This window comes from Fodinicurvata sp. EGI_FJ10296 (genome assembly GCF_040712075.1).
GTDB lineage: Bacteria > Pseudomonadota > Alphaproteobacteria > DSM-16000 > Inquilinaceae > JBFCVL01.
In genome coordinates, this window is record NZ_JBFCVL010000003.1 from 1 (window position 1) to 56,811 (window position 56,811).

Here is a 56,811-nt window from a genome sequence, read left to right on the forward strand (position 1 = left end):
GACGCCGCAAAAAATCCCCTGCCCCGGACGCAATGCAGCATGAAATGCTGCTTTGCAGAGCCGGGGCCCACACTGTCAGCGTTCTCGCGGAGCGTGTGGACCCCGGATGACGCTTCGCGTCTCCGGGGTGGAGGCAGGGGCGGATGCTGTGTCGAGAAACACAGTTGCCGAGGAAGAGATCGAGCGGTGACGCCGCAAAAAATCCCCTGCCCCGGACGCAATGCAGCATGAAATGCTGCTTTGCAGAGCCGGGGCCCACACTGTCAGCGTTCTCGCGGAGCGTGTGGGCCCCGAATGTCGCTTCGCTCCACCCCGGAATGGAATAGGAGGCGGATGCTGTGTCGAGAAACACAGTTGCCGGGGAGGAGGATTTGAGGCCCCGGCCGCGATGCAGGCCGGCACGGGTTACCGCTCAGACGCGGGGAATCAGAACGATGGTGCCGGCTTCGCCCTCGACCGACTCGTCGATCATCGCCTCGATGAACTCCATGACGGTTACGGCGGTCTTCAGCGTCATGGCGTCATAGTTGTTGTTCAGATAGATCTGGCCGAAACTGCGGCGCAGCCGCTTGTCGTTGAACACCTTGACCTGTCGGACGATCGCGGGATCGGGTTCGCGCAGGATCTGTTCCGTCACCTTGGTCGACTTCTCCGGCAGCATGCCGCTCAGCGTCTCCATGGCGTCATCGGGGTCCTGCTCGATGATCACGGACTTGCCGACGATGCTCGTCTTCTCGCGCTTCTTGCCGTCCGGGGTCTCGAAGACCTGGCGCCGGACCTTGAGATCGACGATGGCGAAGCCGCCCCCGCCCATGCGGTGGAAAACGACCAGCGTATCGATCGGGCCGTCGCGCCGGGACGCCACCATGGTCGAGGTCGACAGGCGCAGAAGCGGCACCAGTTCCGGCTGATCGCGGGTGATATTGATCCGGACATCTTCGAGATTCGCTTCGTCCTTGCGGCGCTGACGCTTGCGCGCCTCGGCCGCCCGGCGTTCGCGGTCGAAAACGTTCTTGCGCATATTGAAGCGCTCGGCATTCTCGATGATGTCGATGGCGCCGTGTTCCGCAACCTGACAGAGCGGACTGGTCTGATAGCGATAACTGGCGCCGCCGCATTCAAACACCCGCCCGCGGGTCTTGCTGGCGTTATTGCGGTCGGTCCTGGCGACGCGGCCGACCTTCTGCAAATATTCCGCCGGTGTCATTGTGACCCGGAAATTGAGCATGTCCTGAAGGTTCGGAATATCCGTTCCCTCGCCCAGCACGTTGCAGGTCACGACCATATCCAGCGTGCCGTCGGCCAGCCCCTGCTTGATGGAGCGGCGTTCTTCGCGCGTGGCCGTGCCGTCGATCATGGTCGCCTTGATGCCGAGATCGACGAAACACCCGGCAATGTCGCGGGCGTGGCGTCGGTCGATGGCATAGACGATGGCAGTGCCCTTTTCCCGGCAGCCCATCCAGTGGCGGCCGACCCGCTCGATGACATTGGGATCGCGCAAGCCGTGGCTCTTGCCGATGGCCAGGGCTTCTTCCTGGCCCAGTTCAAGCTGTTCGAGATGCACGGGAACGATCAGCCCGTCGTCGGTGGCCTCGTCGCGGGTCATGACGCTGATGGTCTTGCCGAACATCTCCGCAACCGGCTTGCCGTCCTCGCGCAGCGGCGTCGCGCTGAGGCCGATCCGCAGCTTGGGCAGATTCTGCAGCAGCAGGCGGTGTTTGGGCGCGGGCGCGTGGTGACATTCGTCGACGAAGGCAATATCGAACGCGCCCAGCGCCTCGCGCATCTCGTCGCGCCGCGTCGGACGTTCCAGTGCCTTGATCAGCGACAGACTGTTGCCGAACACCGTATGCCCGGTCAGATCCTTCGACCAGGCGCAATACCGTGTGCTGGTCGTGTCCGCGATGCCCAGCGAATCACCGACCCACGCGAACTTTTCCTGATTCTGCTCGCTGATGTCGTCGTTGGGCGACACAATGATCGCCCGCAGATGCGGAAAGTGCCACCGGACGGCCGCCATCATGACGGTCTTTCCGGAACCCGTAGGCTTGACGACGACGCCCGCCACCTTGCGGTCTATCGCGTCGCACATCCGCTGAACGCCGAGCTTCTGGGCGGGAGTTAGAATCAGACTGGACGGTGTCAAAGCATCCATCGGGCTTGCGCGCTCACCTGTCGTTGAAGGGTCGAAAGTGCTGTCGCATGAGCGTTCCGGCAGTACCGGCCACCCGGCCGGCCACCGAAAACGCGAAGGCGCGGCACTATAGGCGAGCATGACGCCGCCGCCAAGGCATCGTCGACATGCGTCTGGCACATGTGTCGTGCCCGCCGCTCCGCCAATATCCCTTGACGGCCTTCCCATAAGTGGTGCGACCATGCGGTGCTGTCGAGCGATATATCCACCCGCCGCGAGCAGCATCGCGGGCGGCTGCCCTGCAGGGAGGGCATTTCCGGATACTCTGGCATGCAACCCTTTCGGCAGCGGGGAAGGCGGGCTATGGTAGCCGGCCTCAGAACCGCTGCGACGGACCAGGATCAAATGGCTTCATCCGCTGAACACCGCAACGTCTTCCTCCTGGCGACCTGTCAGGCATTGTTCAATTCGACCACGATTCTGGTGATGACGTTCGGCGGCCTCGTCGGCCAGATGCTGGCGCCCTCACCCGGCTTCGCGACCGTCCCGGTCGGGCTGATGGTCGTCGGCACCGTCATCTCGACGGTACCCGCATCGTTCGTCATGCGGCGTATCGGCCGGCGCGCCGGTTTCCAGATCGGCGCCACTGCAGGGATGCTCGGCGGCCTGATCGGCGCCTGGGCGATCTCGATCGACAGTTTCATCGTTTTCTCCGCCGCGACCATGCTGGTCGGCGTCTTCCAGGCCTTCGCGCATTATTATCGCTTTGCCGCGGCCGATGTCGCCGGACCGGTATTCCGGCCGCGCGCCATTTCGCTGGTCATGGCCGGCGGCATCGTGGCCGCTTTCCTCGGCCCGTTCATCGCCCGCTCGACCCGCGACAGCCTGGACGGCCTGCCCTATGCCGGATCGTTTCTGGCGCTGGCGGGCCTGGGCGTCCTGTCCTTCGCCATCCTGTCGCTGGTCCGGATCCCGCGCGCCGAAGCGGAAAAAGCCGGCAAGGCCGGGCGCCCAATGAGCGTCATCGCCCGGCAACCCGCCTTTATCGTCGCCATTCTTTCCGCCGCGATCGGCTATGGCGTCATGGTGCTGGCCATGACCGCCACGCCGTTGGCCATGGTGGGGCATGATCATTCGGTCGACGACGCCTCGGTCGTCATTCAGTGGCATGTCCTGGGCATGTTCGCGCCGTCGTTCTTCACCGGCTCGCTGATCGCCCGGTTTGGTGTCCAGCGGATCATCCTGACCGGCGCCGTTCTGCTGATCATCCATGTCGGCATCGCCGTTTCCGGCATCACCTTCGCCCACTATCTGTCGGCGCTGTTCCTGCTCGGCATTGGGTGGAACTTCACTTTCATCGGCGGCACGACCTTGCTGACCCGATGCCATACCCCCGCGGAAAAGGCCAAGGTTCAGGGGCTGAACGAGTTTCTGGTTTTCGGAACCGTGGCGGTGGCGTCCTTCTCGTCCGGCGCGTTGCTGCACAATTTCGGCTGGCAGTCGGTGAATATCGGCGCCGTCCCTGTACTCGTGCTGATCCTGATTGCCCTGGCGTGGATGCGCACCCGGCCGCAAGAGGGTATCGCGCCCGTGGAGACCGACCCTGTGGATACCGACAGGGAAGTGCCGGCCGGAAGCTGAGCCGGGCTGGCCGCACGCCCGGCCCAGCGAGAAGTGGTGGGATTATCAGGGGCGTTGGGCGCCGGTCTTGCCGACATAGATCGCATACACCGATGTCGTCGCCGTGATAAACAGCCGGTTGCGGCGGGCGCCGCCGAACGTGACGTTGGCGACGGTTTCCGGCACAAGAATCCGACCCACCATGTGACCGTCGGGGTCGAAGACCTGAACCCCATCGCCGGCCGACGTCCAGATGTTGCCGTCGGTATCGGCGCGGAATCCGTCCGAAACCCCCGGCTCGATCTCGGCGAAGACACGGGCGTTGGACAGGCTGCGGCCATCCGCCGCCACATCGAACACCCGAATATGATGCGCGCCGCCGGCGTCATGGCTGCGGCCGGTATCCGAGATATACAGCCGCTTTTCGTCCGGCGAGAAGCACAGCCCGTTGGGCTTGTCGAAATCGCCGGCAACCACGGTCAATCCGCCGTCCGCCGGATCGATCCGATAGACGTTGCAAGCGCCGATCTCGCTGTCGGCCCTGTGCCCCTCGTAATCCGACAGGATGCCATAGGGCGGATCGGTGAACCAGATCGAGCCGTCCGATTTGACCACGACGTCATTGGGCGAATTCAGCCGCTTGCCGTCGAATTTCTCGGCCAGCACCGTGATCGTTCCATCCGGCTCGGTTCTCGTAACCCGGCGGCTGCCATGTTCGCAACTCACGAGCCGGCCCTCGCGGTCTCGGGTATTCCCGTTGGTGAAATTCGACGGACGGCGAAACTCCGACACGCCCTCCTCGGTCCAGCGCATCATCCGGTTGTTGGGAATATCGGACCAGACCAGCACGCCGGTATCGGCAAACCAGACAGGTCCTTCCGACCACAGAAAACCGGTCGCCAATCGTTCGAGCCACGTGTTCGGCGGAATGAAATAGCGGAACCGTTCGTCGACGATATCGATGCAATCGGTAATGCGCTCCACGGCCATGGCGGCGCGTCCTCCCTGGTTCTTGATCATGCGCGCAGTGAGTCCTGCGATGCTTCGTTCCCAAGGTAGTCGAGCGATCCGGCCGCGCCAAGCGCGATGCCGACCGCACTATCCGTTGGCGTATGCGGGATCGTGCCGATGATCGACGACAGCCACGCCCCTGAGACCCGATGCGGCGCCGACCAGAGATAGGACATGCGGGTCAGCTCGCGGATCATCGGGTTCACAACGCCGACCGCCCGCATCAGCGTCCAGGGCATGCGCCGGGTCCGCAGCGGCCGGCCCGCCGCCCGTTCCACCGCCGCCTTCATCTCCGCGCCGGTCAGGCAATGGCCATCGAAGCCAAACCATGCAAATCGGTCGAGACCGTGCCGCGCTTCGGCCAGATCGGCGAATGCTTCGGCCAGGTCGGGCAGATAGGCCCAGGCATGCGGGCGGTCCATGGGGCCGGGATAGGTGAAGATGCCCCGGTCCAGTTTCGCGATCAGGGCCTGGCGGAACCATGATGCCCGGCCGTCACCGTCGCCGCCGAAGAAATCGCCCGCCCGCAGGATCAGGGTCTGCGTGGCGTCTTCAGTCGCCGCGCGGGCAAAGCGTTCTTCCATCGCGATGCGGGTTGCGGCTTTCGGCGTACTGGCCCTGAACGGCGTGGCCTCGGTGACGAGGGCCGGTATCTCGCGCCCGAAATTATAGACATTGCCCGGAAAAAGATGGGTCGCGTTGTGGGTGCGCGCGGCCGCGAGCACCGATTCCGCCATTGGAACGGCAAATCGATCCCACTGCGTGTAATCGGGATTGAGGCCGTTGAAGATGAGATCCGCCCCCTCGGTCGCACGCACGAGCGCATCCGTGTCGGTCGCGTCGGCGGCACGATGCGCCGTGCCGACCGGCAGTCCCTCTGCGCGGCCATCTCTGGTAACCGCGATCACATCATAACCGCGCCGGTGGAATGCCCTCGCCACAGCCCGCCCGACCTGCCCGCGGGCGCCGAGTATCGCTATCGTCATCATGAACCCGTCCTTTCCTGAATTGTTTCCAGGACAGAACACTATCTATTCCTCTGCGTCGCTAATACGGCCAACATCGGGCCTTCTCTATTCATAAATGAATTGATATGACGCAGGAGTCTCAGGTGCACGCGGTGAGCAAAAGAGGCGGCGCAAAGGTCAGAACCGTTGCCGCCAGCGCCGACAGCGCACTCCCCATGAAGACCGCCCGAAGAAAGCGGCCGGTCGCAGTGCCGTTGCCGCCTGACAGGTACAGGTGCCGGACCACCCAGCCCAGTACCCCCAGATGGACCAGCAGCACCAGAGCCATCATCAGCCGCAAAACGCCAGCGGGCCATGCGAAGGCACAGCCGAGCCCGTGCAGGCCATATAGTGCGCCAAGGGCACTGCCCCAGACCGCGAAGCCGGCCACCAGCCACCAAAGGCGCCATGGGCTGAGACCGTCGGAATCGGAGGTGTTCCCGGTGGCGTTCATGGCCGCACCTCCAGCGCCCCGACCAATCCGGGCAGCGACAAAACCAGCACCAGGGCGACGGCGCCGACGACGGCGGTATAGTCCGCCCACACCCGCGTCAGTCGCAGATCCAGGCGGCGGGACGGGGATATGAATCCGGCCCTCAGCCGCAGGGCGTTGCTGATCACGAAGGCAACGCCAATTCCCGCATGCAGCGCCGCATAGGTGAGCAGGGCAGACGCGACGGCACCGAACGCGTGCTCGGTCGGAGACGGTGTTATCCCCGCGATCAACACCATCAGCCCGGCGATCGCGGCTGCGAATGCCAGACCGCCGGCCGCCAGACGCACCGCGATCGCCGATCCATCGGCCACCGCGCGCAACGCCGAACGGGCGGACAACGCCGCGCCTGCCAGGGCGGCGACGGTCAGCGCGGCCAGAACCATGCTCGCCTGCCCGACTTCGGGCGGATCGGCTGGCGCGGTCACCCACAGATAGAAGGTGCCGAATACCAGTGACGAGAACAGGGCGGCGTCGGCGACCAGCGTTACCATCATGGCCCACCAGGGTGGTGATCCATCGACCTGGGTATGCGGCGGCAGGGTGACACCGTGACCGACGTCAAGAGGATCAAAGTCCCGCGACAGCCCGGCGTTCTGACCGCTGTAGATGAACAGGCCGACAACCAGAAATGCGCCCGCAATAGCAAGCGGATAGACCTTGAACAGCATCGCCAGAACCACGAGCCCGGTCGCGACCGCCGTGATCAGCGGCAGAAAGGTCATTCGCGGCAGGACGACCAGTTGGTCCGGCAGCCCCGTCGTCGCATGGACACCCAGCGTCTCCTGCCAGCCATGCCGTGTTCGGCTCAGGTATCCCTCACCTCTGGCCAGGGCCAGTGCCAGCGCCGCCGGGCGAAGATCGTCGGCCCGGCCATCGATATGCGGAATCGACGCGAACGCATAGGGTGTCGGCGGCATCGGCATCGCCCATTCAAGCGTGCCGGCGTGCCAGGGATCGCGGCGGGCCCGCCGGCCGAAACGCAGCCGGCCCAGAACATCGACCGCGAGCAGAGCAAATCCGATGGTCAGCACGAAGCCGCCCACCGATGACAGAAGGTTGAGCCCGACCCAGCCCTCGTATCCCGGATAGGTATGGATGCGCCGCGGCATGCCCAGCAGACCGGTCAGGTGCATCAGGAAGAACGTCATGTTGAAGCCGATGAAGATCAGCCAGAAGGCCGGAATGGCCAGCCCGGGGATCGACCGCCGCCCGCTGATCAACGGCAGCCAGTAATATACCGCCGCCAATATCGGGAACACGAATCCGCCGACGAGAACATAGTGCAGATGGGCGACGACGAAATGCGTGTCGTGGACCTGCCAGTTGAACGGCACCATGGCCAGCATGACACCAGTCAGCCCGCCGGCCACGAAGATGAAGAAAAAGCCGAAAACATAGAGCATCGGCATGCTGCGGCGCGGCCGGCCATTCGTCAGGGTGGCGAGCCAGGCGAATATCTGCACGGCCGTCGGCACGGCAACCAGCGCCGATGCGGCAGAAAAAAAACCCAGCGACAGATGCGGGATGCCGACCGTGAACATGTGGTGGACCCAGATGCCGAAGCTCAGGAACGCCAGGGCGACGATCGCAACGATCACGGCGCGATAGCCGATCAGCACCCGCCCCGCCATGACCGGGATGATCGTCGACAGGGCCCCGGCCGCGGGCAGAAAGATGATGTAGACCTCGGGATGGCCGAACAGCCAGAACAGGTGCTGCCACAACAGCGGATCGCCGCCGCGGGTGGGGTCGAAGAACGGCAAATCGAACGCGCGTTCGGTTTCCAGCAGGATCGAGCCCAGGATCAGTGGCGGAAAGCCGACGACCATCATGCCGGCCGTCACCAGGATGTACCAGCCGAAGATCGGCATGCGGTCCAGCGACATGCCAGGCGCCCGCAGCTTCAGGATCGAGACGACCAGTTCCACCGCCAGCGTCATCGCCGAAATTTCCACGAAGGTGACGCCGAGCAGCCAGACATCGGCATTGATGCCCGGCGAATAGACATTCGACGACAGCGGCGTATACATGAACCAGCCGCTGTCCGGCGCGACGCCCGCGATCATCGCCAGGATCAGAATGGTGCCTCCGAACAGATAGCACCAATAGCCATAGGCCGTGAGCCGGGGAAACGCCAGATCCCGTGCGCCCAGCATCTTGGGCAGCAGATAGATCGCCATCCCCTCCAGCAGCGGGATCGCGAACAGGAACATCATGATCGTGCCGTGCATCGTGAAGATCTGGTTGTAGATCTCCGGGCCGACGAAGGCGGAATCCGGGGTCGCGAGTTGCGCGCGGATCAGCATCGCCAGCATGCCGCCGATGGCAAAGAACACCATCGCGGTGACCATGAAGCGCAGCCCGACGACCGAGTGATTGACCGAAGCCAGCCGGGTGACGCCGGATCCGCTGCCCCAGATGGCCGATAGCGCCCGGTGCCGCTGCAGAGTACCGCTCATTGGTTGGCTTCCATCAGGGGGTGGCTTCCATCAGGGGGCGGCCTCCATCAGGGCGTCCTCGAATTCTTCCTCGGCAACCACGGTAACGGCAAACCGCATGCCGGTGTGACCGCTGCCGCAGAACTCGGCGCAGATCCCGCTCAGCGTGCCCGGCTCGTCAGCGCGAAGCCGCATCACGGTCTCGTGTCCCGGAATGGCGTCGCGTTTCCCGGCCAGCCGCGGCACCCAGAACGAATGGATCACGTCACGGCTGGTGATCGTGATATCGACATCCTGGCCAGCCGGAAGATACAACCGATCCTGCGTCGCCCGGTCGCCGTGATCGGGGTAGCTGAAGCGCCAGTGCCATTGCCGGGCCTCGGCCTCGATCCGGATGGCGTGACCCGTGTCGCCGCGAACCAGCCGGTCGCCGGCGAACAGCGCATAACCCACCAGGGGCGGCAGCACGAGGGCCGGCAGCACCAAACCGCCGAGAACGATCCATCGCGATGCCGGCACCCGGCGGCCCCAGTCGGGACGCCACATAACCATGGCAAACAGGGTCATCACGAGGCCGAGAAGGATTGCCGAACCGGCCAGCATGACCCACCATAGATCGGCGATGGAACCGGCACCCGGCCCGGCGGGTTCAAGTGTGGAGAACGGGCCGCTGCAGCCGGCCATCAGGAACGGCGCCGCCAGCGGGAGCAAACGCAACAGGGGGCCACGGCCGTGAGCCAAGCCGAAACCAGCAGCAAGAGCGATCCGCCGGAGGCCGGCAACCAGACTGGTGGCGAACCGGTGATGACCGAGGTGCGGCGCCTCGACAAGGAATCGGCCATTGCGGTTATCGGCCACCCGCTTCATGCCATGATGGTCCATTTCCCGATCGCCTTCGTCGTTGCCACGTTGGGGGCCGATCTCTTTTTCTGGTGGTCCGGCGATCCGTTCTGGGAGCGTGCCGGATTGTGGACGGCGGGATTCGCCTTTCTGACCGGCGCCGCCGCGGCCGGGGTCGGAACGCTGGAACTGGTGCTCGTTCCGGGTATCCGTGCCCGCGTCACCAGTTGGTCGCACGCGGTCGCCGCAATGACGCTGCTGGCCGTCGCCGGCACCAATTGGGGCGTGCGCCTGTCCGAAGCCGCCGCCGTGCTGCCGCTGGGGCTGGCGCTCTCGGCCGTGGCGACCGTCCTCACCGCTTTTGCGGGGTATCAGGGCGGAAAGCTGATCTTCGATCATGGCGTGGGCATCGTGTTGTCACCGAACGACTGATCGAACCAGTCGCCCAGCGCCCCCGGCTCGAACAGGCCATCGGGAACGAACGCCGCATCGATCGCCGGCTTTGCCAGCACGATCCACAGGATCAGCGCGACAACCGTCGCACTGCCGCCGATCAGTGCCGCGCCCGCGATGGCGCCGAAGCGGCCGCCGGGCGCGAACAGCCCCAGCACCACGAACCCGGTCCAGAGATGCAACGCGACCATCGCGCCAACCGCCGTCAGCTTCAGCGCGAACCAAGGCTCGAACGTCCCCTCGGCGAAGATCAGGACGATGCCGCTGGCAATTGCCAGAAAGGCCGCCGGCGACGTGATACCGACGGACACGAACCGCACCAAACGGTGCAGCCGTTCCAGATCATCGGCGTTGTCCATCCGTCGGCGTCGCGAAAGAAGGAAAGGAAGGCCGATCAGCCCTCCGGCCCAGAACGAGATGGCCACCAGATGGATGAATTTCAGGATGGGAATCACGGCGTCGTCTCGTGGGGCGCCAGAGCCCTCCAGAGCAGCCAGAGACCGGCCGCCGCATAGGGCAACGCGGCGGGAACCCACATCAGCAACCCGGCCAGTTGCTGATCGGCCAGCGGCGAGATCCCCCATGGGATGGTTGCCAGGAAATGCACGAAATACAGCGGCTCCGGCGCGAAAACGATGATCGCGCCCAGCATGCCCATCTGCGCGATGGTGCCGATCAGCGCGACGAGCACGCCGACCATCTGCGATCCGTCACCCCCGCCGCCGCGATGCTGCGCCATGGCCGCGAACACGCCGTTCCACAGCGCCCAGGCGGTGCCCAGCAGACTGACCTGCATCAGCCAGTAGGCAGGCACGCTCGCCAGTCCCCAGGCGTAGAGGCCGGGAATGTGCCAAAGCCAGAGCACGACGGCGTGGATTGTCGCGAGCGCGGCCAGTGATATTCGTCTCGACGAGTTGGCGGCGGGGAACACCAGTGCCAGCAGCGGGGCCACTGCCACGATCAGAAGCACATGGTGCAGCACCCGCGCGGAAAACAACGCCGAGGACAAGGCGCAAAGCGGCGAGACGAAGATCACCGCCATCAGCGCGACGGCCGTCAACCCAAAGACCCGGTCGTTCGGCCGGTGGCCACCAAACCTGACGACGACAAAGGCAGCGAGCCCCAGCACCGCCAGCAGCACCGGGTCCAGGTTCCAGCGCACCCAGAGATCGGCGGGCAGCGGCGCCGGTCCGCAATAGGCGATGATCGGATCGGACATGTCCAGGCTCGCTTTTCTCTACGGTTCCCGATAGTGAACCCCATCGCCATTGCGATGGTTCCTGATCACATACGAATGATACCATACCGGCGGCCGCGCTTCCGATCGGGTTCCCGGGAATAGGCGGTGCGGCGTGAATGCGAGGCGGCGCAAGGACGATGACGGCACTCGACTGGCACCTGATCCGAAGCTTCGTTGCCGTTGCCGAGGCCGGCTCTCTGGCCGCTGCCGCCCAGCGCATCGGCATCAGCCAGCCGTCGCTCGGACGCCATATCGACGCCATGGAGGCGGCAACCGGGCTGACGCTGTTCGTTCGCGGCCGCGACGGCATGCGCCTCACCGAAGCAGGCATGACGCTGATCGACGATGCCCGCGCCATGGCGGCCGACGCCGAGCGTCTGGCGCTCAAGGCCGCCGGTCAGTCGGCCGATCCCACCGGCACGGTGCGGATCACGGCCAGCCAGGTCGTTGCCACCTGTATTCTGCCCGGGATCATCGCCGATCTGGTCCGGGCCGAGCCGGGCATCGAGATCGAACTGGTCGCGAGCAATACGGTGGAGAACCTGCTGTCGCGCGACGCCGATATCGCCGTGCGTATGGCTCGCCCGGCGCAGGACGACCTGATCGCGCGCAAGGTCAACGACATGGCGATCGGCGCCTTTGCCCGCGCCGACTATCTGGCCTGCCACGGCGTGCCCGCTGACTGGCCCCGGAATTGGGACGCGCTGTCCAGCCATTGCATCGTCGGCTATGATCGTTCCGACCTGATCGTCCGGGCGATGGCCGACATGGGGATCAGCGCCTCGCGACGGGATTTCCGGCTCCGGACCGACGATCAGGTCGTGAACTGGGAACTGGTAAAGGCAGGCGCGGGCATCGGTTTCGCCAGCGTTTTCGTCGCCCGCCAGTCGCCGGGCATGCGCCGCCTTTGGCCGGATCTGCCGATCCCGGCGCTGCCGATGTGGCTGGCGTCGCACCGGGATCTGCGCACCAGCCTGCGCATTCGCCGCGTCATGGACTTTCTCGCCGACGCTCTGACGGCCCTGCCGCTGAACAGCGATCCCGGTGACGATCCGACCCGTTGAGATGCAAGGCCGTGCACTGTCTGCGCCCGATCAGGCGGCGATGGCCGGGACGCCGAAAAGCCAGAGATGCAGACGCCAGACGAACAAGAGATAAAGCCCCAGCCCAATGGCGACGGCAAATCCGTCCCACTTTACCGGCCCCGGTGCCGGACCGCTGTCGCCGCGCTTTCTGGCGGCGATCCGGTCCGCAACCGCCCACGCCAGAAACGATCCGAACAGCAGCAGTGCTGCCAGATCGCCATTGGCCAGCAAATGCCCCAGCGCCCAGATCTTGACGCCGACCAGCATGGGGTGCTTCAGCGTTGCCTTGATCCGGCCCGCCGGTAACTGCGAGGCGACCACGAAGATCAGCGCAAAGGGCATCAGGACGATATTGAGATGCTTCATCCAGACCGGCGGTTCGTAAAGGATCGGCGCCGTCGGCCAGACCAGCCAATAGCCCCAGACGATCAGAACGAAGCCGATCAGGGACACTAACGAGAAGATTCCACGCCATGCCCCCGGGCCCCGCGCCGCAATCTGGCGGTCGCGGAAATCCGGCGCCACGATGCGCACCGAATGAACGCCCAGAAAGATGATCAATCCCAGGATCAGAATCGCCATGTCCCGCTCCGGATGATGGGGTTTCGGCAGTATGCCCGGACATCCGCCGGAATGGAAAAGAAAGCCTGCCGGCAATCGATCAATCGGATCGCACGAGTTCGAGATACTCCGGCAATTGCGGCACGGCCGACTGGCACAGTCTGGCCATGCGCTGGCGATAGGTGTCGGCAGAGCGTTCGAGGTGCCTTGACAACGCCGCAGAGGCGACATCGATCGCCCTGTCGGACAAGGCTGTCAGGATCGCCGCGTGATCCTGCAGGAATTCGATTTCCGGTTTGATCGCCAGGATCCGTTCGAACATTGCGTGGTTCGAGATCAGCGGAAGCCTCGTCTGCCGAAGGAGCGCGATCAATTCGATGTTATCGCCCTTTTCCATGCAATGCACATGCAGGAAATCCTCCCGCGCATCGAGCACGGCACCATCGATCGCCGGAAATTTCGCAAGGCAGGCATCGACCGCCGCGCGTTCGGCATCGATCTCCGGCCCGGAAAGAAAGGGAAAGGCGCGCCGCAACGCCAGCGGCTCCAGGTGCTGGCGGATTTCGTAGATGTCGCCGAGCCGCCGGTCGGTCAGCGCGACTGTCACCCATCGGCCATCACCGTCCTTCCGGACGATACCGGCCTGCTGCAGCCGCGCCAGAATATCACGTGCGACCGTCCGACTGACATTATGCACCGACGCCAGGGTCGCACCGATGATGAAGCAGGAACCGAACGGCGTCGTTTCCGCGATCTCGCGCTGAACCGTCTTGAACAACACGTCCCAAAGCGGCTTCGCGCGCGGGCGTGGATTGGCAGGCCCCTGCCCCGGATCCTGCCAGACTGCGGGCTTCGCGATCGCGCGCGTCGGCTCCACGCCGTTCAGGTCCGGCACGACGAAACGGCCGGTGCCGATGTCGCGCAGGACGCCCGCCTGCACCATCTCGTGCATCGCCCTGTAGACGGGCGTCCGGCTGACCCCGAAGCGCCTTGCGACATGGGAGACCTTCAGCATATCACCCGGCGCAAGCTGTCCGCGCGTCAGCGCATCGGCGATCTCCGACCTCACATAGCCGTGGACGGTCTGGCGTCGATGCGAACCATCTTCAGGCACTGAGGATGGTTTCACTCGTCTGATGCTGCTTGATGAAATCCCAGTCATAGGTCACGCCCAGGCCCGGCCCCTCCGGCACCGGGAACGCGCCATCGGCCCCAACGGCATCGAGCTGGTCGGAATAGCCGCAGCTATAGACCGGCGGCACGGCATTGGCCGCCCCGGGACCGACAAGCGCCACCTCGTAATACCGCGTATTCCTGAGCGCCGCCATGCAGTGACGATGCGCCGGGCCGCAGGCGTGGATCTCGACGTCGACGCCGAAGGATTCGGCGAGATGGCCGATCTTCATCGCGCCCGTAATGCCCAGATCGTATTCCGGGTCGGCGCGAAGGATGTCGGTGCCGCCAGCGATCAGGAAATCCGCCTTGGGTTCGATCCCGCGCACATGTTCCGTCATCAGCAGCGGCGTTTTCAGCTTTTCACGCAGCCGCTTGTGGGCAAAGGCCGACACACCGCTGTCCCGGAACGGATCCTCGTACCAGAGATAGTCGGCCTCGTCGCAGGCGCGGCCGACATAAAGGGCGTCGGCAAATGTCCGTAACTGGCAGGCCGGGTCGAGCATCAGTTCCATACGGTCGCCCATCGCCCGGCGCAGGTTGAGCACGTTTTCCGCCTCGCGCCGCGCCTCACCCTCGTGCCAGCCATGCAGCTTGAATGCGCGATAGCCCAGTTGATAGCAGGCTTCGGCAAATTCCGCGAAGGCGTCAGGCGAGTTCAATCGCCCGGAATGATCACCGTGATAGGTACTGGCATAGGCGGGCAGGCGCTGGCGATAGCGCCCGAGCAGATGCGACACCGAACATCCGCATTCCTTGCCCAGCAGGTCCCACAACGCAATGTCGAGCGCGCCGTGACCCATGTGGTCGTATTGGCGCAGTTCGCGTTTGAACTCGTCGAACAGCCATTCCCGGTCCCGGGTCGATCGCCCCAGAAGCAGGGGCGCCAGCGTGCGCGTCTGTTCGAAAGCCGAGCGGGTACCGACCCAATGGGTCACATATTCGCCGGTCAGGCCGCCCGTACTGTGAAGCAGCACGGCGTACCGTTCGACCGTGATCCTGTCGCCGGGCCGGCAGACCATGTTGTAGGTCGACGCGGCGTCTCCTTCCAGACCGAGACCGTCGACTTCGAAAGTGAACGTCCGCAGTTCGATGCGATCGATCGTGTCCAACTCGTTCTCCCTTTATGGTGCCCGGCAACCGGATCCGTCACCGGGCGATGGCGGGCAGTGTCAGCGTCAGAGCCGGGACCAGCGTGATGATGAGCAAGGCGATGATCAGCCCGATCAGGAATGGCCATACCTCTTTCAGAAACGCGCCCATGCGCACCCGCGCGATGGCGCAGGAAACGAACATCAGGACACCGAGCGGCGGCGTCATCTGGCCGATAAGCAGATTGATGATCATCACGATGCCGAAATGAACCAGATTGATATCGAGACTGTTGAGCAGCGGCAACAGGATCGGCAGCAGGATGATGATGATCGCCAGGGTTTCCATGAACGTCCCCAGCACCAGCAACAGGACGTTGAGCAGCAACAGGACCAGGATCGGATGATCCGTGATCCCGGAGATGACTCCGAGCATCGCCTGAGGGGCCTGGTGAAGCGCCAGGACCCAGGCAAAGGGCGCCGCGGCCGCAACCAGCAGCAGGATCGACGCCGTATCCCGCGCCGTCGAGGCCAGGGCCTCGCCGATGCCGCGAACATCGAGCGTACGATAGATCACCAGCCCGACCAGCAGCGCGTAAAAAGCGGCAACTGCAGCAACCTCGGTCGCGGTGAAGATACCAGCCCGGAACCCGCCGACAATCACGACCGGCAGCAGCAAGGCCCAGCCCGACCGGGCAAAGGTGCGTTTCAGGGCCGAACCCGAAAACGCCGCATCCTTCGGGAATCTGCGGATCTTTGCCATGATGCCGGTGATTGTCAGCAGCACGATGCCGATCAGCAGTCCGGGGACGATTCCGGCCAGGAACAGATCGCCGATCGAGACATTCGCCACCCAGCCATAAATGATCAGCAGGATCGACGGCGGGATGATCGGCGCCAATGTCGCCGACGACGCCGTGATGGCAACGCCGAATGCGCGGCTATAGCCGGCACGCTCCATCTGCGGCACGAACACGCGCGTCGTCGCCGCACAGTCTGCCAGCGACGACCCTGAAATGCCCGACATCAGCACGCTGGCGACGACGTTCACATGGGCCAGGCCGCCACGTATATGACCGATCAGGGCGCGGGCGAAATCGAAAAGCCGTTCGCTCATGCCGCTCTGGTTCATCAGATTGCCGGCAAGAATGAACAAGGGGATCGCCAGCAGCGGAAACGACTGGACGCCGGACGACACCCGCTGGGCGAAGATCACCAGCGGGAACCCCTCGTACCAGATCGCGACGATCGCCGAGCCGAGCATGGCAAAGGCAATCGGCAGACCAAGCGCGAGAAGGGCGACGAATGTCAGCAGCAAAAGGGCCATGCCGGCGTCTATCCTTCCCGCTCAAGCACCGAGCGCAGCACCTCGTCAAGTCCCTCGTCGAGTGCCTGGCGGATGATGTGTATCCCGGCGAGCGCCATTCCCAGTGGCATCCCGTAAAAGAGCCAGGCCGCCGAAATGCCGAGGATCGGTGTTGCGTTGCCGGAAACCTGAAGCGCGTAGAAATAGCCGTAGACGATCAGTGTCATGAGAATGCACAGCATCAGGATCGTTCCGACGAGGCCGAGAACCAGTGTCGCCCATTTCGGCAACAGGCGTGCGGCAAGGTCGATGCGCAGATGCTGATGGGTCCGGAAGCAGGCGCTGACACCCAGAAAGATCATCCAGACGAACGCCGCGACCACGACTTCCTCGATCCAGGCGAACGGGCTGCGGAACACATAGCGCAACAGCACGTTGGTAAAGAGCAGAATGCCGAGACTGGCGCACAGCACTGTGAGTACCACCGTCTCGACGAACGCGATCCCGTCATCGAGACGGCGGAACCAGCGCAGAATTCCCGTCAGCATTCACGTCTCCGTATTTGCCGCCCGCGGCCCCGAATGACGCCTGGCGCGACATCCGGGGCCGCAGATGCGGCTCGGCGGCGCCGATCAGCGGCTGCGCAGTTCCTCGATGCTCGCCTGGAGACGTTCGAAGTTCTCCGGCCCCCAGCGTTCGGCCATGGACGCATAGGCATCGGTCATGGCGTCGGCGAAGGCCGCGCGGTCAGGGTCGCGGATCACGGTCGTACCACCGGCTTCCTCGATTTCCTGAAGCATTTCTTCTTCGTGGCGCTGCTGAATGGCCGTATTGATGGCCGAGTATTTCTGCGCCTCTTCGAGAAGAATTCTCTGGTGTTCCGTGGAGAGCGACTCGAACTGGCTCTGGTTCATCAGGATCATGTTGTTCTGCAGCATGTGCTGCGACATGACGAGATAATCCTGCACCTCGTAGAATCGCCGGTTATAGATCGTCGGGATCGGATTTTCCTGCCCGTCCACGACGCCCTGCTGCAACGCGGAATAGACGTCGGAGAAGGCGATCGGCGTCGGCGATGCGCCGAAAGCTTCGACCATGGCAACCCAGACCGCCTGTTCCGGCACCCGAACGCTCAAACCTTCCATATCGGCGGGGCTGCGGACTTCGGTATCGCTGAAGGTGAAATTGCGCCAGCCCCAGTACCAGATCTTGCTCAGGGGAATCAGATCGTGCTCGTCGGCCAGTTCATCGAAGGCCGGCTGCATCGCGTCGCCCAGAATGGTCGCCTGTGCTTCTTCCCAGCTATCCCAAAGGAATGGCGCGCTGGGCATTTCCAGCGACGGCACCAGCAAGCTCGCCGACGGCATCGATGGCGCGGTGATGTCAACGCCGCCGGCCTTGGCCTGTTCCACCAACTCGTTTTCGTTGCCGAGTTGTTCGTTCGGAAAGATCTGGATGGTCAGTTCGCCATCGGTGCGTTCCGCCACACTGTCCGCAAAGTCCTGGAAAAGCTGGGCGGCGATTTCGCCTTCGCCGTTGGCGTGTCCGAAACGGAGTTGGGTCTGGGCGTCGGCCTGGTGCGACAGCGACAAAAGGGCCACCGCGGCGACCGCGGAAACGGCAGTAAGCCTGTACATCCTGGGTTCTCCCTATAATCCGTACGCTTTTTCATGCGATGAAACGGTCATTTTTGATCAGCGTATACGCAGTACATTCGCGGCGTCAACCAGACATCAGTATGCGACTTCGAGCTTCGACCGGCCATTATTGTCTGCGCGGGAACACGACAACGCCTGACGCAGTTGCATCAACGGCAGTGAAATGGACCATTCTGACGGGAGGATCGGATGAGACGAAACGTCATAAGCATGCCATTCCTGTTGGGCACGGCAGCAGCGATGCCGGTTCTGGCGCAAGAGAGACGGGATGCGGTGGTCGAAGGGACCATGCCGTTCACTCAGGATGTCCTGATCGAAGGGCTGGAGGGACCGTGGGAAGTCACCTGGGGGACGGACGCAACTCCGGCCGCATGAAGATCGGCCCGGACGGCAAGCTGTACTAAACGATCGGCGACCGAAGGCGAGACCGTGGCGAATCTGGCGGCCTACGGCCATACTATGCCGCCCAGTGCACCAGACTCCCTGGCCGACCAGGCCTATCGCAAAATCGTCGCCTATATCCTCCGGGTGCACGGACATGAAGCCGGAGACGAGGAATTTCCGGCCGATGACGAGGCACTGCAACGGATGACCATCGGAGGTTAGCAGTGAGTGTCAGACCGCGTCGGCATCGCCCAATATGATGGTTGATTGCGCCGACAGCACCCCGCCATTGCCGTGGCAAAGGGCAGTGTGCAGGTCATCGACCTGCCGCTCGCCCGCCTCGCCGCGCAGCTGCCGCACTGCTTCGACCACGAGAAACAGCCCGTACATGCCGGGATGACAGAACGAGAGGCCGCCACCATTGGTGTTCACCGGCAACCGACCGCCGGGTCCGATGGCGCCGCCGGCGACGAAACTGCCGCCCTCGCCCTTGGCACAGAACCCCAGATCCTCCAGAAACAGGATCGTGTTAATGGTAAAGGCGTCATAAAGCATCGCCAGCCCGATCTCGCCGGGCTTGAGCCCCGCGCTTTCATAGGCCAGGGCGCCGGAGTCGCGGGCAGCAGTTTCCGTCAGATCCGGCATGGCACTGATGTTGCGGTGCCGGGACGCCGTTCCGCCGCCAAGCACGGGAACCGGCCGGGCGGTCAGATCACGCGCTTCGTCCGTTCGGGTCATGACGATGGCGGCGGCGCCGTCGGTCACCAGGCAACAGTCGAGCACGGTCAGCGGGTCCGCGACCATTCGGGCCCCGATCACCGCATCAAGCGTCAGAGGCGTGCGCATGAAGGCCTCGGGATTGAGCCCGGCCCAGCCCCGCGCCGCAACCGCGACCTCGGCCAATTGCTCCCGCGTCGTGCCGAATTCGGCCATATGGCGGTTGGCGGCAAGCGCATAGGCGGTAATCGGATAGCGGGGCTTATAGGGCGCCTCGCGCCGGTGCGATGCCGATGGCGAAACCAGTTTGCCCGACGCTGTGCGCTGGTTGCTGCCATAGGCAATCAGGGCAACCCGGCACCGCCCCTCGGCCAGAGCCCGGGCGGCTTCGGCGACATAGTGAACGAAAGACGCCCCGCCCATCGGCGTCGCCTCGGACACGACGGGCCGGATGCCCATATATTCCGCGACCGAAAGCGACGGCATCGCATGCACGGCCGTCGTCGCGAACAGCCCGTCGACATCGCGCACGCTCAGTCCGGCCTGTGAGAGTGCCGACTGTGAGGCCCTCACCAGCAGTTCCATCTCGGTGAAGCCGGGGGCCTCGCCCAGCCCGGCCATGCCGGCGCCGACGATCGACGCGGCGCCGCGAGGCACCGGTCGGCCGGTTGCGTATTCGAGGCGCTCAGACATTGGTGGGGTCCCCCGTCCCTGGTTCGCCGCCTGGCCGGAATACGACCTGTGGACTGCCGTCCAGATCCTGAACGCTGGCCATGACGGACATGCCGACCGCGACCCCGTCGGGCGCGACGCCGACGACCGTACTCATCATGCGCGGCCCCTCCTTCAGATCGACGAGGCAGACATTGTACGCGCCGCCCTTGTCGTCAGGTCGCCGCATCACGGTCGTGGCATACACGGTCCCCAGGCCACTGGGGGCAACCCAGGCCAGGTCGCTCGCGCCGCAATGCGGACAGATGATCCGGGGATAAAAAATGTGGGCACCGCATGGGGCGCATCGCTGGATACGGAACAGGCCGTCGCCAAGAAAGTGGTCGAATGCGGCTTCCGGCCCCCTTTCGGCAGCAGGTGGCGGTTGAGTGTCGGTCATGGAACTGTAAAACCCATGCAATTAGCAGGTGCAGGTCGACATGTTCGGCATCTCCGAGCGGGCGTCGTTGAAGGCCGATTCATTATAATGTACAGTCATTCGAACAAGGAGACCAGACCGGGGCTGTGTCGGGGCAGAGCATGAAGAACGATAACCAGAACCTATCCGACGATCTGCGCCTTTCAGGCAATCAGCCGCGATATCTGCGCATCGCGCAGGCGCTCGTCGCGGATATCGCAGACGGGCGCTACCCGATCGGCAGTCTGCTGCCTACGGAGGCCGAGCTCTGCGCCCAATATGGCGTCAGCCGGTCGACCATCCGCGAGGCAATCCGCCGGATGCAGCAACTGGGTCTGGTATCGCGGGCGCAAGGCATCGGCACCCGCGTCGAAGCGCGCTATTCCAAGTCCAGCTACATCATGTCCACGCAATCGGTGGATCAGGTGATGCAGTATGCGTCGGAAACGCAGCTTCATCTCCACACGGTCGAGGACGTCATTGCCGACGACGATCTCAGCCGGTTGATCGGCGGCGAAACCGGCCGGCGCTGGATTCTGTTCGCCGGCGCCCGCAGCGTGCCCGGCGATCCTGGCCCCGGAGATCCGGGCGGCCCGTTCTGCTGGACAAACGCCTATATTGCCGCCCGCTATGCCGATCTGCGCGGACAGGTCAAGCTCGGCGACGCGCCAATCACCACGCCGATCTATCAGCAGCTCTGCGACCGGTTCGGCGAGCAGGTGGGCGAAGTCCGCCAGACGGTCAAGGCGGTGGCGATCTCCGAGTTGTATGCCCAACGCCTGCAGGTCGAACCGGGTTCGCCGGGGCTGCACATTGTCCGGCAGTATCTGAACCTTGCTTCGGAATTCCTGGAAGTCTCGGTGAACATCTATCCCGCCGGCCGCTTCGAATATTCCATGCGTCTGCGCCTGGGCACGGTCGGCTGAGCCGACGGACCCGTTGCTCGCGCCCACATCCATATCGCCGGACCACACAGCCCGGACTCCCGGGGGCGACGCTCTTTTGGCCCTGATCCTCTTTGTCCTGATGGCGTCGGTCCTGGTCGACATCGCAGCGCCCCGTGTCGGCATGGATCGCGTGGCGGCCATTGCGCTACTGGTCTTTCTGCCCTGCGCCTGGCGGCAATACGGCATAAAGGAAGTGGGCATCGCCACGGCCGCGGCGGCGAGCGCCGTCATCCTTCTGGCCAGCAGTCCGCCAGCCGATGCCGTTGGCACCATTCTGGCGGCACTTGCCAACGGCGCCCGGCTGGTCGCCCTGATCCTCTGCCTGACCTTTCTGCGCAACGCTGCGGCGGCTTCGCCGCTGGTTGCCCGAACCGGCCGCTATCTGGCCCGCCAACCGCCCGGACGGCGCTATCTGGCCCTGTCCGCGGGTGGACACCTGTTCGGCCTGATGCTGAATTTCGGCGTCATAAACCTGCTGGGACCGGTCGTGCGGGAAAGCGGGCGCACAACCGCTGACGCGACCGCCGAGGACCGGCGTCGGGCGCTGATCAGGCGCCGGCGGATGATGGTCGCGCTGATCCGGGGTTTCTCGTTGGTCATGGTCTGGTCGCCGGCCAGCGTCGCCCAGGCGGTGCTGATTACATCCGTCGCGGGGCTGGCATGGATCGACCTCGTGCCCTACACGCTGACCTGGGTCGCCGTCGTGTGGGCACTGGGATGGCTCCAGGACCGTATCGCCTGGCACCGCGCCCGTCAGCGTCCGTCAGGAACAGTGCCCGGCACGCGACCGTTCGGTGAATTCCATGGCGAGGCGGACGCCGGTCAATGGCGCGACCTCGCCGGGCTATGCGCGATAACCGCCGGCATGCTCGGTTGCGTCGTTCTGCTGAATGCCGCCGCAGGATTGAGCCTGTTGCAGTCGGTCATGACCGCCGCACCGATTTTCGCTGTCATCTGGCTGGGGATCCAGCCGCAGCGGGCGACTCTTGCCAGCCGGTCAATCGAAACCTGGCAAACCCTACGGAACACCGTGCGGCACGACCTCCCCGCCCAGGGCCGCGAGGTCGCCCTGCTCGGCAGTGCAGGTTTCATCGGCGTGGCACTGCCGGCACTGATTCCCAGCGATGTTCTGGTCGGCATCGTCGATCCGGCCGTGATCGCACAGCCGGTTGCCGGCGTTGTCATGATGGCCGCCGTCATCATCGGAGGGACTGCCGGGATCAGTCCTCTGATCATGGTTCCGATTCTGGGCGGCCTGCTGACCTCGCTGCCAGTCGGCACCGTCGATCCGGTATTTGCCGGTCTCGCCATTTCCGCCGGATGGGGCCTGTGCAACGGATCCACGCCGTTTGCGGCCTCGGCCGTTCTGGCTGGTCGGTTCGTCGACAGCGGCCCGGAAAGGGTGGTCTGGCGCTGGAACGGCGCGTTCACCGTTCTCGCGATGGCTGTCTGCGCACTTTTCCTGTTCGCGATCTCGCCGCTGTTACCGCCGGGATGAGCGATGGCGGCACCTTAAAGGAAGACCGAGGTGACCAGCAGATAGAGCGCGACCGCCGTTGCCGCATAACCGACGATTACAAGAGCCCCGTCTCTGGCGACGAGACCAAGGGCAAACGCCGTGATCGCGGCCGCAGGCACAAAGGCGGCCATGGGGACGACTTCCAGAAACGGCAGCGTCAGCGCCAGCACCGCGCAGGCAGCGGCAATGACGTATGCACCCCGATCATCCGTCAGAGAGACCAGCCGCGGCCGCAGCAGCTTGTCCACACCGCCCGCCACCGGCCGGGCCTTTTCGGCCACTGTTTTCAGCCGATCCGCGCCGACCGACCGCTGCGTCACGAACGCCGGCAGCCAGAAGCTGCGACGTCCGACCAGCAACTGACCGGCCGTCACCAGCACGACCAGACCAAACAACGTCGGCACGCCGGGAATTCCGCCAACCGGCGTCAAGGCGATCAGTCCCAGGATCAGCAGCAGGGGCCCGAACGATCGGCGCCCCACCTTGTCCTGGATTTGACCCACGGACACCGCGCCTCCAGCCCCCGCCCTTTCGGACATCTCGATAAGTTCGGCGGCGACGTCTTTGAGGTTATGCGGCGTTCCATCCTGATCCGGCATTGAAGATCTTCCTGTTGCATCCATCGACCGTCCACCAACACGCGGGCGGCGCTTTGAGTTCTCACAAAACGGAGACTCTCGTCGGTGTGACGCGCTGGAAATCGGTCAGCTGCGTACGACAATGGACGTCATGGGGATGCGTGGTGGGCGCAGTAGGGCTCGAACCTACGACCCGCTGATTAAGAGTCAGCTGCTCTACCAACTGAGCTATGCGCCCACGCAGGGAAGTCACGGTGTTATAATGACGCTCGAAATCCGACGCAAGCGGATTCTGGGCATCGGATCATCCCCGGGGCGCCCCGGTTCGTACGAGTCGCCGTTGCATCGCACCGGTTGCCCGGATTTTCCGGCAGATTGGCGTCAGAGCTGGGCGCTCGGGGCTCGGCGGGATATCCGCGTATCGCGATGAATATAAACGCTCATGATCAACCCCAGACTGAACATGATCGTCATCATGACGGTCCCGCCATACGAAACCAGCGGCAGCGGAACCCCGACCACCGGGATCAGCCCCATCACCATGGCCGTGTTGATGAACACATAGAAATAGAGATTGGCCGTCAGCCCCAGCGCCAGGATCCGGCCGAAATGATTTCGGCAGCGAAGGGCGATGACGACCCCGTAGGCAACGAGAAGCAGGAAAAGCAGGATCAGACCGACACCGCCGATCAATCCGAATTCCTCGGCCAGCATCGTAAATATGAAATCGGTCTGCATCTCGGGCAGAAAATTCAGATGGCTCTGCGTTCCCTGCAGAAAGCCTTTGCCGAAAAGGCCGCCCGAGCCGAGGGCAATCTTGCTTTGCAGAATGTGATAGCCGGTCCCAAGCGGATCGGATTCCGGGTTGATGAAAGTGAGCACCCGGGCCTTCTGGTAGTCTCTGAGAAATTGCCAGGCAATCGGCACGGCGGCCAGGCCGAGAGCCAGTACCAGCGCGAATTTCCACCACCTGACGCCGACGACGAAGAAAATCGCGGCGCCGACGAACAACAGCATTACTGCCGTTCCGAGGTCCGGCTGGCTCATCACGAGGGCGACGGGCGCGACGATGAGTATGATCGGCAATATCAGCGTGCGGACCCGATACACATCATCGAGGGTTGGAACGTGAAAGTACCGCGCCAGTGCCAGCACCAGCGCGATCTTCATCAGTTCCGACGGCTGAAGATTGAAGAAGCCGAGATTGATCCAGCGCTGGGCCCCCATTCCCACTTGTCCGATGACCTCCACCGCGATCAGGAGACCGAAAGTAATAAAGTAGAATGGATAGGCGATCCGGAGCCAGATCCGAAGGTCGACCAGCGCGACACCGATCATGATCGCGAACCCGACGGCGAACCGGGCAATGTGACGCGACGCCCAGGGCTCCATGCTTCCATTGGCAGCGGAATAGAGCATCGCGACGCCGACACCGGCAAGAGCAACCACAAGCAGAATGAGCCCGCCCGGCAGTTGAAGGATTTTCTCCCCCAGAGACTGCCCCTGATCGTCCGCGTCGATTCCGCTGCCACGATAGTATGCCGTTGACATCAGCCGCCTACTCCGCCCCCGGTTCCACCGACATCTCCCGGCTCACCGGCTGCCGCCACGCCAGGTGGCGAAACGGGAATGATCCGGTCGCTGGCCGGATTGCGCTTCTGCGCCTCCCACAGAAGATCGCGGGCGATCGGGGCAGCAACGGCCGAACCTCCGCCACCATGCTCGACAACGACCGAGCACGCATAGCGGGGGCGGTGCATCGGCGCAAACCCGACAAACAAGGCGTGGTGACGGTCGCGCCAAGGGATCTCGTCCTGGCTGAGCAGCCCCTGCGCCCGCTGTGCCATCGTGATCCGGCGAACCTGGCTGGTCCCGGTCTTGCCACCCATTTCCATGCCCTCAACCGGTATCTGGGACGAGCGGGCCGTTCCCCGGCTGCCGTCGGTGACGGCGATCATGCCGTCGACCACCGCCCGGATTCCGCGTTCGGAAATGCCGATATCCGGAACTGATTCATTCGGGTCGACATTGCGCATGACGACGCGGGGATCGATGGCCCGCCCACCATTGACCAACCGGGCCGTCATCACGGCCAGCTGCAGCGGCGTTGCCAGAACGTAGCCCTGGCCGATCGCGGCAATAAGCGTTTCCCCCTGCTGCCAGGCCGTGCCCACATTCTGGCGTTTCCAGTCTTGCGTGGGCACCAGACCCTGGCGCTCGCCGGGAAGGTCGATGTTGATGGATGTCCCCAATCCGAACCGGTTGGCCATCGCCGATAGACGATCGACCCCCACGCGGCGCGAGAGGTCATAGAAATAGGTATCGCAGGATTCCGCCAGGGCATCGACCAGTGTCAGCCAGCCATGACCGCCCCGACGCCAGCAGTGAAAGCGATGATTGCCCAGATCCATATGACCGGGACAGAATACGGAATGATTGGGGCCGGCAATGCCGTTCTCGATAGCCGTCAGCGCCGTTATCATCTTGAAGGTCGAGCCGGGCGCGTATTGCCCGGCGAGCGCCTTGTTCGTCAACGGCGCATACTGATCGTTGATCAGGGACCGCCATGATGCGCCGTCAATCCCGGTCGCGAAAATATTCGGATTGAAGGACGGGCTCGAAGCCATGGCATAGACTTCGCCCGTATGCACATCCATGATCACGGCCGATGCCGAGCGTTCCTCAGCGAGACGGTCCTGAACGTAATCCTGCAACCCGACATCGATCGTCGAGCGAACCTCCTCGCCGCGCGTACCCTCGTCGCGAGACAGTTCGCGGATGATCCGCCCGGTGGCATTGACTTCGACCTGACGGGTGCCGGCGACACCACGAAGCGTCGATTCCAATTGCCGCTCGATGCCGGTCTTGCCGATCCGGAAACCGGGCAGGGTCAGAACCGGGTCTCCAGTCAGTTCTTCTTCGGAGACCGCGCCGACATAGCCGACCAGATGAGCGGTCGAGGGTCCTTGCGGATAGTCTCTTATCTCGCCGACATCGATCGACAACCCGGGCAGGCTTGGAGCGTTGACCTCGATCTGGCTGACCTGATCCCAGGTCAGATTCTCGCGTACCGTCACCGGAACGAAGTTGCGACGGCGGGACACATCGCGCAGCACCCGTTCACGATCGGCATCGGTCAACGGCACGATGCCTGAAAGGCGCTCCAGTGTCGCCTCGACGTCGCCGGCCTGTTCCGCCACCATGATAACCTGAAAATTCTGCGTGTTCGCTGCCAGCGGGCGGCCATAGCGGTCCACGATCTCACCCCGGGAAGGCGCCAGCAGGCGCATGCTGATGCGATTCTCGTCAGCGAGCACCCGATATCGCTCGGATTCCGTGACCTGCAGAAAATACATGCGCCCGACCAGCGCCGAGGCCAGGCCAAGCTTCACGCCGCCCAGAATCAGCGCCCGTCGTGTCAAACTGCGATATCGCTCGGTATCCCGGTCCATCCTCGACGTCTACCTCAATGCACCCGTCCCGATGCGAATAGCGTTGTGCCTGAGCGGCATATCGTCAGTCGCGTCACATTCCGCCGCACCGGAATCCGCTACTGGGGCACGAGCCGGTGACATTGCATGCATATCCACGCCAGTGCCGGAAACGCACCCATCGTCATCAAAGCCCGAAAGATCGCCGGCTCCACAGGCATCACAGCTCCGAAAATGGCGCTATAAAGCACCCATTCCATCACCGCCGTCAACGGCAAGACGATCAGGAATCCCCACCACAGCACCCAGAATGACCGACCTACCAGAAAGCGCCGCTGCGACGATACGACCAGCAGCGCGATCATGAAAATGAACGCGTTGACGCCCAGAGGCGCGCCGGTCAGCACGTCCTGGAGAATGCCCAGAACGAAGACCATTGGAAACGGCAGCAGATCAGGCCGATGAACGGCCCAATAATAGAGGGCCATGAACGGAATCATCGGAACCACGGTCGAATAGGCCGGTAGGGGTACCGGAATCACGGCGACGAACACCAGCGACAGCATCAGGATGCCCGGTACGGCATTGCGGAATATGACACCCAGTCGCGTGCCGATATGCTCTGGCAATCGGTCCTCGAAGCTCATTGCTGTCCGTTCTGCGCCGCTTCGGACTCGGCACCTTCGGTCCCGTCAGTGCCAGGTGCACCCTCGCGGTCATCAGCTCCGGCGGTGGCACCATAGGGCACCAGTTCAGGGTCGGGACCGACCGATTCCGGTATGGGCACCGGCGGCCCCGCCACATCGGCAAACTGCCCCCGCTCGGTTGCGGGACCGAAATCGACCACACGGACGAGATCAACCCGGTCCAGGTCCTCGAAGAGCACAACCTCGATACCGGCATCGCCCGATTCCACGACCCGGCCGATGGCAAGGCCGGGAGGAAACATCCCGCCGTGACCGGATGACACCACCCGGTCGCCGACTTCGACATCATGATCGCGCGGCAGATATTGAAGGGTCGGACGGCCGGAGTTGTCACCGGCAAGGACGGCGCGATGGCCGGACTTCTGCATGGCAACGGGTATGCGCGAGTTCAGGTCGGTCAACAGGAGGATCCGGGCGGACATGTCGCCGGTCTGAACGATACGGCCAATCAACCCCTCGGACCCGATCACCGCCTGCCCATCACGAATACCGTCCTGCGCTCCCACATTGATCGCCTTGCTGCGCACGAACGCGCCGCTGTTGTCGGCGACGACCCGTCCCGCGATAAACGAGTGCTCCATCCCGAGTTCGTAGTTGGTCAGCTCGCGCAGGCTGACGATCTCGGCCTCCAACTGAAAGGCGGCATGGCGATACTGCTGAAGAAGCGTGTTCTCCTGTCGGAGGCGGGCGTTCTCGGCGCGGAGATCCGCCAATTCCTGGGCTGCATTGATTGCATCGGCCACGGACGCGGCCGGACGCGAAATGACCGCCATGATCGGCGTCATGGCGTCGGTGATGCGCGCGGCCATGGCATTCATCAACACCGCATCGACCTTGCCGAGCATCATCAATCCGATGGCCGTCATCAATAGCAGCGCGAAGGAGAACCTTTGAACCATCGCCCGCAGCGCCGCGATCCGAACCATGGGCTTAGAGCGTAGCCTCACGAAGCCGTCCTTTGGCTCAGTTCCGTTTGGGGCGAAGTCGAGGTCACGGTCATCAGCAAAATCGGATCGGCGGCAAGATAAGTGGCAACATCAACACCTTACTGCCCTGTGCGGCTCTCGCCGCGTTCGGCTCAGGGTTGATCCAGCAGGGGCACTGCAATCTGAATACCACAAAATCCCGATCGGTACACTTTCACGGACTGGGCCAGGGAGCCCTTAACGGCCGAAATTCATTGTCCATTGCGCATATCGGCCGATTGCCTGCCCAATGAAATGGCCTGCCACCGGCAGCAAACGAAACAGAGCCCCCGGGGCTCAATACATATTGATCAGAACATTTTTCAACGTGCGCATTTCCTCCAGGGCGCGGCCGGTCCCCAGAGCAACGCAGGACAGCGGATCGTCGGCAATCGAAACCGGCAATCCCGTTGCGTGCCGCAGAACGAAATCGAGATTGCCAAGCAGCGCGCCGCCACCGGTCAGGACGATTCCCTTGTCGACAATGTCGGCGGCCAGCTCCGGCGCCGTATGCTCAAGCGCGACTTTAACCGCCTCAACGATGGCGCTGACGGGCTCTGCAAGACTTTCGGAAATCTGCCGTTCGGTAATCACCAGTTCCTTGGGCACGCCATTCATGAGGTCGCGGCCCTTGATCTCCATGGTACGCCCCTCACCGTCTTCCGGTGGGCAGGCGGAGCCGATTTCCTTCTTGATTCTCTCGGCGGAGCCTTCGCCGACCAATAGATTGTCGTGCCGGCGAATGAAGGCGATGATAGCCTCGTCCATCTTGTCGCCGCCGACCCGTACCGACCTTGAATACACGATACCGCCCAGAGAGAGCACGGCAACTTCGGTCGTGCCGCCACCAATATCCACAACCATGGAACCGGTCGGCTCGGTCACCGGCAATCCGGCGCCAATCGCCGCCGCCATCGGTTCTTCGATCAGAAAGACACGTCTCGCCCCTGCTGATTCGGCACTTTCCTGAATCGCCCGGCGTTCCACTGCCGTCGATCCGGACGGCACGCAGATGATCACCTGGGGGCTGGCGAAGCTGCGCCGGTTGTGGACCTTGCGGATGAAATGTTTGATCATTTCCTCCGCGACCTCGAAATCCGCAATGACGCCATCGCGAAGCGGGCGAATTGCCTGGATATTGCCGGGCGTTCGACCAAGCATCTGCTTGGCTTCGTCGCCCACCGCCAGAACCTGCTTTTTGCCGCGAACGGTCGCGATTGCGACCACCGATGGTTCGTTCAGAACGATGCCCCGGCCCTTCACGTAAACAAGCGTATTAGCGGTTCCAAGATCGATGGCCATATCGGCCGAAAGGAAACCCAAGAGATTAGCAAACATATGGCTGTCGCAAAATGAGGACCATGGCTTCGATACAAGAGAGGCGGCGGGTACAGGAACCCACCGCCGTCTGTTAATTCAATGTCGATCCGGGCTCAAGCGGAGAGTTACCCAAAGCCCGAAATCGACAATCGAAAGAATGTCCGTGGGAGTCCGTTGACGCCCCCGAAGTGCGCCGCATCATAAGCGCTCGCGACCGCGATAGCCAGAGCAACGGTATTGCGCCCGCGTTTTCGACAGATGATCGAAGATCAGTTCTTGTCCTTGTCGACCAGGCGATTCTCGGCAATCCAAGGCATCATCGCCCGGAGCTTCTCACCGACCTTTTCGATGTCGTGTTCAGCCTCGCGACGCCGAACCGCCTTGAAGCTGGTCTGGGAAACCTTGTTCTCCAGCATCCAGTTGCGCGTGAACACACCGGATTGTATATCGGCCAGCACCCGGCGCATTTCCGCCTTGGTCTCGTCGGTGATGATCCGCGGTCCGGTGACGTAATCGCCATATTCCGCCGTATTCGAGATCGAGTACCGCATATTGGCGATCCCGCCCTCGTAGATCAGGTCGACGATCAGCTTCACCTCGTGCAGGCACTCGAAATAGGCCATTTCCGGGGAATAGCCGCCTTCGACCAGCGTCTCGTAGCCGGCCTTGATCAGCGCGGTCAGCCCGCCGCACAAAACAACCTGCTCGCCGAACAGGTCGGTCTCGCATTCTTCGCGGAAGGTCGTCTCGATGATGCCGGCCCGGCCGCCGCCGATCGCCGCTGCATAGCTGAGACCGATATCGAACGCAGATCCCGTCGGGTTGCGGTCGACGGCGATCAGGCACGGAACACCGGCCCCGCGTTCGTATTCCGACCGGACGGTGTGACCTGGCCCTTTCGGCGCAACCATGAACACGTCCAGATCGGGGCGGGGCTCGATCAGGTTGAAATGAATGTTGAGACCGTGGGCGAACGCGATCGCCGCCCCTTCCTTGAGATTGGCGGCGAGGTGATCGCGATAGATATCGCCCTGCAGTTCATCCGGCGTGCACATCATGATAACGTCGCCCCACGCCGCTCCCTCGTCGACCGTGACGACCTTGAAGCCTGCCGCTTCGGCCTTTCGGGCCGACGCCGACCCCGGACGCAAAGCGATTCGGACTTCCGTCGCGCCGCTGTCCCGCAGATTGGCGGCATGAGCATGACCCTGGCTGCCATAGCCAACGATCACGACCTTCTTCGTCTTGATCAGATTAACGTCGGCGTCGCGATCGTAATATACACGCATGGTTTCTTGTTCCTCTGTGTTCCAGGCCGCCCGTCGGGAGTCCGGCCATCAATCCTGTGTCCGACCAGGATCCGCCGCCGGCACGCCGCCCGATCCGATCCCGTTTCATCTCGCGAATACGAATCCAGCCCCTGGTTTTCTTTCCGGCAGGACTTGATCCCGATTGGACATAATGCCGTCGGCCTGTTTCTGTCAAATGGCAGTGACTGCCGAATGCACGGCCGCGTTATAACCGCTGCATCGTCAATCGCCGATATCGGCCCCGCCGCTGTCCAGAACAGGGGCGCCGTCGGAGGTGAGCATCCCCGCCCGGCCGCGAGCAATCGCCGCAACACCGGTGCGCGATACGTCGATAAGACCCAGAGGCTGCATCAATCCGATGAAGGCGTTTACCTTTTCGGTCGTGCCGGTGACCTCGAAGACGAAACTCTCCAGCGTGCTGTCAACGGCGCGGGCCCGGAATATGTCGCAGATCCTGAGTGCTTCGATCCGCCGGTCGCCGGTGCCGACCACCTTGATCAACGCCAGCTCCCGCTCCACGAAGGCGCCATCGTCGGTCAGGTCCGACACACGGTGGATCGGCACCAGCCGATCCAGCTGATTCTTGATCTGCTCGATGATCATTCGCGTGCCGCTGGTCACCAGCGTGATCCGCGACCGCTTGCCGGCCGGGTCCACCTCGGCGACGGTCAGGCTTTCGATATTATACCCGCGGCCGGAAAACAGGCCGATGACGCGGGCCAGAACGCCGGGTTCGTTATCGACAAGGACCGAGATCGTGTGGGTTTCTATGGTGTCATCAGGCGACATTTTGCATTCCAGAACTGGAGCCTCGGTGAGGCCGCGAAAAACAGGCGGCGCCTGGCGGAAGATTCCAGGCGCCGCCGGGAGTGAACGAATGGACCGTCAGCCGTTCCCTATACCAGAACCATACCTTCTTCCGAAGTCTGGTTGCCGGCCTTGTCCGCCGGGCCGAGGATGATCTCGTTGTGGGCGGCCCCGCCCGGAATCATCGGAAAGCAATTCTCCATCTGCTCGACGCAGACATCCACGACCACCGGGCCCGGCGTTTCGAGCATGGTCTTGAAGACGCCTTCGACATCATCGATGGTTTCGGCCCGCAACCCCGTAGCGCCGAACGCCTCGGCCAGTTTCACGAAGTCCGGCAGGGCTTCGGAGTAGCTTTGGGAATAGCGTTCGCCGTGGATCAACTCCTGCCATTGCCGGACCATCCCCATCCACTGATTGTTCAGAATGAAGACTTTGACCGGCAACCGGTACTGGACGATCGTCGACAGTTCCTGAATGTTCATCATGGTCGACGCTTCGCCGGCGATATCGATCACCAAAGCATCCGGATGCGCAATCTGAACACCCATGGCCGCCGGCAGGCCGTACCCCATGGTCCCCAGACCTCCCGAGGTCATCCAGTGATTCGGCTGATAGAAGGGGAAGTGCTGGGCGGCCCACATCTGATGCTGTCCGACCTCGGTCGTGACATAGACATCCTCGCGCTCCGCCTGGCGGTCTGCACACATCTCAGCCAGACGTTTGATGGCGTATTGCGGCTTGATCGTCGACCCGGGCTCCAACGGCTGGTTGAACTTCAGACATTCGCGGCGGCGCCACAGATCGATCTGCCCCCACCATTCCGCCAGAGAGCGGCGATCGGCCTTGAGCCGGCGTTCCCGCCACATCGTGAGCATCTGCTCAAGCACCTCGGCGCAATCGCCGATGATCGGAACATCGACGGTGACGTTCTTGTTGATGCTCGACGGATCGATGTCGACATGGATCTTGGTGGATCCCGGGGAGAAATCGGCAATCCGTCCGGTGACCCTATCGTCGAACCGCGCTCCGATATTGACCATCACGTCGCAGCCATGCATGGCGAGGTTGGCCTCGTAGGTGCCATGCATGCCCAGCATGCCGAGAAACTGACTATCATCGGCCGGATAGGCGCCGAGTCCCATCAGCGTCGATGTGCAGGGAAAACCCGTCTCGCGTACCAGTTCGCGCAGCAGTTCCGACGCCTTGGGCCCGGCATTGATGACGCCCCCGCCGGTGTAGAAGATCGGCCGCCGCGCGCCCGCCATGAGTTCGATTGCGCGCTCCACCTGGCTTTGGACAGGCCGGATCTGAGGTCGATAGGTCCGATGGACCACCTCTTCGGGGCCGGCATACGGCGCCGGACCGAACTGGATGTCCTTTGGCAAATCGACGACGACCGGTCCGGGCCGGCCACTGCGGGCAACGTAGAATGCCTCGTGCAGGGTCCGGGCCAGCTTGTTACCGTCCTTGACCAGATAATTGTGCTTGGTGCACGGCCGCGTGATTCCGGTCGTGTCGCATTCCTGGAACGCGTCGTTGCCGATAAGATGCGTCGGCACCTGTCCGGTCAGACAGACGATCGGAATGCTGTCCATCAGTGCATCGGTCAGCCCGGTAACGGCGTTGGTTGCGCCCGGTCCCGACGTTACCAGCACGACACCGACCTTGCCCGTCGACCGGGCATATCCCTCGGCGGCGTGGACGGCGCCCTGCTCGTGCCGCACCAGAATATGGCGTATGGAATTCTGTTGATGCAGCGCATCGTAGATCGGCAATACCGCACCGCCCGGATACCCGAATATTACCTCTACGCCCTGGTCGGCCAGGGCTTTGAGAATGGTCTGAGCGCCGGTCAGGATTTGGTCGGACATCGTCGTACCTTGTATTTGAGAATGCCGGGCGGCCATCGCCCGGCATCGACCCATAAGTCATTGCAAGTTATGGAAAATATAGGAGGGTCTTACGCCCACCGTTCGGCCGACCCTAGCCCGGAACATTCATAGGGTCAACGCGAAAATCGAATAAGTGACAAGATTTCCGGCGCTAATCTTTTTGAATATTGCGTGCATACGGGCACCTTCATGCCCCCTGCCGGATCAAAATGTGGATCTTCGGGCGGATCATCGGACAGGTTCGGGGGCGCGACCCATTTGCCCCCGCCCATCTGATGACGGAACCAGGTCATCTGCCGTTTGGCATAGCGCCGCGTGGCTGTCGATGCGCGTTCGACGGCCTCATGCAGCGGAATTCGCCCTTCAATGAAAGCTGACAACTCCGGCACACCGACCGCCTTCATCACGGGCAGATCATTGGCCAGATTCCGCGCCCGCAGCCTGCGGACCTCCTCGACGGCACCGCTGTCGACCATGCGCAGAAATCTCTCTTCGCAGGCGCGGTAGACAACCGCCCGGTCGGGCATAAGCGTGATCGGGCGGAACATCATTCCGGACGGCGCTCCCGAAGGCGGCAACCGCTGCCAGTCAGCCAGGCTGCGACCGGTTGCAGTAATGACTTCCCAGGCACGCACGCAGCGCTGCGTATCCCCCGCCGGAAGCCGGGCCGCCATCTCCGGGTCGCGGGCCGCCAGATCGGCATGAAAACCTTCGGCGCCCAGTTCGTGGTGCAGCGCCTCGGCTCGCGCGCGCTTGGACGGGTCGCTTGGCGGCACGGGCGACAACCCCTGCATCAATGACTTGAGATAGAGGCCGGTACCGCCGACAACCACGGGGACACGACCGCAAGCCAGGGCCGCGCGAATCTCACGCTCGGCGGCATCACGCCAGTGGGCAACCGACGACCGCTCGTTCCCGTCAAGAACACCGTAAAGCCGGTGCGGCACCCGATCGAGCTCGGCAATGGAAGGCCGCGCCGTCAGTACGTTCAGATCGGCATAAAGCTGCATGCTGTCGGCATTGATCACGATGCCATCCGTGGCTTCGGCCAGATCGACCGCCAGCGCCGACTTGCCACTGGCGGTCGGCCCGCCGATGACGAAAACCGGCAATGCCGCCTCGCCGGAGCCCCCGGCCCGGCTCTGGTCGTAGCCGCGTCCGGTGCCGGTATCGTTGTGCTCGATCACTTTCCCATCCCTGGATCGGTTGCCGGGCTCAACCAACGGGCCGGCCCCAGTTGGCTTGTTGGTCTCTCACCCGCATGCTGGTAGAACATTCACTCAGCCAGTGCGCGCCCCGTCGGCAGCCGCCGCCCGGATGCCGCAAAATCGTCAACTATCCGCAAGAGTCCCATGACACATGTTTTGACATTGATAGCCGGCGTGTCCAAGCGCTCGCTGACCGACGCCCTTATCGACGACGCCGGCCGCGTCCTCGCAACACTTGGTGCCAGGGCTGGCGCACCAGTCATTCTGTCTCAGGGACGCGCCGTCGATATTCCGTTCGAAATGGGCGACGCCGCAGCGGAAGCGTCGCTCCCATCCGGCGGCTCACTCGACGCCAATGCAGTGCGGACGGCACTTTCGGCCACGGCGGTCGAGGGCGTCGATCTGGCCGTCATACCGGCCGACGGACGGCGCAAGGGACTGTTGATCGCCGATATGGACAGCACCATCGTCACCGGCGAAACGCTCGACGATCTCGCCGAACTTGCTGGCATCGGCGACGCTGTCGCGGATATTACCCGCCGGGCGATGAACGGCGAAATCGGCTTCGAGGGGGCTCTGAGAGAGCGGGTTGCCATGCTGAAGGGACGCTCGACCGATCTCATCGAGCAGGTTATCGAGCGGATGACGCTGACGCCGGGTGCCGAAGCCCTGGTTGCCACCATGCGCTCTCATGGCGCGCGTTGCGTCCTCGTCTCCGGCGGGTTTACCGTCTTTACCGGCCATGTCGCCGAACTGGCCGGATTCGACGCCGACTTCGGCAACACTCTGATCATGTCGCATGGCAGCTTTTCCGGGACTGTCGGCGAACCGATTCTCGGCCGCGACGCCAAGCTGTCCACGCTTCAGGCTGAATGCGAAGCCCGGAATCTCGATACCAGTAGTGCAATCGCGGTTGGCGACGGCGCGAACGATCTTGCTATGATCCAGGCAGCAGGGATGGGCATAGCCTTCCATGCGAAGCCGTCCGTCAAAGCCGCGGCTCCGATCGTTATTGATCACGCCGACCTGACATCCCTGCTCTATTTGCAGGGTTATGCCGACACCGATTTCGCCGAGACCTGACCGGCATTCTTCGTGGACCATTGCGCCAAAAACGAAACGGGGGACCGCCATGATCGGCGGCCCCCCGTTCGTCGGCTTCATCGGCTATTGACCGACACGTGAAGTGCCCGCCAGCCGATGCCTCAGTTGTCTTGAATGCTCAAGGCCACAAAGCGGATTTCGCCGCCACGGTCAATGAGCAGCAGCACCGACCGACGGCCGGCTTCGCGGGCTTCATCCACCATCGAGACGACATCCTCCGGCGTGGAAACTGATTCCTGACCGACCTCGAGGATGACTTCACCGGGCGTCAAACCTCGCTCGGCGGCCGCGCTGTCCGGATTGACGTCAGTAATGACGACGCCTTCGACATCCTCGGCCAGGTCGAATTGCTGGCGCAGATCCGACGTGATGGCCGACAGTTCCAGGCCCAGCCCTTCGAGTTCCTGGCTGGTCGCGTCGGGCGCGCCGCGATCGGGTGCCGCGCCTTCCTCAAGCATGCCCATTTCTTCGGCACGCTCCAGTTCGCCGAGATCGACACGAACAGTCTGTTCATCGCCGCGCCGCAGGATGACGACCTCTACGTCGCTTCCAACGGGCGTTTCGGCTACGATTCGAGGCAAACTGCGCATCTCGTCGATCTGCTCGCCGTTGAATTCGAGCACGACGTCTCCGGCTTCGATGCCCGCTTGTGCGGCCGGCCCTTCGGGGGTAACCCCAGCCACCAGCGCACCGCGCGCCGTATCCATGCCGAGGCTTTCGGCAATCTCGTCAGTAACCTGCTGGATCCGAACGCCGAGCCAGCCGCGCCGTGTACGACCGAATTCAACGATCTGATCGATGACGCTGTCGGCAAGATTCGACGGAATTGCGAAACCGATACCGATCGACCCCCCTGATGGAGAGTAGATCGCAGTATTGATCCCAATCACTTCGCCATCGAGATTGAACATCGGGCCGCCGGAATTGCCGCGGTTGATCGATGCATCGGTCTGAAGAAAGTCATCATAAGGTCCGGCAGCGATATCGCGCGAGCGGGCGGAAATGATGCCCGCCGTCACCGTGCCTCCCAAACCGAACGGGTTGCCGATGGCAACGACCCAGTCCCCGACGCGCATGGTGTCACTGTCGCCCAGCGACACCGACGGCAGCGACTGGAATTCGCCCTCGATCTGCAGGACAGCGATATCCGTACGCTCGTCGGTTCCCACCACCGTCGCGCTGTAGGAACTGTCGTCATGCAGGGTGACGTTTATTTCATCCGCACCGTCGATGACGTGATTGTTGGTGACGATGTATCCGTTCTCACCGTCGATGATAAACCCCGACCCCAGCGACTGCGCACGGCGGGGCGGCCCCTGGCGCTGCTGGGGCATACCCGGCGATTGCTCGAAAAACTCGCGGAAGAATTCCTCGAACGGCGAGCCTGGCGGAAACTGCGGCATCTCCGGACCCTGGAAACGCTCTTCCATGACCTGAGTCGTCGAGACGTTGACGACGGCGGGGCTCAGTTCCTCGGCAAGATCTGCAAAACTGCCGGGGCGCCCGTTGTCCGACCAGGCCGGGTTTGCCTGAAGGCTCAACGCGAGGGCGAGAAGTGCGGCGGTTGCCCATAATGCGGCCATCAAAATCGATGACCGGTCGTCCCCGGCACGGGCTGCGGCAATCCCGCGCTTTGCCCTATCCGGTCCACTGGGGCTGTTGCTGTTCGATTTCATCTCTTGCGGACTCCATTCCCTATGACGTCTTTTGCACCGGCAGCCCACCGTCGGCATCACACCACCCGGGCCGACCCCGGGCCGACAGTGATACGGCGTTCCGGTGCGCCTTATGGCCATCAACTGTCGACCATCCGCTGGCGCGGAATCAGTTTTCCGCCAGGCCTTGGCCGATCTCGCGCGTCGATCGTAGCGGACAAGATCGCATGACAACTGATCTCAACCCGAACCCATTTAACCATATTCCCAGCGATGACCATTGCGCCGCAGTTTGATCTAATTGTGGCGGCGGGGACCGAAGTCAGGCGTGGCGTCAAGTCGCGGTCACCCCCTGACCAACCATACCACCGCGAGACCGAACATCGCCGATATCAGGCCGGCCGCGCGCAGCGTCGACGCAGGCATTCCCAGTATGGAAACGATCATACGCTTCATTCCAACGGGAAACGCCGCATAGACCAACCCTTCGACCACGAAAATCAGACCGATTGCCGTCAACAAATCCGCCACGGTATTCCCTGCTCTTCGCTAAGGCCGACGTTGACATCCGTCACAGATGCCGGAAAACGCCGGAAAGAAAAAGGGGTGCCTCGGCAGAGGCACCCCTTAATCGACGAGACATTCGCCAAACGATCTTCCCACTGCCGCGATGACCCCGGCGACGGCGCATTTGCCCGGAGCGACAGCAAGACAAATCGGCCCTGACTCAGGGTCGCGCCGCCAGCGCGGCCTCGTCGGCTGAGTTCACGTCGCGATCGAATACAGAGGATTGCGCGTCAGCGTCCTCGTTTTCGGGTTCCTGCGTTTCCTCGGACTCGTCGGGAGCCGGCGGCTGGGTTTCGTCGCCATTGGCGCCGGAGCCCTCGATCGATTCCATGATCCGCGCCGGAAGCGGCGTGCCGCCTCCGTCAAGGTTCTGAAAGAAACGGAAGAAGTCGCCGTCCGGCGACAGGACGAGCGTCGTATCGTCGGTATTCAGCGATGTCCGGTAGGCTTCGAGCGTACGGTAGAAGCCAAAGAACGCTTCGTCCGCCGTATATGCTTCTGCCAGAATACGGATCGAGGCTTCATCGCCCTGTCCGCGCAGAATCTGCGCTTCACGTTCCGCCTCTGCCAGAATGACGGTACGCTCACGCTCCGCCCGCGACCGGATCTGCTGGGCCTGCTCTTCACCCTGGGCGCGGAATTCGGCAGCTTCCCGCTCACGCTCCGATCTCATCCGATCGAAAACCGACTGCTCGGTATCTTCCGGCAGATCCGCCCGGCCGATGCGGACATCGACGACTTCCATGCCGAAATTTGCGGCCTGCGTGTCCACTTGCTGTCGGATTTCCTGCATGATGCCGGCGCGCTCATTCGACAGGATCTCCAACTGGGTCGCGTTGCCGAGGACTCGACGCAATGCGGCATTGGTCGTCCGCGTCAGCCGTTCGCGGCCGACAGTCTCGGTTCTGACGGTCTGGTAAAACAGCAGCGGGTCGGTGATTCGGAAGCGAATGAAGGTATCGACATCGAGCCGGCGCTGGTCCGAAAGGATAACCTGTTCAGCGGGCGGATCGAGCGCCAGGACCCGCTTCTCCATGAACGATACGGTCTGCACGAACGGAATCTTCAGTTTGAGGCCCGGATCGCTATAGACCTGCCGTGGCTCACCGAACTGCAGCACAAGCGCCTGTTCGCCTTCACGCACGATGAACAGGCTGTTGGCGGCGATGAAGGCGATGACCGCGAGCAGGCCCGCGAAGATGATGAGCTTCTTGTTCTGCATCAGTTCTGCCCTCCCGTCCGCGGCCGCAGCTGGTCGAGCGGAAGATAAGGCACGACCCCCTGGCCTGCCGCACCATTGGCGCCGCTGTTCTGGTCGATAATGACCTTGCGGGTGCCGGTCATGACTTCTTCCATGGTCTCGAGATAGAAGCGCTGTGCCGTCACCGTCGGCGCGACGTTATAGGCGTCGAGGACGTCGGTGAAGCGGGACGCATCACCCTGGGCGCTGTTGACCACCTGCTCGCGATAGGCGGAAGCCTCCTGGATGACCTGCTCGGCCTGCCCGCGCGCCCTTGGAATGATGTCGTTCCGATAGGCCTCGGCCTCGTTGCGGAGCCGCTGCTGATCCTGACGCGCACGAAGCACGTCGTTAAACGCATCGATGACTTCCTGGGGCGGATCGACCTTCTGAAGCTGGACTTCGGTGATCTCGATGCCGGCGCCGTAGCTGTCCAGAATATCCTGAACCAGACCACGGGTCATGGTTTCCACCTGCGACCGCGCCTCGTTGAGCGCGGGCTGAATATCGGTCTGGCCAATGACTTCACGCATCGCCGATTCCGCCGCCCGCTTCACGGTCGTTTCCGATTCGCGGATGTTGAAAAGATAATCGCGGGCGTTGGCGATTCGCCACAACACAGTGAAATTGATGTCGATGATGTTCTCATCGCCCGTCAGCATCAGGGATTCTTCGCGAATCTCGCGAATCTGTCCCTCGTTGACGCCGACATACCCGATATCGATGCGTTGGACGCGGGTAACTTCCGGCGTCTGAACGGCTTCGATCGGATATGGCAAATGATAGTGGAGCCCCGATCCTTCCGAGCGCACATACTCACCGAACCGGGTGACAACCCCTTCCTCCGACGGCTCAACCCGGTAAAAACCGGTAAGGAGCCATGCGGCGATCGCGATCAGTATGCCGATGCCGATGACGCGCCCCCCACCGAAGCCACCCGGAAGCATGGTCTTCATGCGATCCTGACCCCGGCGGAGCATATCTTCGAAATCCGGGGGCGTCGGCCCTTGACCTCCGCCCCCTCCGCCACTATTGCCGCGCTGACCCCACGGGCTCTGACCGCCGCCGCCGCCACCGCCGGTGCCACGACCGCCGCCCCAAGGACCGCCGCCGGACTGATTGTTCCAAGGCATGCGCCTGTTCCCTCTGCTCGCCCAATTCAGGACCGATTTCCGGTTCCTTTTAGGGGTTTAATCGCCCCCCACGCAAGGTCGATCGACTTGAACGACCCACTCCCGCGTCAATAGGGCCGGTCGGCATCCCGACAGACCGCACACTATTGCGGCCACGAAGGGGCACGGTTAAGGCACATTCGTCTCGCCGCCAATTGCCGCACGGTCGAATGCGGTCGCGGATCGCCGCGAACCGGCCCATGCGAAACCCTGCGAAACCAATGACACCGTCACCGGATGTCACCCCCGATAATCGCAAAGTGACCGCTTCGATGCCCCAATCAAGTCGAATTCGCAGCCGACTATTCATATGGGATCGATGACTCCGCATGGAGTACCGATTCGGTCGGCGTTGACCGACCGTATGAAACGGGTCCGGCCATCGAGGTACAGGGTGCACCTTGCCCGACGCACCACGGCCGGCCGCATTGGTCGATCTTCTCGTCAGCCGTCCCGCAGTGTAGTTTTTGCCGATATGGTGTTCATGAACCTTGTACGCACTCCCCGCCTTCACGACAGCCAAAGGGATTTTGCCTCCGGTACTGGAAGCGAGACCGGTGACTTGCGATTCGCTCGGTGCCGGGCGGCTATCGCGCCGCTGTTGCGGAACCGGTCGCGGCAGAACCAGATTGACCCTCGGAGCATCATGAGGATGAGTTCATTCTCCGACACACCGTTCCAGCGTGCGTCCGCCCGATCGATGGCCTGGGTGCCGGCGCTGGCCGTGTTGCTGTTCCCGCAACCAGGCGCCGCGGACACTCTCGGCTTTCAGCTGCAGAACAACGCCGGCGAGGCGATCGTCACTGTTCACGTTTCGCCGGACTGGAAACGGGATTGGGGTGTCGATCACCTCGACGACGGGCCGATCGATCCTGGCGGCAGCCGCTTCATTGCCGTCGTTCAGGAAGATCGATATTGCTACTTCGATGTGATGGTGCGGACCGAATCCAGCGCAACCCACACCTACTGGTTCATCAATGCCTGCGAGCACCAGACGGTGACCCACACCGATTGAGGCGCAACCGTCGCCGCCCAGGAAATCAAACGCTCTCACCAAATCACCTGGCCAGCAATCAATCGTCGCGATCGAATACGCGGAAACGATAGGCGAAGCTGTCAGCCGGATCGGGATCGGGCGAAAGCGACCACGATTCCCGCCATCCCGGCCCCCGCCCCGCATGGTCAGCGCCCGCGAAATAAGTGTCCCCCGCTGGCTCCGCATCGACGTCGGTCAGATACAACCGGTGAGCCTCGGCCATCAGCCGGTCAAAAAGTCCGGCGCCGCCGATCACCATGATCTCACGCCGATCGGGTCGGAGGTAGTGGCGGGCCCGTTCGATCGCCTCCTCCGGACTGGCTGCGAATTCGAGGTTTCCAGCAGCACCGACGCCTTCCCCAACTGAACTCAGAGTGCTGGACACGACGATATTGGGACGGCGAGGCAAGGGTCGCCCGATGCTTTCGAACGTCCGGCGCCCCATGATGACCGGCTTGCCCAATGTCATCGCCTTGAAGAAGCGGAAGTCGCCAGGCAGGTGCCAGGGCAACGCGTTGTCGCAGCCGATCACGCCGTTGCGCGCCACGGCAACGATGAAGGCGATGATTGCCGGGACATCAGGATGGGCCGCTTCCGCCGGAGGAGGAGCCGGATCGGCCGGTTTGTCGGAGTTTTCCGATTTTTCGGAAGCCATCGTTATCTCCCGCCGCGGTCATTTGACAACGCCCGCGTTAGCCTGCCCTAAACCGCTATGTCGGCGTGGATTGCCGGATGCGGATCATAGCCGTCGATAACGATATCGTCATAGCGAAAATCGAACAGGTCGGACCGCTCGGGCGACAGCGCCAGCGTGGGCAAGGCCCGCGGCTCGCGCTGCAGCTGGAGTCGCGCCTGATCGAGGTGGTTGGCATACAGATGCGCGTCGCCCAGCGTGTGGACGAAATCACCCGCGCGCAGACCGGTGACATGCGCCACCATATGAGTCAGCAACGCGTATGAGGCGATATTGAAGGGTACGCCCAGAAAGACGTCGGCACTGCGCTGATAGAGCTGGCACGACAATCGGCCGCCGGCGACATGAAACTGAAACAGGCAATGGCACGGCGGCAGGGCCATCGCGTCGACATCCGCCGGATTCCATGCCGTGACGACGTGCCGGCGAGAGTATGGATTGCTGCGGATGGACTCGATGACATCGCCAATCTGATCGATCGTACGGCCGTCCGGCGCCCTCCAGGATCGCCACTGCGCGCCGTAGACGGGGCCCAGGTCGCCCTGCTCGTCGGCCCATTCGTTCCAGATGCGCACGCCGTTGTCGTTCAGATAGCCGATATTGGTGCTTCCCTGAAGGAACCACAGCAGTTCATGGATGACGGATTTCAGGTGGATCTTCTTGGTCGTAACGACCGGGAATCCCTTTTCGAGGTCGAAGCGCATCTGATAGCCGAACACACCGACGGTGCCGGTGCCCGTTCGGTCGGGGCGTCGGTCACCGTGCTCGAGAACATGCCTGAGCAGATCCAGATAAGCCTTCACAGATGAATAACCCCGGCAAGTGCCCCGGATTGCACAACGCGTCCTGACCGCCCGCCACGTGCGCGGCCGCTGTCAGGGCATGGTCGTACCGCGTTCGCACCCCATAGGGCAAGATTTCCTGCATGGCGCCTATTGCGGACCGCCCCCCGGAACGACTATATAACATCTGTGTCCGGTCGCACCGGACTATGGCGATAAACGCTGTATGGAATAAGCCCTGCGGACCCGGGGGCAGTACCCGGCGCCTCCACCAACCTTCATGGGGGCGAACCAGGATCGACGCGGGTGGTAAAGATGCAGTTTTCGCCCGGCATGGCACCACCGTTATCGGGCTTTTCAAGCAGTTGCGAATGACAACACTGCTGAAGGTTATGCTGTCGCTGCGTAACGCAGTTCCGGCTAACCACCTCTAATTCCTGACGTCCTTCAAGCGGCAGGTGGGGTCCGGGGCACCTAGCAACAGAACGCCCCACTTTATTCCTGGTCGCGGTCTAATCCATCGTTTCGGTTACGCCCGTATACGCCGCACGCCTATGTGCAGGCGGTTAGGTGCGCGTTGCGGGAGGTGCCCGATGCCCTGAATTGGTCCCTGCGAAGAAACCCGTCGAAATCCCCTTTCCGGCTCTTCCCATGGCTGGAATCCGGCGCTAGTGTTGCGGCCATGGCAGACGAAGAAATCAGATACGATCGAATGGTGGAAACCGCGCTTCGCGGCGTGGTGCGGGATGCGCTCAATCAGGCTGCGGCCGAAGGGCTGCCCGGCGACCATCATTTCTATATCACCTTCAAGACCGGGCATCCCGGCGTTCGAATTCCCGGATACCTGAGGGCGCAGTATGCCGATGAGATGACCATTGTCCTGCAGTATCAATATCTGCAGCTCGAAGTCGATGACGTCGGCTTCTCGGTATCGCTCAGCTTCAGCAACAAGCACGAACGGCTGCGAATTCCCTTCGCTGCCGTGACGACCTTCGCCGATCCGTCGGTGAACTTCGCGCTCCAGTTCCAGGCGCTGTCGGACGAGGATATGGAAACCGGCATCGACGGTGGGGACGAAGCTGGCCAGACCGAAAGCGGGACGGCAGAGGGCAGCACCGTGACCCCGATCGCCGGCCCCGCTAGCGACACCGCGGGTGATCGCTCCGGCGTATCCGGGCGCCGGAAGAAGTCCGAAAAAGCCAAACCAGGACCCACGCCCCCGGACAGTGACGAAGCGGACGCCGTTGACGCTCCGGACGAAAAGACTTCGTCCGACGCGAAAGGCAGTAGCGACGCGGGCGGCTCCGGCCCTGACGACAGCACGGACCCGGATGAGAGCAAGGTCGTCACCCTCGACAAATTCCGCAAGAAATAGGTGCCGCTTTGCAGGCCCGGATCACGGCTGGGGGTGTTTCAGCGCCTCCATCCCGCCGATGATCCACCCGATCTCGCCGTCGTCGCCAAATAGCGGACAGTCGACGCTCTCAAACGAAATGAGACCAACCCGGCCAGCGATCTCGGTCGTGCCCTCGCAAACCCACGGTGTCCTGTCCTGAGCGACGTTCTCCAGATGCTGAGCAAACGCTGCGCGACTCGACGGGTCCGCGGTCGAGAAATATTCACCCCTGCTGTTGCGGCCGACAATACGGATCACCTCCTGACCCGATAATCGGTACTGAAACCGGCCGGGTTCCAGGCGCCGTACAAGAAACAGGCTCGCCGCGTTGGCGGCGTGATCGAGGATGTCGAATTGCGACCGATGCGGCGGAGCGCCGTTGCTCTGCCACCACGTCAGCAGGGATTGTGTCCGGAATCCACGCAATGGCCGGTCAAAATCCGTCAATCGGGCCCGTATACCGCGGAAATTCGTAAAATCATTGATTCGTTCGAGTTCACTCACGAGCGCGCCAAAAGTTTCTGTTCTAAAATGCCGTCAACAGACAGCCGGGCAACACGCTACCGCGCTGCTGATTCGTTCCGGCAGAATTGACTTCTGAGAGCAGATCCGCGTGCCACAGCACGACCAGCCCGCCCGCCGATCCTGAGAACTGTTTCGATGCGGCGATGCAGAAAATCCCATGTCGGCGCGCGATCCGGGGTGGAGTCGTTCAACCAGTACAAAGTCGTCGTCCCGACGATTGCCGAAAGCAGGGCGCGTTTGGAGTAGTGATTGAAGTCGGTTGCCACGTCACCGGCTTCGCGCCAGAGGCGGTCGCTCGTGCGCCAAACCAGTCGCGCCGCCAACGGCCCGCGTCCGGGATGACTCAAAAGTCCCGCGCTCCGCTGCACAGCCTCGCGATGGGGCTCCATCGATTCAAGGCGCTTGCGGACGCCCATCGCGATCTTGTCTCGTGTGCGCGCTTCCGGGAAAGCCGAGTCCCCGCGCAGCGCCTCCAGCATATTCCTGTCGGCCCAATCGGCGAAATGGTCAAGGCCATCATCGGGCAATCGCCGGAACGCAAGATCAATATCGCCGATGTCGAGCCCGGCCTCACTGGCCCCCGCGGCAAAGGCATCACGGGTCCAGCCATCGAAAGGAATATGCGGCAACGCGGCTTCCAGGAGCCGGTCCTGAAGGTCGCGGCGTAAGTCGGCGCCGGTCGTATCGGTCATACAGCGTCCTCTCCCTATGCCCCGCCCCCTCTGCCCAACCGTCGCAAGCGGCGCAGATCCGTCACCCGGTGGCGTTGCGGCAAATCACGACGTGCCCCGATCCCGATGGGGCACGTTCAAAAGATGGTGCATTTCGGTATCGAATGCCAGCGATCGCATGTCGACCATCCGGTCGAGATACAAAATTCCGTCGAGGTGATCGACTTCATGCTGCAGAATACGCGCCTCATAGCCATCCGCCTCGAACTGAACGGGCTGGCCGGCGCCGTCCTGCGCCTCCACCGCAACCCGCGGATACCGGGGGACCGAGCCGCGCAGGCCGGGAATGGAAAGACAGCCTTCGTACCCGCCATCGGTGAACGGATCCAGCGGCGTCAGCACCGGATTGATCAGCACGACCGGCACACGCCCGCCTACCGCCCTTCGCCCCGCAGGCACCTGGCCCCCGACCAGATGGTGATAATCGCCGCTTGGCGCCCCGTCGTTGTCCGGCGGCAGCGTGACGACGATCACCCGGAGCGATTCGTGGACCTGCGGCGCCGCCAACCCGACACCGCGCGCGTCGATCAGTGTTTCGACCATATCGTTCGCCAGTTTTTGAATGCCCGGAGCCATGGCATCCGCAACGGGCGATGCCGGATGGCGCAGAACGGGATGCCCCAATCGGGCAATTTTCAGAAGACTCATGCACAGCGCCTCGTTGCGGGGTCGACCTTTGCTCATCCTCATTTCGGCACAGTCCGGATGAGCGGCGCCTTGGGACTTGGCAAGACGGCCGACACGTGATACCACACCGCTTCCCTGCAGCCGATCGGGTTTGCAGACCATTTTTTTGATGCCGAGCCAGCCCGGTGGTTCTTTGATGCCGGGTTCGCTCGGTGGCTCGCGCCAGAAAGGAGTGACGTTTCGACGTGCAAGTTCAGGTTCGTGACAACAATGTCGACCAGGCCCTTCGTGCGCTGAAGAAGAAGATGCAGCGCGAGGGCATTTTTCGCGAGATGAAGCTTCGTCGTAATTACGAGAAGCCGTCTGAGCGACGCGCCCGTGAAAAGGCGGAAGCCGTGCGCCGGACGCGCAAGCTTCTCCGCAAGAGGATGGAGCGTGAAGGCTATTAATCTGTCCTGACCGGGCACGATTCGGCTGGGTCAATGCTGTACGATCTCCTTTTTCGGACGCAGCGATCGCCCGAATATCAACTGTCTCTTGCCAATGCACCAGCCTGACGCAAGGCAAGGTCGGTTAATTCGGCGGTTCGGCTTTCGAATACGACAAAAGCACCTCGGGTTCTGAGGTGCTTTTCGTATTTTCAGGTATCAGCACCGGCTGTCTTGCCTCTGCTTTCCGGCCCCGACCTCACAGGGGATGACGCGCTCTGCTCAGGTGCGTCGCGTCCGGCTGTTGGATTTTGCCGGCCTGGGCTCGCCGGATTGAGCTTTTGCAGCCGACGATGCCTTTTTCCCGGAGCCCGCGCCGCCATCATGGCCGGAACCGGACTGCCCATCGCTGCCGGAACCCGAGTCGCCATCGGCGGGATTGGAACCGGCATCGGACATCGCCTTCCCCATCCGCCCCAACGCTTCCATCTGGCGCTGAAGTTCATCGAGGCGCCGATGCATGTCACTCAGGGAATCGGCACCGTCGGACGGGGTATCGGACTGAGATTCGGTAGCCCCGACGCCCTCGTTTTCAAGATTGCCGGTGCTGTGATCCGTGTGCCCGGCGGCGCCCGTCTTACCGTCGTTGTCGTCCTGCTGCGGCTGTGCGGACCGCGATTGACCGGCTGTCGGAAAAGGACTGAACATCTTCATGGCCTGCTCGAACATGGCCACATTCTGCCGACTGACGTCGTCGATCGCTCCAAAAGGAAACATGCCCGGCACTGAATTTTGCATATACTGGCGCATGCGCTCCTGGTTCTCGGAAAATGTCTCCAACGAATATTCCAGGTATTTCGGCACCATCCATTGCATGTTATTACCGTACAGACCAATGAGCTGCCTCAGAAATCCGATCGGAAGCATATTTTGACCTGTTTTGCTTTCTTCCTCGACGATGATCTGGGTCAGGACCGCCCGTGTAATTTCTTCGCCGGTCTTTGCGTCATGGACGACGAATTCCTGGCCTTCCTTGACCATTTGCGCCAGGTGCTCCAGCGTCACATAACTGCTCGTGGCCGTGTTATAGAGACGGCGATTGGCGTATTTCTTGATGCGGATCGGCGCCGAACCTTCGCTGCTCCCGGCGGCTTCGTCCGTCTGCGAGGAACTGGTGCCTGAACGGTTTATGGCCATGGATAATGCCTTTCCTGGACGCCCGTGCCGGTGGCCCGACGTTTCTCCGATTTTCAAAGTGTTACGCGTCGAGCCCTTGATGCGCAAGGTCCGCAGCGCCGTGCCTCCCCTCCAACCCTGGTGTGTTCCCGATGACGGCACCATCGAAGACGACCGGACCTCGACCCGCCGGCAGCCCGGCCGAGGACGATGCGGACGCGTTGGCCAAGACCTATCTGGACATCTGGCAGGACCAATGGGCACGCGCGCTGACCGATCCGGCCATGGCAATGGCAACGGCCAACGTGATGAAGGCGTTCGGTTCCGGTTTTTCCGGCCCGGTCCGGCGCGATGAGGCGGATCGGGCCCCGACCGCTGCCGCTCCATCTGATGATCCCGACCCAGATGTGGACGGCAGCCCTGATCGCCCAGGGGCTGGCCCCGGGACCAGCTCCGGCGACGACCGGCCCGACCAACGGCGAAACGGGCTCCTCGGTGACACCGGCAGCGATGACGGCAGCTCTGGGACGTGAAATCGATCGACGTGCCGCGCGTTATCTTGAGGGGCTGAAACGGTATCGCAATCACCCTTATCAGCGTGATATCGCCGATCCGCCCGCAATCTGGTCGGAGGGGGCAAGCCGGCTGCTCGATCACGGCGCCCGACACGAGGATAGCGGCGACACGGGCGACGGGGTTCCGGCGCCCGATCGGTCCGTCCTCGTCGTGCCGAGCCTGATCAACCGGGGCTATATCCTCGACCTGTCGAGGGAAAACAGCCTGATGCAGTGGCTTGTCAGCCGGGGATTCCGGCCTCTGCGCCTGGAATGGGGCGCGCCCGGACCATTGGAAGAGACCTACGCCCTGACCGACGCCGTCGCCGGGCGACTGGAAAGGGCAACTCTGGCCGCAACCGATTTTGCCGGCAAACCGGTCCCCGTCGTCGGCTATTGCATGGGCGGCACGCTCGTCGCCGCCCTCGCCCACCGCCGCCCCGATCTGGTCGGGGCCGCGGCCTTTCTGGCCGCACCTTGGGACTTCCACACCGAGGGGGCCAAATCCGCCTCTCTTTTCAGCATGGGCATGCAAGCGTTCGGGCCATGGTTCGAAAACGGGTTGCCGGTTCCCGTAGACCTGCTTCAGGCCATGTTCACGATGATCGATCCGCTGGTGGCTCTGCGAAAATATTCCGCCTTCGCGGAGACACCGCAAGAGAGTCCCCGCGCACGCGCCTTCGTGGCGCTGGAAGACTGGCTGAACGATGGTATCGATCTCCCCGGCCGGATTGGCCGGGCCTGCTTCGAAGGATGGTACGGCCGGAATGAACCGCAACGCGGGACCTGGATGATCGCCGGCGCGCCCGTCATACCGGGTGAGATACAGCTGCCGTCCCTTCACCTCGTCGCTGACCGCGATCGCATCGTGCCGCCGGCCTCGGCGCTGGCGCTGGCGAACGCCATACCCGGCAGCGAGACCCGCCGGGTCGGCCTGGGCCATATCGGCATGGTCGCCGGTCGATCCGCTCCTGCAGCGGTCTGGCCCCTGCTTGGCGACTGGCTTTCCGAGCAAATCGGCCGGCGGGTGTGAGTCCGACGGTTGCACCGCTTGGCTGCGGTGCCTATCGTTAGAGCAAGATCGTTCGCCATCCGACCGGCCGCCCGCCTGAAGACCGACATGCCGGACTGTCGGGCCGACGGATGGTGAATGAACCGACAATGCGGAATGGCCGTCCCGGGAGGATCCTCAGGGGCGGCAACAATCAGGTTCTTTCGGAACCTTGGGAGTGGACAATGACCAATGTGGTAATCGCCAGCGCCGCCAGAACGGCTATCGGGACCTTCAACGGCGCCCTGTCATCCGTGCCCGCCCACGACCTCGGCGCGACGGCGATTTCCGCCGCGCTGGAGCGCGCCGGTGTCGACAGCAGCGACGTCGACGAAGTCGTCCTCGGCCAGATCCTGACCACGGCCGCCGGCCAGAACCCCGCCCGTCAGGCCGCTGTCGCCGCCGGGGTGCCGATGGACAAGACGGCCTATTGCATCAATCAGGTCTGCGGATCCGGCCTCCGAACGATCGCCCTCGCCGCGCAGGGGATCATGGCCGGCGACGCCAGGATCGTGGTTGCCGGCGGGCAGGAGAATATGAGCCTTTCGCCGCACGCCATGCATCTGCGCGCGCCCACCAAAATGGGCGATGCCAAGATGGTTGATACGATGATCAAGGACGGCCTGTGGGATGCCTTCAACGGCTATCACATGGGCAACACGGCCGAGAACATCGCCCGGAAATGGCAGATCACGCGCGAAGATCAGGACGCGTTTGCGGCCGCGTCGCAACAGAAAGCCGGCCGCGCGATCAAGGAAGGGCGGTTCAGGGACGAGATCGTCCCCTATACCGTCAAATCGCGCAAAGGCGACATCGTCGTCGATACCGACGAACATCCCAAGGCCGACACGACCGCCGAAGGGCTGGCCAAATTGCGGCCGGCCTTCAGCAAGGACGGTTCCGTCACCGCCGGTAACGCGTCGGGAATAAACGACGGCGCCGCAGCCATGGTGGTCATGGGCGAAGACGAAGCCAGCCGGCGCGGCATCAAGCCGGTCGCCCGGATTGCGTCCTGGGCGACCTGCGGCGTCGATCCGGCCATCATGGGCAGCGGTCCGATTCCGGCATCGCGAAAGGCCCTGGAAAAGGCCGGGTGGAGCGTCGACGATCTCGACCTGATCGAAGCCAACGAAGCCTTCGCCGCACAGGCGATCGCGGTCAACCGCGACATGGGCTGGGATCCGGACCGGGTGAACGTCAACGGCGGCGCAATCGCCATTGGCCACCCGATCGGCGCTTCCGGTGCCCGGGTCCTGACCACCCTGCTGCACGAGATGGTTCGGCGCGACGCCAGAAAGGGGCTGGCGACGCTGTGCATCGGCGGCGGCATGGGGATCGCGCTTTGCGTCGAGCGCTGATATCCGCAATTGCGGGCGGCGACCATAGCGGCATCAACACGAACGGCCGGGCGACTACGGTACGCCCGGCCCATCCGGGAGGAATAGTCACATGGCAAGAGTAGCACTGGTTACGGGCGGGACCCGCGGCATCGGCGAGACGATCTGCACCACGTTGAAAGACGCCGGTTACACGGTTGTCGCCAACTACGGCGGAAACGACGAGCGGGCCAAGGCCTTTACCGAGCGCACCGGCATCCGCTCCGTCAAATTCGACGTCTCGGACTTCGACGCCTGCCAGGCTGCCGTTGGCGCCATCGAGAAGGAATTCGGCCCGATCGATGTTCTGGTCAACAACGCCGGTATCACGCGCGACGCAACGATCCACAAGATGACTTACGAACAGTGGAAGGAGGTCATCGACACCAATCTCGGCAGTTGCTTCAACATGTGCCGGGCCGTGATCGACAATATGCGTGAACGCCGCTTCGGCCGGATCGTCAATGTCGGCTCGATCAACGGACAGGCGGGACAGTACGGCCAGGTCAACTACGCCGCCGCGAAATCCGGCATCCACGGCTTTACCAAGGCATTGGCGCAGGAAGGCGCGTCACGCGGGATCACCGTCAACGCGATCGCGCCGGGCTATATCAACACCGACATGGTTCGCGCCGTGCCCGATAACGTGCTTGAGAAAATCAAGGCCCGGATTCCGGTCGGCCGGCTGGGCGAAGCCAGCGAAATCGCGCGCGGCGTCCTGTTCCTGGTCGGCGACGATGCCGGCTTCGTTACCGGGTCGACGCTAAGCATCAATGGCGGCCAGCATATGTATTGATCGGTTCGCCAGCGGCGGGCACACTCGACCGCACGTTGCGGACAAGCAACAGCGACATCGAGGAGCCCGCCGCCCATGTCTCCATCCATGCCCACATCTCTGCCCCGGGCCGACTACAAGCTTTTCATTGCCAACAAGAACTATTCCTCGTGGTCGCTCAGGCCATGGGTGCTGATGCGCACGCTTGGCATTACCTTTGCCGAGCACCTGACGCCTTTCACCGGCGCCACGAACCGGGAAACGTTTCAATCGTTTTCTCCAAACGCCATGGTGCCGTGCCTGCATGACGGCGATCTGCGCCTATGGGAATCACTGGCTATCATCGAATATCTGGCCGAACGGCACGAGGGTGTCTGGCCGTCGGACCCGACCGCCAGGGCCTGGGCCCGATGCGCATCGGCCGAAATGCATGCCGGTTTTGCCGCTCTGCGCGATCAATGCACCATGACCTGCGGACAACGCGTTCGCCTGCACGAGGTCATGCCGGCTCTATCGAGAGATCTGGAACGACTGGACTCGTTGTGGCGTGAAGGGATGGAGACCTTCGGCGGTCCGTTCCTGGCCGGCAACGCGTTTACGGCCGTTGACGCGATGTTTGCGCCCGTCGCATTCCGGGTACAGTCCTATGGCGACACGCCGGGGTTTTCACTGAGTCCCACCGTCACCGCCTATGTCGATCGGCTGCTCGCCCTTGATGCGATGCGGGAGTGGTACGACGCCGCGCTGGCGGAGCCGTGGCGCGAACCGGCTCACGAAGCCGACGTCGCACGGGTTGGGTCCGTCACCGGGGATCTCCGAACGCCTGTCTGATGCTATAGCCATAGCCAGTACGCTGCCTGGAAAACGACCAGCCCGGCAACGATCGCGACCGCTTGCCGCTGGGTGATGACGGCGATGGCGAAGCTGGCCGCAACACCGCAAAGACCCGGCACAAATGGTGTCGCCAGCAGATCGGCGGCCAACAGGTCTACGGTGGGCGGGAGTCCCGCTGCCGACAACAGATTGGACCCGACGATGCCGCCGATGACCGCATATGAGGCATAGTCAAAGAACCGGAGCCAGGCTGTGTCGGACGAGGCATATCGCAGTTGCGGGACCAGCGCGGGCAGAACGCGATAAGTGAATGTGACCAGGGCGCTGCCGGCCAGTACGAGCCAAACGGCGGCATCACCGGTCACGATGCCTGCTTTCCCGATCCGGCGTCAGCGCCCCCTGATGGGCGGTCTGCCAGGACAAAGGTCGATCCGATCAGCCCGGCGGCGCCGATCAGCCCGAAACCGGGTGCGGCAGCTTCGATCGCGGGCGTCAGCAGCGCGCCGCAGCCGCCGGCGATCACGAAACGGAAACGGGGCCATGCGCGGGCCAGAAAGGTCACGAAATAGACCGGCAAAAGCATGGCCAGCAGTAACTCGATGGCTGGCGGCATCTCGGAAACGCCGGTATGCCCGATGACGGTTCCCAGCGCCGCAGCCGACAGGCTGCAAATACAGACGCCAAGATAGTAGGCAAACGGGAAGAACACCGGCCCGCTGTTGATCCTGGAATAGGTCACGGCGAAGGTGCTGGCCGTCAGCATCGACAGGCCGCCGACCAACGGCGTAAACCGGACCATTCCGAGACGCGGTGTCAGAGACGCCGCCATCAGGAAGAAGCGGGCATTTATGATTGCCACGGTCGCGATCACCGTCACCGTTGCACCGCTCGCGATCATGTCGATGGCCGCGATCTGGGCGGGGGCGGCGAATACAGCGACCGTCATGAACACGCCTTGCGCCGTTGACAGCCCGGCGGCATGCCCCGCCGCCCCGATCGCCGTATACATGGCCAGAAAGGTCAGCGCGACGGGCCAGGCGTCGCGAAGGCCGCGAGCGAACATCTGCCGCCGGACACGTATCTGCCGGGCGCTGAGGGATAACGGCCTGGGCATGGAATTCCGCCTGGCGAAATCGGCGTGACGAGGATGAAAGTCGGGAATTATGGCCGACATTAGACCGCTTTCGGCTCCGGTATGGCAATGACAATTCCCAAGCTCTGCGAAATCCCTGGGCCGGACACCTGAAAGCGCGGTTATCGTTTGCGTTATACAATACGAGATCATATGTTAGGAATTAATCGAAAAAGTTGTTGCGAGGGAGACTTACGGATGGCCTGTTATTCAGCCTCCCTTCTCTGCGTTGCCACTGCCCTCGCAATCCAGTCACCGGCGGTTGCCAACGAGGGAAACGACGCGATAAATGCAGCTTCGGCCGAAACGGCGACGTCCGATCCCCATCGGCTCACCATGGCAATCGACGGCAACGCTGCCGGCGATGGCGCTGAATCCAGTGCCGGCGACGGCTCCGGACCGTTGGACAGCCCGATGGCTCATGTCGTTGCTGCAACATACGCCGAGATGGGTCGGACGCTGGATATGGCGGCGATGGCGCGGCAGGCCGCCTTCGATGCCGTCACTTCGGGCGCGGCCACAGGCTCGTTCGGCTGGCAGCCGACATCCGAACGCATGGCGCGCTTTCATTTTTCCGATCCCATCGCGGTCATACCGCTGGTGGTATTTTCGGACGCCTATGTCGCCCTTGATCCGGCTTCCGCGTCCGACCTGTCGGGTCGCACCCTTTGCCAACCAGCAGGGACGCTTCCGCCCGACGATCTGCGGCGCCTGATCGATCAGGGCGGTCTACGCCAGCAGCCCGCCAACGACTTCGAAACCTGCGTGCAACTCGTTCACGACGGCCGCACCGATTTCTTCGTCGCCGGCGTCCACGAAGGCACCGCCGTGCTGGAGGAGCTGGGTCTCGCGGAAGAATTTCATGTGGCGGTCGAGAATCCCGTCGGTCTGGAAACCCTGCATCTCATGGTTCCCCGCTCCGTTGCCGGCGGCCGTGCGATCATTGCCGATTTCGATGCCGCCCTTGCCGAACTCGCCGACAACGGCAGCATCGACGACCTTCTCGGCGATGGAATGCTGGCGGCCATTCCCGATCGCTAGCCGTTCGATCCCATTGCCGCCTCCGGCCGCCGTTTCCGATCGGCGCGTGCCTTGGCATCCATACTTTCTGCCGCCCGAACGAGATGGCCCAGATTGGGGAACCGGCGATTGTCGAGCTGCTGGAACTGTGGGTCCGACGCTATGAAACGGGCGCCGTCGCCTTCCATGATGGCGAGGCCGGCGTCTCGCTCGGCGATCTCGATCAGAAACGTGGTTTGTTTGCGTTCGGCCTGCCGGGGACCGGTGCTGTCTGCTCTCGAAGGACGGATGGCCCTGGTGTTGCTGTGCGTCATCATACTCGTCTCATTTCCCACATCCACCGATACCGGCGTGTCGGGACCATGCGAGTACAGCGATCATCGGTCAAAGGACAATTCGATGACAACGTGCAATGTCACACAGCTTCGCACGCCTGAATACCGGTGTCAGGGCCGCCAGTTCAGAGAGCCAGGGCGCCGGGGTCCGAAAGCCGCTCGGTCAGTCCGGTCTGCGGATCGACACCAAGGAGCAGATTGAGGTTCTGGACGGCGGCGCCCGACGCACCCTTTCCGAGATTGTCGAGAACGGCCGCCAGCACGACCTGATTTTCGGCTGTCGAGCCGAAGACGTGCAAATGCAGGTCGTTGGTGCCGACCAGCGTTTCAACGTCGAGCACGCTCGCCCCGTCCCCCGGCCCTTCCACAGTATGATTGAAGACGCTGACGGCCGGATAGCCGCGATAGTGTTCCACCAGAACCTCGGCGATGGCACCCGGCGATGTCGGCGTCGACAGCGCGCGAAGCTGCAGTGGCACCTGAACGATCATTCCCTGACGGAATCGACCGACTGACGGCACGAAGATCGGCTGTCCGGACAGAAGCCCGTGAACACGAATTTCCGGCACATGCTTGTGATCGAGGCCGAGACCGTAGACCCTGAACGGCGTCGTCAGCGGCTCTGAGTGATCGGGATCCTCGAATCGCGCGACCATCGCCTTGCCGCCGCCGGTATAGCCGGATACGGCGTTGACGGTCACCGGAAAGTCGGGCGGCAGGATGGATCGACCGACCAGCGGACGCAGCAATGCCACGGCCCCGGTCGGATAGCATCCGGGATTGGCGACGCGCCCGGACCCGGCGATGCGTTCAGCCTGATCCGGCTCCATTTCCGGAAACCCATAGGCCCATTCGGGGTCGACACGGTGTGCCGTGCTGGTGTCGATGACTTTGACGCGGTCGGACCGGATCAACGATACGCTCTCCCGGGCCGCGTCATCCGGCAGGCACAGCACGGCAATATCGGCGTCGTTGATCGCCGCCGCGCGCCGGTCGCGGTCCTTGCGGTCCGCATCGGGGAGTTCGAGGATCTGCAGATCCGTGCGTCCCGCAAGCCGTTGCATCAGTTGCAGACCGGTCGTTCCGGCGCTGCCGTCGATGAATACCGTCGCCGTCATCGTTCAAACTCTTGCTTTGCTCTGCCCGTTTCGACCGCGGATCATGGGCAATATCGGACCCGGCGGCAAGTCCGGTGGCCCTCAGGCGTAAGACGACTTGCGGATATTGCCCAAAAGCTTGTGCAGCAATGCCAGCAGCGTCGCGCGCTCATCGTCGGTGAAGCCGTCGAGCGCCCGGTCGTAATGGCGCATCGCCACAGGCAGAATCCGGCGAAAGGCCGCCATGCCGGCCTCGGTCAGGCTGACGGTCACGAAACGCGCGTCGCCGTCAACGCTGCTCTTGCTGACCAGCCCGTCACGCTCCATCCGGTCGACCATCCGGCTGAGGGTGGATTGCGGCGTGACGGAATAGACCACCAATTCACTGATCGTACGGGAATTCTGCGTGGCCAGCACCGCCAGAATACGCCAGTGCTGCTGGCTGAGGCCGAGCTGCTTCAACTCGTCCATCAA

At 63.0% G+C, this 56,811-nt stretch carries 57 protein-coding genes, 1 tRNA gene, 1 other RNA gene and 1 pseudogene (1 of these 60 only partly in view); 18 read left to right on the top strand and 42 right to left on the bottom strand.

Annotated elements, in window-relative coordinates:
- Positions 1–412: 412 nt before the first annotated feature.
- Positions 413–2,155: a DEAD/DEAH box helicase family protein gene (locus tag ABZ728_RS06130; RefSeq protein ID WP_366655109.1), complete on the bottom strand. Its 1,743-nt coding sequence runs from the start codon at positions 2,153–2,155 to the stop codon at positions 413–415.
- Positions 2,156–2,539: 384 nt separating this feature from the next.
- On the opposite strand from ABZ728_RS06130, the gene ABZ728_RS06135 reads away from it, so the two are divergent.
- Complete coding sequence (locus ABZ728_RS06135) at positions 2,540–3,775, top strand: MFS transporter (protein WP_366655110.1); 1,236 nt, start codon at positions 2,540–2,542, stop codon at positions 3,773–3,775.
- Positions 3,776–3,820: 45 nt separating this feature from the next.
- Here the strand turns inward: ABZ728_RS06135 and ABZ728_RS06140 are convergent, their stop codons facing one another.
- The 5 genes from ABZ728_RS06140 to coxB form a co-directional block, all read right to left on the bottom strand.
- Complete coding sequence (locus ABZ728_RS06140) at positions 3,821–4,774, bottom strand: SMP-30/gluconolactonase/LRE family protein (protein WP_366655112.1); 954 nt, start codon at positions 4,772–4,774, stop codon at positions 3,821–3,823.
- Positions 4,771–5,754 carry an NAD-dependent epimerase/dehydratase family protein gene (locus ABZ728_RS06145; protein ID WP_366655114.1) on the bottom strand — a complete coding sequence of 328 codons (984 nt, stop codon included), beginning with the start codon at positions 5,752–5,754 and terminating at the stop codon, positions 4,771–4,773. The genes ABZ728_RS06140 and ABZ728_RS06145 overlap by 4 nt, the downstream gene beginning before the upstream one ends.
- A 118-nt stretch (positions 5,755–5,872) precedes the next feature.
- Entirely contained in the window at positions 5,873–6,226 is a 354-nt protein-coding gene (locus ABZ728_RS06150) for a hypothetical protein (RefSeq protein ID WP_366655116.1), read from the bottom strand.
- Positions 6,223–8,727, bottom strand: a complete 2,505-nt coding sequence (gene ctaD, locus ABZ728_RS06155) for a cytochrome c oxidase subunit I (RefSeq protein ID WP_366655117.1) — start codon at positions 8,725–8,727, stop codon at positions 6,223–6,225. The genes ABZ728_RS06150 and ctaD overlap by 4 nt, the downstream gene beginning before the upstream one ends.
- A gap of 30 nt (positions 8,728–8,757) precedes the next feature.
- Positions 8,758–9,423 carry a cytochrome c oxidase subunit II gene (gene coxB, locus ABZ728_RS06160; RefSeq protein ID WP_366655118.1) on the bottom strand — a complete coding sequence of 222 codons (666 nt, stop codon included), beginning with the start codon at positions 9,421–9,423 and terminating at the stop codon, positions 8,758–8,760.
- A gap of 15 nt (positions 9,424–9,438) precedes the next feature.
- Here coxB and ABZ728_RS06165 point away from each other — a divergent pair, with 15 nt between their 5' ends.
- Entirely contained in the window at positions 9,439–9,978 is a 540-nt protein-coding gene (locus ABZ728_RS06165) for a DUF2231 domain-containing protein (protein WP_366655120.1), read from the top strand.
- On the opposite strand, the gene ABZ728_RS06170 is transcribed toward ABZ728_RS06165, so the two are convergent.
- Positions 9,942–10,454: a CopD family protein gene (locus ABZ728_RS06170; protein WP_366655121.1), complete on the bottom strand. Its 513-nt coding sequence runs from the start codon at positions 10,452–10,454 to the stop codon at positions 9,942–9,944. The two genes, ABZ728_RS06165 and ABZ728_RS06170, sit on opposite strands and share 37 nt — an antisense overlap.
- Complete coding sequence (locus ABZ728_RS06175) at positions 10,451–11,218, bottom strand: cytochrome c oxidase assembly protein (RefSeq protein WP_366655122.1); 768 nt, start codon at positions 11,216–11,218, stop codon at positions 10,451–10,453. Before ABZ728_RS06175 ends, ABZ728_RS06170 begins: the two co-directional genes overlap by 4 nt.
- Positions 11,219–11,376: 158 nt before the next feature.
- On the opposite strand from ABZ728_RS06175, the gene ABZ728_RS06180 reads away from it, so the two are divergent.
- On the top strand, positions 11,377–12,303 hold the full coding sequence (locus tag ABZ728_RS06180) for a LysR family transcriptional regulator (protein WP_366655124.1): 927 nt from the start codon (positions 11,377–11,379) through the stop codon (positions 12,301–12,303).
- A gap of 30 nt (positions 12,304–12,333) precedes the next feature.
- On the opposite strand, the gene ABZ728_RS06185 is transcribed toward ABZ728_RS06180, so the two are convergent.
- From ABZ728_RS06185 to ABZ728_RS06210, 6 genes are all read right to left on the bottom strand, one after another.
- The gene (locus tag ABZ728_RS06185; protein ID WP_366655126.1) at positions 12,334–12,906 is read right to left on the bottom strand and encodes an NnrU family protein; all 573 of its coding nucleotides are present in this window, start codon (positions 12,904–12,906) and stop codon (positions 12,334–12,336) included.
- A 79-nt stretch (positions 12,907–12,985) separates the two neighbouring features.
- Positions 12,986–13,999 carry a GntR family transcriptional regulator gene (locus ABZ728_RS06190; RefSeq protein WP_366655127.1) on the bottom strand — a complete coding sequence of 338 codons (1,014 nt, stop codon included), beginning with the start codon at positions 13,997–13,999 and terminating at the stop codon, positions 12,986–12,988.
- Positions 13,992–15,170 (bottom strand): enolase C-terminal domain-like protein, encoded by a 1,179-nt coding sequence (locus ABZ728_RS06195; RefSeq protein ID WP_366655128.1) that lies wholly within the window; start codon positions 15,168–15,170, stop codon positions 13,992–13,994. Before ABZ728_RS06195 ends, ABZ728_RS06190 begins: the two co-directional genes overlap by 8 nt.
- Before the next feature lie 37 nt (positions 15,171–15,207).
- The gene (locus tag ABZ728_RS06200) at positions 15,208–16,476 is read right to left on the bottom strand and encodes a TRAP transporter large permease (protein WP_366655129.1); all 1,269 of its coding nucleotides are present in this window, start codon (positions 16,474–16,476) and stop codon (positions 15,208–15,210) included.
- Positions 16,477–16,484: 8 nt separating this feature from the next.
- Positions 16,485–17,003, bottom strand: a complete 519-nt coding sequence (locus ABZ728_RS06205) for a TRAP transporter small permease (protein ID WP_366655130.1) — start codon at positions 17,001–17,003, stop codon at positions 16,485–16,487.
- An 84-nt stretch (positions 17,004–17,087) separates the two neighbouring features.
- A complete protein-coding gene (locus ABZ728_RS06210; protein ID WP_366655131.1) occupies positions 17,088–18,092 on the bottom strand; it encodes a TRAP transporter substrate-binding protein in 1,005 nt (334 codons plus the stop codon).
- Between the two features lie 210 nt (positions 18,093–18,302).
- On the opposite strand from ABZ728_RS06210, the gene ABZ728_RS06215 reads away from it, so the two are divergent.
- A complete protein-coding gene (locus ABZ728_RS06215; protein WP_366655132.1) occupies positions 18,303–18,488 on the top strand; it encodes a hypothetical protein in 186 nt (61 codons plus the stop codon).
- Positions 18,489–18,542: 54 nt separating this feature from the next.
- Positions 18,543–18,719 (top strand): hypothetical protein, encoded by a 177-nt coding sequence (locus ABZ728_RS06220; protein ID WP_366655134.1) that lies wholly within the window; start codon positions 18,543–18,545, stop codon positions 18,717–18,719.
- A gap of 9 nt (positions 18,720–18,728) precedes the next feature.
- On the opposite strand, the gene ABZ728_RS06225 is transcribed toward ABZ728_RS06220, so the two are convergent.
- Positions 18,729–19,907 carry an acetyl-CoA acetyltransferase gene (locus ABZ728_RS06225; protein WP_366655136.1) on the bottom strand — a complete coding sequence of 393 codons (1,179 nt, stop codon included), beginning with the start codon at positions 19,905–19,907 and terminating at the stop codon, positions 18,729–18,731.
- Positions 19,900–20,325 carry an OB-fold domain-containing protein gene (locus tag ABZ728_RS06230; RefSeq protein ID WP_366655138.1) on the bottom strand — a complete coding sequence of 142 codons (426 nt, stop codon included), beginning with the start codon at positions 20,323–20,325 and terminating at the stop codon, positions 19,900–19,902. Before ABZ728_RS06230 ends, ABZ728_RS06225 begins: the two co-directional genes overlap by 8 nt.
- Before the next feature lie 140 nt (positions 20,326–20,465).
- On the opposite strand from ABZ728_RS06230, the gene ABZ728_RS06235 reads away from it, so the two are divergent.
- Together ABZ728_RS06235 and ABZ728_RS06240 are read left to right on the top strand one after the other, a co-directional pair.
- A complete protein-coding gene (locus ABZ728_RS06235; RefSeq protein ID WP_366655139.1) occupies positions 20,466–21,269 on the top strand; it encodes a GntR family transcriptional regulator in 804 nt (267 codons plus the stop codon).
- A 76-nt stretch (positions 21,270–21,345) separates the two neighbouring features.
- Complete coding sequence (locus ABZ728_RS06240; RefSeq protein ID WP_366655141.1) at positions 21,346–22,788, top strand: hypothetical protein; 1,443 nt, start codon at positions 21,346–21,348, stop codon at positions 22,786–22,788.
- A gap of 14 nt (positions 22,789–22,802) precedes the next feature.
- Here ABZ728_RS06240 and ABZ728_RS06245 read toward each other — a convergent pair whose 3' ends face one another.
- From ABZ728_RS06245 to miaA, 11 genes and pseudogenes are all read right to left on the bottom strand, one after another.
- Positions 22,803–23,408 carry an exopolysaccharide biosynthesis protein gene (locus ABZ728_RS06245; protein WP_366655143.1) on the bottom strand — a complete coding sequence of 202 codons (606 nt, stop codon included), beginning with the start codon at positions 23,406–23,408 and terminating at the stop codon, positions 22,803–22,805.
- A 141-nt stretch (positions 23,409–23,549) separates the two neighbouring features.
- A tRNA-Lys gene (locus ABZ728_RS06250) sits at positions 23,550–23,625 on the bottom strand.
- A gap of 143 nt (positions 23,626–23,768) precedes the next feature.
- Entirely contained in the window at positions 23,769–24,938 is a 1,170-nt protein-coding gene (gene rodA, locus ABZ728_RS06255; protein WP_366655144.1) for a rod shape-determining protein RodA, read from the bottom strand.
- Entirely contained in the window at positions 24,938–26,839 is a 1,902-nt protein-coding gene (gene mrdA / locus ABZ728_RS06260; RefSeq protein WP_366655146.1) for a penicillin-binding protein 2, read from the bottom strand. Before mrdA ends, rodA begins: the two co-directional genes overlap by 1 nt.
- Positions 26,840–26,937: 98 nt before the next feature.
- Entirely contained in the window at positions 26,938–27,465 is a 528-nt protein-coding gene (gene mreD, locus ABZ728_RS06265; RefSeq protein ID WP_366655147.1) for a rod shape-determining protein MreD, read from the bottom strand.
- Entirely contained in the window at positions 27,462–28,472 is a 1,011-nt protein-coding gene (gene mreC / locus ABZ728_RS06270; RefSeq protein WP_366655149.1) for a rod shape-determining protein MreC, read from the bottom strand. The genes mreD and mreC overlap by 4 nt, the downstream gene beginning before the upstream one ends.
- Positions 28,473–28,787: 315 nt before the next feature.
- The gene (locus tag ABZ728_RS06275; RefSeq protein WP_366655150.1) at positions 28,788–29,828 is read right to left on the bottom strand and encodes a rod shape-determining protein; all 1,041 of its coding nucleotides are present in this window, start codon (positions 29,826–29,828) and stop codon (positions 28,788–28,790) included.
- Positions 29,829–30,079: 251 nt separating this feature from the next.
- Positions 30,080–31,102, bottom strand: a pseudogene (gene ilvC / locus ABZ728_RS06280) (ketol-acid reductoisomerase); the annotation flags it as partial.
- A gap of 240 nt (positions 31,103–31,342) precedes the next feature.
- Entirely contained in the window at positions 31,343–31,909 is a 567-nt protein-coding gene (gene ilvN, locus ABZ728_RS06285; protein WP_366655151.1) for an acetolactate synthase small subunit, read from the bottom strand.
- Positions 31,910–32,016: 107 nt separating this feature from the next.
- Positions 32,017–33,801, bottom strand: a complete 1,785-nt coding sequence (locus ABZ728_RS06290; protein ID WP_366655152.1) for an acetolactate synthase 3 large subunit — start codon at positions 33,799–33,801, stop codon at positions 32,017–32,019.
- Positions 33,802–33,935: 134 nt separating this feature from the next.
- Positions 33,936–35,009 (bottom strand): tRNA (adenosine(37)-N6)-dimethylallyltransferase MiaA, encoded by a 1,074-nt coding sequence (gene miaA / locus ABZ728_RS06295; RefSeq protein ID WP_366655153.1) that lies wholly within the window; start codon positions 35,007–35,009, stop codon positions 33,936–33,938.
- A gap of 165 nt (positions 35,010–35,174) precedes the next feature.
- Between miaA and serB the strand changes: the two genes are divergently transcribed.
- Complete coding sequence (serB, locus tag ABZ728_RS06300; protein WP_366655154.1) at positions 35,175–36,113, top strand: phosphoserine phosphatase SerB; 939 nt, start codon at positions 35,175–35,177, stop codon at positions 36,111–36,113.
- A 122-nt stretch (positions 36,114–36,235) separates the two neighbouring features.
- Here serB and ABZ728_RS06305 read toward each other — a convergent pair whose 3' ends face one another.
- The 4 genes from ABZ728_RS06305 to hflK form a co-directional block, all read right to left on the bottom strand.
- Positions 36,236–37,810, bottom strand: a complete 1,575-nt coding sequence (locus tag ABZ728_RS06305; RefSeq protein ID WP_366655156.1) for a DegQ family serine endoprotease — start codon at positions 37,808–37,810, stop codon at positions 36,236–36,238.
- 324 nt (positions 37,811–38,134) lie between these two features.
- Positions 38,135–38,320 (bottom strand): DUF2065 domain-containing protein, encoded by a 186-nt coding sequence (locus ABZ728_RS06310; RefSeq protein WP_366655157.1) that lies wholly within the window; start codon positions 38,318–38,320, stop codon positions 38,135–38,137.
- A 196-nt stretch (positions 38,321–38,516) separates the two neighbouring features.
- Positions 38,517–39,578, bottom strand: a complete 1,062-nt coding sequence (gene hflC, locus ABZ728_RS06315) for a protease modulator HflC (RefSeq protein WP_366655158.1) — start codon at positions 39,576–39,578, stop codon at positions 38,517–38,519.
- On the bottom strand, positions 39,578–40,552 hold the full coding sequence (hflK, locus tag ABZ728_RS06320) for an FtsH protease activity modulator HflK (protein WP_366655160.1): 975 nt from the start codon (positions 40,550–40,552) through the stop codon (positions 39,578–39,580). Before hflK ends, hflC begins: the two co-directional genes overlap by 1 nt.
- Positions 40,553–41,420: 868 nt before the next feature.
- Between hflK and ABZ728_RS06325 the strand changes: the two genes are divergently transcribed.
- Positions 41,421–41,783 carry a hypothetical protein gene (locus tag ABZ728_RS06325; protein ID WP_366655162.1) on the top strand — a complete coding sequence of 121 codons (363 nt, stop codon included), beginning with the start codon at positions 41,421–41,423 and terminating at the stop codon, positions 41,781–41,783.
- 58 nt (positions 41,784–41,841) lie between these two features.
- Here ABZ728_RS06325 and ABZ728_RS06330 read toward each other — a convergent pair whose 3' ends face one another.
- Together ABZ728_RS06330 and ABZ728_RS06335 are read right to left on the bottom strand one after the other, a co-directional pair.
- Positions 41,842–42,459, bottom strand: coding sequence for a dihydrofolate reductase (locus ABZ728_RS06330; RefSeq protein WP_366655164.1), 618 nt, complete (start codon positions 42,457–42,459; stop codon positions 41,842–41,844).
- A gap of 47 nt (positions 42,460–42,506) precedes the next feature.
- On the bottom strand, positions 42,507–43,301 hold the full coding sequence (locus ABZ728_RS06335; RefSeq protein WP_366655165.1) for a thymidylate synthase: 795 nt from the start codon (positions 43,299–43,301) through the stop codon (positions 42,507–42,509).
- A gap of 128 nt (positions 43,302–43,429) precedes the next feature.
- Here ABZ728_RS06335 and ssrA point away from each other — a divergent pair.
- Together ssrA and ABZ728_RS06345 are read left to right on the top strand one after the other, a co-directional pair.
- Positions 43,430–43,775, top strand: a transfer-messenger RNA (tmRNA) gene (ssrA, locus tag ABZ728_RS06340).
- A gap of 187 nt (positions 43,776–43,962) precedes the next feature.
- Positions 43,963–44,655 (top strand): ClpXP protease specificity-enhancing factor SspB, encoded by a 693-nt coding sequence (locus ABZ728_RS06345; RefSeq protein WP_366655167.1) that lies wholly within the window; start codon positions 43,963–43,965, stop codon positions 44,653–44,655.
- A gap of 21 nt (positions 44,656–44,676) precedes the next feature.
- Here the strand turns inward: ABZ728_RS06345 and ABZ728_RS06350 are convergent, their stop codons facing one another.
- From ABZ728_RS06350 to ABZ728_RS06360, 3 genes are all read right to left on the bottom strand, one after another.
- Positions 44,677–45,123 carry a PAS domain-containing protein gene (locus tag ABZ728_RS06350; protein WP_366655168.1) on the bottom strand — a complete coding sequence of 149 codons (447 nt, stop codon included), beginning with the start codon at positions 45,121–45,123 and terminating at the stop codon, positions 44,677–44,679.
- A gap of 113 nt (positions 45,124–45,236) precedes the next feature.
- Entirely contained in the window at positions 45,237–45,893 is a 657-nt protein-coding gene (locus ABZ728_RS06355; protein WP_366655170.1) for a COQ9 family protein, read from the bottom strand.
- An 84-nt stretch (positions 45,894–45,977) separates the two neighbouring features.
- Positions 45,978–46,616, bottom strand: coding sequence for a peptide deformylase (locus ABZ728_RS06360; RefSeq protein WP_366655171.1), 639 nt, complete (start codon positions 46,614–46,616; stop codon positions 45,978–45,980).
- Between the two features lie 188 nt (positions 46,617–46,804).
- On the opposite strand from ABZ728_RS06360, the gene rpsU reads away from it, so the two are divergent.
- Entirely contained in the window at positions 46,805–47,008 is a 204-nt protein-coding gene (gene rpsU / locus ABZ728_RS06365; RefSeq protein WP_366655173.1) for a 30S ribosomal protein S21, read from the top strand.
- Positions 47,009–47,269: 261 nt separating this feature from the next.
- Here the strand turns inward: rpsU and phaR are convergent, their stop codons facing one another.
- Positions 47,270–48,184, bottom strand: coding sequence for a polyhydroxyalkanoate synthesis repressor PhaR (gene phaR, locus ABZ728_RS06370; RefSeq protein WP_366655175.1), 915 nt, complete (start codon positions 48,182–48,184; stop codon positions 47,270–47,272).
- Positions 48,185–48,315: 131 nt separating this feature from the next.
- Between phaR and ABZ728_RS06375 the strand changes: the two genes are divergently transcribed.
- From ABZ728_RS06375 to ABZ728_RS06395, 5 genes are all read left to right on the top strand, one after another.
- Positions 48,316–48,696 carry a hypothetical protein gene (locus ABZ728_RS06375; RefSeq protein WP_366655177.1) on the top strand — a complete coding sequence of 127 codons (381 nt, stop codon included), beginning with the start codon at positions 48,316–48,318 and terminating at the stop codon, positions 48,694–48,696.
- Positions 48,674–49,750 carry an alpha/beta fold hydrolase gene (locus tag ABZ728_RS06380; protein ID WP_366655178.1) on the top strand — a complete coding sequence of 359 codons (1,077 nt, stop codon included), beginning with the start codon at positions 48,674–48,676 and terminating at the stop codon, positions 49,748–49,750. Before ABZ728_RS06375 ends, ABZ728_RS06380 begins: the two co-directional genes overlap by 23 nt.
- Before the next feature lie 203 nt (positions 49,751–49,953).
- Entirely contained in the window at positions 49,954–51,126 is a 1,173-nt protein-coding gene (locus ABZ728_RS06385) for an acetyl-CoA C-acetyltransferase (protein WP_366655179.1), read from the top strand.
- A gap of 91 nt (positions 51,127–51,217) precedes the next feature.
- Complete coding sequence (gene phbB, locus ABZ728_RS06390; protein ID WP_366655181.1) at positions 51,218–51,940, top strand: acetoacetyl-CoA reductase; 723 nt, start codon at positions 51,218–51,220, stop codon at positions 51,938–51,940.
- A gap of 75 nt (positions 51,941–52,015) precedes the next feature.
- Positions 52,016–52,750, top strand: coding sequence for a glutathione S-transferase family protein (locus ABZ728_RS06395; protein ID WP_366655183.1), 735 nt, complete (start codon positions 52,016–52,018; stop codon positions 52,748–52,750).
- Between the two features lie 2 nt (positions 52,751–52,752).
- Here the strand turns inward: ABZ728_RS06395 and ABZ728_RS06400 are convergent, their stop codons facing one another.
- Together ABZ728_RS06400 and ABZ728_RS06405 are read right to left on the bottom strand one after the other, a co-directional pair.
- A complete protein-coding gene (locus ABZ728_RS06400) occupies positions 52,753–53,118 on the bottom strand; it encodes an AzlD domain-containing protein (RefSeq protein ID WP_366655184.1) in 366 nt (121 codons plus the stop codon).
- Positions 53,115–53,867, bottom strand: coding sequence for an AzlC family ABC transporter permease (locus tag ABZ728_RS06405; RefSeq protein ID WP_366655185.1), 753 nt, complete (start codon positions 53,865–53,867; stop codon positions 53,115–53,117). The genes ABZ728_RS06400 and ABZ728_RS06405 overlap by 4 nt, the downstream gene beginning before the upstream one ends.
- A 216-nt stretch (positions 53,868–54,083) precedes the next feature.
- Between ABZ728_RS06405 and ABZ728_RS06410 the strand changes: the two genes are divergently transcribed.
- Positions 54,084–54,926, top strand: coding sequence for a transporter substrate-binding domain-containing protein (locus ABZ728_RS06410; RefSeq protein WP_366655187.1), 843 nt, complete (start codon positions 54,084–54,086; stop codon positions 54,924–54,926).
- On the opposite strand, the gene ABZ728_RS06415 is transcribed toward ABZ728_RS06410, so the two are convergent.
- The 3 genes from ABZ728_RS06415 to ABZ728_RS06425 all read right to left on the bottom strand — a co-directional run.
- Positions 54,923–55,222, bottom strand: a complete 300-nt coding sequence (locus tag ABZ728_RS06415) for a hypothetical protein (RefSeq protein WP_366655188.1) — start codon at positions 55,220–55,222, stop codon at positions 54,923–54,925. The two genes, ABZ728_RS06410 and ABZ728_RS06415, sit on opposite strands and share 4 nt — an antisense overlap.
- Positions 55,223–55,365: 143 nt before the next feature.
- Entirely contained in the window at positions 55,366–56,358 is a 993-nt protein-coding gene (gene argC / locus ABZ728_RS06420) for an N-acetyl-gamma-glutamyl-phosphate reductase (protein WP_366655189.1), read from the bottom strand.
- 81 nt (positions 56,359–56,439) lie between these two features.
- Positions 56,440–56,811, bottom strand: partial view of a MarR family transcriptional regulator gene (locus tag ABZ728_RS06425; RefSeq protein WP_366655190.1) — the 3' portion only. Its footprint extends 177 nt past the window's final position; 372 of the gene's 549 nt are visible here — the last part of the coding sequence; its start codon lies off the right edge, out of view; it ends in the stop codon at positions 56,440–56,442.

Bases quoted from the DNA above. Each gene is read 5' to 3' on its own strand.
- mreD (WP_366655147.1), bottom strand. From the start codon at position 27,465: ATGAGCTTCGAGGACCGATTGCCAGAGCATATCGGCACGCGACTGGGT.
- ABZ728_RS06345 (WP_366655167.1), top strand. From the start codon at position 43,963: ATGGCAGACGAAGAAATCAGATACGATCGAATGGTGGAAACCGCGCTT.
- ABZ728_RS06415 (WP_366655188.1), bottom strand. From the start codon at position 55,222: ATGATGACGCACAGCAACACCAGGGCCATCCGTCCTTCGAGAGCAGAC.
- ABZ728_RS06375 (WP_366655177.1), top strand. From the start codon at position 48,316: ATGACGGCACCATCGAAGACGACCGGACCTCGACCCGCCGGCAGCCCG.
- serB (WP_366655154.1), top strand. From the start codon at position 35,175: ATGACACATGTTTTGACATTGATAGCCGGCGTGTCCAAGCGCTCGCTG.
- mrdA (WP_366655146.1), bottom strand. From the start codon at position 26,839: ATGGACCGGGATACCGAGCGATATCGCAGTTTGACACGACGGGCGCTG.
- ABZ728_RS06290 (WP_366655152.1), bottom strand. From the start codon at position 33,801: ATGTCCGACCAAATCCTGACCGGCGCTCAGACCATTCTCAAAGCCCTG.
- ABZ728_RS06135 (WP_366655110.1), top strand. From the start codon at position 2,540: ATGGCTTCATCCGCTGAACACCGCAACGTCTTCCTCCTGGCGACCTGT.
- rodA (WP_366655144.1), bottom strand. From the start codon at position 24,938: ATGTCAACGGCATACTATCGTGGCAGCGGAATCGACGCGGACGATCAG.
- ctaD (WP_366655117.1), bottom strand. From the start codon at position 8,727: ATGAGCGGTACTCTGCAGCGGCACCGGGCGCTATCGGCCATCTGGGGC.
- hflK (WP_366655160.1), bottom strand. From the start codon at position 40,552: ATGAAGACCATGCTTCCGGGTGGCTTCGGTGGGGGGCGCGTCATCGGC.
- ABZ728_RS06360 (WP_366655171.1), bottom strand. From the start codon at position 46,616: ATGAGCAAAGGTCGACCCCGCAACGAGGCGCTGTGCATGAGTCTTCTG.
- ABZ728_RS06225 (WP_366655136.1), bottom strand. From the start codon at position 19,907: ATGTCTGAGCGCCTCGAATACGCAACCGGCCGACCGGTGCCTCGCGGC.
- ABZ728_RS06330 (WP_366655164.1), bottom strand. From the start codon at position 42,459: ATGGCTTCCGAAAAATCGGAAAACTCCGACAAACCGGCCGATCCGGCT.
- ABZ728_RS06305 (WP_366655156.1), bottom strand. From the start codon at position 37,810: ATGAAATCGAACAGCAACAGCCCCAGTGGACCGGATAGGGCAAAGCGC.
- ABZ728_RS06385 (WP_366655179.1), top strand. From the start codon at position 49,954: ATGACCAATGTGGTAATCGCCAGCGCCGCCAGAACGGCTATCGGGACC.
- ABZ728_RS06215 (WP_366655132.1), top strand. From the start codon at position 18,303: ATGAGACGAAACGTCATAAGCATGCCATTCCTGTTGGGCACGGCAGCA.
- ABZ728_RS06200 (WP_366655129.1), bottom strand. From the start codon at position 16,476: ATGGCCCTTTTGCTGCTGACATTCGTCGCCCTTCTCGCGCTTGGTCTG.
- ABZ728_RS06205 (WP_366655130.1), bottom strand. From the start codon at position 17,003: ATGCTGACGGGAATTCTGCGCTGGTTCCGCCGTCTCGATGACGGGATC.
- ABZ728_RS06150 (WP_366655116.1), bottom strand. From the start codon at position 6,226: ATGAACGCCACCGGGAACACCTCCGATTCCGACGGTCTCAGCCCATGG.
- ABZ728_RS06275 (WP_366655150.1), bottom strand. From the start codon at position 29,828: ATGTTTGCTAATCTCTTGGGTTTCCTTTCGGCCGATATGGCCATCGAT.
- ABZ728_RS06235 (WP_366655139.1), top strand. From the start codon at position 20,466: ATGAAGAACGATAACCAGAACCTATCCGACGATCTGCGCCTTTCAGGC.
- ilvN (WP_366655151.1), bottom strand. From the start codon at position 31,909: ATGTCGCCTGATGACACCATAGAAACCCACACGATCTCGGTCCTTGTC.
- ABZ728_RS06145 (WP_366655114.1), bottom strand. From the start codon at position 5,754: ATGATGACGATAGCGATACTCGGCGCCCGCGGGCAGGTCGGGCGGGCT.
- ABZ728_RS06175 (WP_366655122.1), bottom strand. From the start codon at position 11,218: ATGTCCGATCCGATCATCGCCTATTGCGGACCGGCGCCGCTGCCCGCC.
- ABZ728_RS06140 (WP_366655112.1), bottom strand. From the start codon at position 4,774: ATGATCAAGAACCAGGGAGGACGCGCCGCCATGGCCGTGGAGCGCATT.
- ABZ728_RS06410 (WP_366655187.1), top strand. From the start codon at position 54,084: ATGGCCTGTTATTCAGCCTCCCTTCTCTGCGTTGCCACTGCCCTCGCA.
- ABZ728_RS06245 (WP_366655143.1), bottom strand. From the start codon at position 23,408: ATGCCGGATCAGGATGGAACGCCGCATAACCTCAAAGACGTCGCCGCC.
- ABZ728_RS06180 (WP_366655124.1), top strand. From the start codon at position 11,377: ATGACGGCACTCGACTGGCACCTGATCCGAAGCTTCGTTGCCGTTGCC.
- ABZ728_RS06405 (WP_366655185.1), bottom strand. From the start codon at position 53,867: ATGCCCAGGCCGTTATCCCTCAGCGCCCGGCAGATACGTGTCCGGCGG.
- ABZ728_RS06380 (WP_366655178.1), top strand. From the start codon at position 48,674: ATGACGGCAGCTCTGGGACGTGAAATCGATCGACGTGCCGCGCGTTAT.
- phbB (WP_366655181.1), top strand. From the start codon at position 51,218: ATGGCAAGAGTAGCACTGGTTACGGGCGGGACCCGCGGCATCGGCGAG.
- hflC (WP_366655158.1), bottom strand. From the start codon at position 39,578: ATGCAGAACAAGAAGCTCATCATCTTCGCGGGCCTGCTCGCGGTCATC.
- ABZ728_RS06230 (WP_366655138.1), bottom strand. From the start codon at position 20,325: ATGACCGACACTCAACCGCCACCTGCTGCCGAAAGGGGGCCGGAAGCC.
- phaR (WP_366655175.1), bottom strand. From the start codon at position 48,184: ATGGCCATAAACCGTTCAGGCACCAGTTCCTCGCAGACGGACGAAGCC.
- ABZ728_RS06130 (WP_366655109.1), bottom strand. From the start codon at position 2,155: ATGGATGCTTTGACACCGTCCAGTCTGATTCTAACTCCCGCCCAGAAG.
- ABZ728_RS06185 (WP_366655126.1), bottom strand. From the start codon at position 12,906: ATGGCGATTCTGATCCTGGGATTGATCATCTTTCTGGGCGTTCATTCG.
- ABZ728_RS06395 (WP_366655183.1), top strand. From the start codon at position 52,016: ATGTCTCCATCCATGCCCACATCTCTGCCCCGGGCCGACTACAAGCTT.
- ABZ728_RS06210 (WP_366655131.1), bottom strand. From the start codon at position 18,092: ATGTACAGGCTTACTGCCGTTTCCGCGGTCGCCGCGGTGGCCCTTTTG.
- argC (WP_366655189.1), bottom strand. From the start codon at position 56,358: ATGACGGCGACGGTATTCATCGACGGCAGCGCCGGAACGACCGGTCTG.
- ABZ728_RS06355 (WP_366655170.1), bottom strand. From the start codon at position 45,893: ATGACCGATACGACCGGCGCCGACTTACGCCGCGACCTTCAGGACCGG.
- ABZ728_RS06325 (WP_366655162.1), top strand. From the start codon at position 41,421: ATGAGTTCATTCTCCGACACACCGTTCCAGCGTGCGTCCGCCCGATCG.